The organism is Sphingobium sp. (genome assembly GCA_023266575.1).
GTDB lineage: Bacteria > Pseudomonadota > Alphaproteobacteria > Sphingomonadales > Sphingomonadaceae > Sphingobium.
The window spans coordinates 1-56212 of record JAHFPV010000010.1 but is presented as its reverse complement, the minus strand read 5'-3'; the positions used below and the strand labels follow the sequence as shown (position 1 = coordinate 56212).

Genomic DNA, 56212 nt, shown 5'->3' with positions numbered 1-56212 from the left:
CGCTATGCCCTGTCGGCGCTGCTGATCGGCATTGCCACCGCCTTCTGGCCCCATGATTCGGTCGGGCATCTCATCCTGGGCATCGGCCTTGGCCTCTCGGTCGCGCTGCTCGCCGCCTATGCGTTGCGGACGCTGGCGATTCCGCGCTGGGCAGCACTGCCCCTCGCGCTTCTGCTGTTCCTCAGCATCGTGTCCGGCACCAGCGGTGGCCTCGCCCCGGTCGGCGCGATGCTCGACACGGTGGGCATTAGCCTTGGCAAACGGCGCATCACCCTGCTTGGCCTGTTGTCGATCGCCGCCACCTGCGTTGCCCTCTTCGCCCTCGTCCGCCTCGCCAACCGGCTGATCGGCCGGTCCATCGACCATACCGACGGCTTCGATCCGACCCAGAAGCTGCTGGCGCAAAAGCTCGCGGCGATCGCGGTCATTGTCGCCGCCTTCTTTGTCGGTGTCGATCTGCTCGGCATCGACCTCACGGCGTTCGCAGTCTTTTCCGGCGCGCTGGGCCTTGCCATCGGCTTTGGCCTGCAAAAGACATTCGGCAATCTGATCGCCGGGATCATCCTGTTGATGGACCGATCGATCAAGCCGGGCGACGTCATCGTGGTGGGCGACAGTTTCGGCTGGGTGAACAAGATCGGCGTCCGCGCCGTGAGCGTCATCACCCGCGATGGCAAGGAACATCTGATCCCCAACGAGAATCTGATGACGCAGGAGGTGGAGAATTGGTCCTACTCCGACCGCAACGTCCGCGTTCGCATTCCTGTAGGGGTCGGCTATGATTGCGACCTGACGCTGGCGCAAAGCCTGATGCGGCAGGCCGCGCTCGACTGCCAGCGCGTGCTGCGCGAACCCGAACCCAATGTCTGGCTGATCGGCTTTGGCGACAGCCGCGTGGATCATGAGATTTTGGTGTGGATCAGCGACCCGGAGGGCGGCGTCAGCAACGTCAAGTCGGACGTCCTCAACCGGTTGTGGCACCTGTTCAGGGATGAAGGCATCATCATCCCCTATCCCCAGCGCGTGATCCACGCCGCGCCCATGCCATCGCCCGCCCCCGACCTTTCGGCCACCCCGTAGCTTTACGGGTCGCGCCGTCGCCTCTGCCCGCCTATATGGTTGCCATGTCGATCCTGCTGCCTGCCCTTGTCTTTCTCGCGACCGTCGCCGCGATGGAGGGCTTTGCCTATGTCATGCACCGCTGGGTGATGCACGGGCCGGGCTGGTTTCTGCACGCCAGCCACCATCGCCCGCGCAAGGGCAACTGGGAAGCGAACGACCTCTATTTCGTGATCTTCGCCCTACCCTCGATCATCCTTCTGCTGGGCGGCGTGCAATGGGGCTGGGGCAATCTGGCCACCGCCTGCGGCGCGGGGATTGCTGCCTATGGCGCGATTTATCTCGGCTTCCACGACATCATCGTCCACCAGCGGGTGAAGAACCGCTATGTCGCCCGCTCCCCTTATATGAAGCGCATCGTCCAGGCGCACCGGCTGCACCATGTGGTCGAAACCAAGGAAGGCACGGTCAGCTTCGGCTTCCTCGTCGCCCCGCGCCCGGAAGATCTGAAACGCGAACTCGCCCGCCGTAACCGGGCGGGAGTGCGGGCGGCGAATGGGGCGACGAGAGGCGGCTAACACAACATCCGTTCGTTTTGAGCGTAGTCGAGAAACCTGCGCGCGACGTTTCTCGACTACGCTCGAAACGAACGGAACAATGTTTATTCACTCCACCGCGTCCGGCAATGCCCGCAACGCCTCCGCAGACGCCGGATCGCGCACCAGCGCATCGACCGGTGCCAGCTCTTCCAGCTCCTTGCCGCCCGTCTCGATATTCAGGTCACGCAGCTTGCGCCCGGTCACCAGCACCCGGCTTTCAAAGCTGCCGACGAAGGCGTTATAATCGCCCACCGCGCCGTGCAGCCGGTTGCCCAGCTTCTTGAGTGATGCCGCCGCCGCCGCCAGCCGCTCATACAGCTCCTTGCCCAACTGCCCGACCTGCCGCGCCTGATCCTGCAACTTGGCCTGTCGCCAATGCCCCGCTAGCGTGCGCGCCAGCGGCAGGAAGGTCGCGGGACCGCAGATGATGACCCGGTTCTTGGCGGCCCGTTCCCACAGGTCCATGTCCGCTTCCAGCGCGGCGGTGACGAAATTATCGCCCGGCACATACATGATGACGAAATCGGGCGCCTTGTCGAACTGCTCCCAATAAGCCTTGCGCCCTAGCGCGTCGGCATGGGTCCGCATCGCGCGGGCATGGTCGGCCATATGGGCGTCGCGGATCGCCGGATCGACCTGATCGACGGCGTTGAGATAGGCGACCAGCGAACATTTGACGTCGACCACCATCTGCTGGTCGCCGGGCAGGCGGATGATGAAGTCGGGCCTGAGCCGGCCATCTTCGACCGCGACCGACACTTCCTCGCTGAAATCGACGAAAGGCGACAGCCCGGCCGTCTCGATCAGATTCTTGAATTGCTGCTCACCCCAGCGCCCCCGCGTCTTGGGCGCGGCGCGCAGCGCGTTGACCAGCTTGGCGGTCTCGTCGCGCACCTGTCCTTGGCCCAGCTGGACCTGGCTCACCGCCTCGCGCAATTCGGCGTAGCTGCCGACCCGATCCTTCTCGACCCGCTGCAACCCTTCCTCATAGCGTTTGAGCGTCGTTTCCACCGGCGACAAGAGGGTCTTGAGCTGCGCCTCGCTCTTCTCGTTCGCCTGGGCAAAACGCTGGTCGGCGCGGTCTAGGAAGGTCTTTTGCGCTTCCCCCAGCAGCTTGCCGCCAATCTCGCTGAACTGGGCGGACAATTGTTCCTTGGCATCCTTGAGCGCCGCGATCTGCGCCTCAAACGCCTCTGCGCGCGCCTGCGTATCGGACTGGAGCGCCGCCAGTTCTCGCAGCGCGCCCTCGCGTTCGCGCTGCACCGCATCGAGCCGCTGGGTCAGCGCCGCCTGCGCCAACTCCAGCCGCTGCGCTGCCGCTGCCGTCTGTGCTACCCGCTCCTTCTCCACCGCCAGCTCGCTGATCGCGGCGTTACGCTGGCTGGTCGTCAGGTCCAGCCGACCCGCCAATTCCGCCTTTTCCGCCGCTAGAGGCCCAAGCGCCTTGCCGCGCAGCAGCCAGCCGACCGCCAGTCCTATCAACAGCGCAACGATAATCAACAGGATCGGCAGGATTTCCATGAACACCCCTTCTGGAACGAACAGGGAACTTAGCGCCCTTCGCCGGACGCCGCAACCGCCCGTTGGCGAAACGCGGCCAGCCGCGCTACCGCTTCATCCAGCACTTCGTCCGCCTTGGAAAAGCACAACCGGACCAGATGGGTGACGGGTTCGTCGGGATAGAAAGCGGAAATCGGGATCACCGCCACCCCGGCCTCATGAATGATGCGCTCACAAAAGGCGACGTCATCCATGGCGATGCCGCTGGCAGGCAGATCGACGCAGACAAACCATGTCGCCTGGCTGGGCAGCAGGACGAATCCTGCATCGGTCAATCCCGCTACCAGCCGGTCGCGCGACGCCTGATAGTCCGCGCGCATCGCGTCGAACCAATCTACCGGCTTGGCCAGCCCCTTGGCTACCGCCCATTGCAGGTTGGGCGGGGTTGTGAAGGTCAGAAACTGGTGCGCCCGCGCCAGCAAAGTCCCGATCGGCGGGGCGGCGCACATCCAGCCGACCTTCCAGCCGGTGAGCGAGAAAATCTTGCCCGCCGACCCGATCTTCACCGTCCGCTCACGCATCCCCGGTTGCGCCATCAGCGGATGATGGCGCACCCCGTCATAGGTCAGATGCTCCCAAACCTCGTCACAAATGGCGATCAGGTCGCGATCGACGCAGAAACGCGCCAACAGCGCCAGTTCGCCCTCACGCAGGACGATGCCAGTGGGATTGACCGGGTTGTTCATCAGCAGGAAGCGGGTGCGTGGCGACGCCGCCGCCTCCAGCGCTGCTGGCGTAATCCGCCATTCCGGCGGGGTCAGCCGCACGACCTTCGCCACGCCGCCTGCCCGCTCGATCAGCGGCAGATAGGCGTCGTAGAGCGGGGCCAGCAGCAGCACCTCGTCGCCCGGCTGCACCAGCGCCAGCAGGGTCGCGGCAATCGCCTCGGTCGCGCCGGATGTCACGATGACCTCCTGCGCGGTCAACGCCAGCCCCTGATGCGCGGCATAATGGCTCGCCACCGCAGTGCGCAATTCCGGCAGGCCGGCCATCGGCGGATATTGGTTGGATCGGCTGAGCAGCGCGTCGGCCGCTACGTTCAAAATGTCCGCTGGTCCCGGCGCATCGGGGAAACCCTGGCCCAGATTGATCGCACCCGTCTCACGGGCCAGCGCCGACATATGTTCAAAAATGGTGGTCGGCATGTCCCGATAGACGGGGTGGCCAAGCAAGTCAGAGTTCACATAATATCCTTGACTTTATATATAAGTTATAATACATATACTACATATTAATGGAGATGTACTATGTCAAAGTATGATGGTTTGGCTCGTTATCTTACTGAACAGGACGACGAATCCATAACGCTTTCGTTTGAGAAAGTGAGCGCAGTGGTAGAAGGAGGATTGCCCCAAAGCGCATATGACTATCGGCCATGGTGGGCGAATCGATACGATGGGAAAGATGCGCAGAATCAAGGCTGGCAATCAGCCGGGTGGGAAACCGCTGACGTCGATATGAAGCGACAAAAAGTAACTTTTAACAGGACTTTCAAAACTCGATCAAGTTTCGGTACAGATTTCATAAAGCCGCTTACCATTGAGCAAGCCAAAGCTGGTCTGGCAGTCGCCTTTCAGGTTCCCGTTGAAAAAATCGAGATAACGATAAAGGGCTGATGGTCGAGGCGCCTTCCGCCGCCGAGTAAATCGGGTGACCGTCCCCCGGACAGTCACTTCATCCGGTTCATTCCCATTCGATCGTGCCCGGCGGCTTGGACGTATAGTCATAGACCACGCGGTTGATGCCCTTGACCTCGTTAATGATCCGGGTCGCGACCCGGCTCAGGAAAGCGGCATCAAACGGGTAGATGTCCGCGGTCATGCCATCGGTCGAGGTGACGGCGCGCAGGGCGCAAACGCTGTCATAGGTGCGCAGGTCGCCCATGACGCCCACGGTGCGGACGGGGAGCAGCACGGCAAAGGCCTGCCAGATCGCGTCATAAAGGCCCGCATTGCGGATTTCTTCCAGATAGACCGCATCGGCCTTGCGCAATATGTCGCATCGCTCCTTGGTCACTTCGCCGGGGATGCGGATGGCAAGGCCCGGCCCTGGGAAGGGATGACGACCTACGAAAATCTCCGGCAGGCCCAGTTCGCGGCCAAGCACGCGCACTTCGTCCTTGAACAGTTCGCGCAACGGTTCGACCAGCTTCATATTCATGCGTTCGGGCAGGCCGCCGACATTATGGTGCGATTTGATCGTCACGCTGGGTCCGCCGGTGAAGCTGACGCTCTCGATCACATCGGGATAGAGCGTCCCCTGCGCCAGGAAATCGGCGCCGCCAATCTTTGCGGCCTCCTCCTCGAACACGGCGATAAACTCGCCGCCGATGAACTTGCGCTTCTTTTCCGGGTCGGTGAGGCCAGCAAGGCCGCCCAGGAAGCGATCCTCCGCATTCACATGGACCAGCTTGATGCCATAATGTTCGCGGAACAGGGTGACGACCTGCTCCGCCTCACCCAGCCGCATCAGGCCATGGTCGACGAACACGCAGGTCAGCTGATCGCCGATCGCTTCGTGGATCAGCACGGCCGCGACCGCGCTGTCAACGCCACCCGACAGGCCGCAAATCACCCGGCCTTCGCCCACCTGCGCGCGAATTTCGGCGATCTTGGTCGCCCGAAATTCCGCCATGGTCCAGTCGCCCGCGAGGCCGCAGACATGGCGGACGAAATTGGCGAGCAGCTTGCCGCCATCGGGCGTATGGACGACTTCGGGGTGGAACTGGGTCGCGTAGAAGCGCCTGGTTTCGTTGGCAGTGACGGCGAAGGGTGCGCCCTCGCTGGTCGCGACGACCTCGAACCCGTCGGCCAGCTGCGTCACCTTGTCGCCATGGCTCATCCACACCTGATGCTTTTCGCCCGGCGCCCACAGGCCGTCGAACAGTGCGCAGGGCTTCTTCACCTCAATGAAGGCGCGGCCGAACTCACCGCTCTCGCCGCCTTCAACATTGCCGCCCAGCTGCTGCATCATGGTCTGCTGGCCGTAGCAGATGCCCAGCACCGGCACGCCCGCATCGAAAATGGCTTGCGGCGCACGAGGGGAATCGTCCCACATGACCGAGGACGGCCCGCCCGACAGGATCACGCCCTTGGGCTGCATCCGGGCAAAGGCTTGCTCCGCGTTGTTAAATGGCGCGATCTCGGAATAGACTCCCGCTTCACGCACGCGCCGGGCGATGAGCTGGGTCACCTGGCTGCCGAAGTCCACGATAAGGATGGAATCCTGAAGGGGCAGCGTCATCGAATCGCCTTTATGTCGAGCGGTGGAAGGGATTCGCGCCCGGTTAGTCGCCCGGCCCCGATATGTCCAGTTTTCGCGACCTATGCTGCGTCCTCGTCCAGCCTGCGGCCTGCTGCCCATCCCAGCAGCGCTGCCCCGCCCAGCACGGCCGCCGCGATCAGGAAGGCGCTGCCGATGTAGGGCAGGGTCGGATTGCCGCCGACCGACAGCGCATAGACGCCACCGAAGAAGAGCGGCGATACAATGCCCGCAATGCTGCCGACGCTGTTGTTCGCGCCCTGCAACTGGCCCTGTTCGGATTCGGACACGCGCCGCGTCATCAGCGACTGGATCGTCGGCATCGCCATCCCCCACAGCGCATTGGGCAGCATCGCGGCGACGAACAGCCAGCCGGTCGGCGCCAGCCCCATGCAGGCGATGCCGAGCGCGCCGAAGGCCAGCCCCGTCACCATAGTCGCCCGATCGCCCAGCCTTTTCACGACGGGGCCGACCAGCAAGCCTTGCACGCCCATGTCGAGCAACCCGACCATGGCGAGCAGGCTGCCGACCTGCCACGCCCCCCATCCATAACGATCCCCGGCATAGAGGACGAACACGGCGGAGAAGAGATGATGGGCGAAATGGAGCAGGAAATTGACGATTGCCAGGCTCGACAGCTCCGGGTGGGAGCGTAGCAGGGTGAGCGCACCGAACGGATTGGCGCGCGCCCATGAGAAAGCCATCCGCTTTTCGCGCGGCAACGATTCGGGCAGGACGATCACACCGTAGAGGAATGCCAGTCCCGACAGTGCCGCCGCCGCCCAGAAGGGCGCGCGCAACGAAATCTCGCCCAATATGCCGCCGAGCAGCGGCCCGGCGACAAAGCCGCCGCTGAACGCTGCGCCGATCAGGCCATAACCGCGCGCACGATCTTCCGGCTGGGTGATGTCGGCCATATAGGCAAAGACAGAGGTGAAACTGGATGAGGTGACACCGGCCAATATCCGCCCCAGCGCCAGCCACCATAAGTTGGGTGCGACCGCCATCAGCACATAGTCGAGCGCGAGGCCACATACCGACACGAGGATGACGGGCCGCCGCCCGAACCGGTCGGAGAGTGACCCGATGATCGGCGAACAGATGAACTGCATCCCCGCCCACAGCGCCACGAACACGCCGTTCCACAGGCCCGCCGCGCTGCTGGAGCCGGACAGCGATTCGATGAGTTGCGGCAGCACCGGGATGATGATCCCCATCGACATGACGTCGAGCAGCGCCGTCACCAGGATGAAGGCAATGGCCGCATTGCGGCGAGGGAGAAGGGTGGCGGGCATGGGACACCGCCTAGAGCGGTTAAGCGCTCATGCCAAGCGATCGGCGCGGGGCAGCGGCCCCAGCCAGAGGCTCCACGCCAGCAACAGCACGCACCAGCCGCAAGCGACCCATAATGCGCCCAGGTCCATGCGCCCAAACAGCAAAGCGCCCGCCACGGCCCCCGCGACAAGGCCCAGCCAGAGCAATAAATGGGGTAGCCAGCCAAAAGCCGGGCCACCGGTCACGGCGCCGGCCAGCGCCTGCCCCAGCTTCACCAGCGCACCGGTCATATAGGTGACGCCGATGCTCACCTCGCCATCGCGCTGGAACACATTGTTCACCGCGCCCATCGCCGCCGCCATCAGCAGGGTCAGGCCGTCGCCAGCCGTTCCGGCCAGCGATGCCGCCATGGTCAACAGCACCAGCACAAGTCCCAGCACGGCCTGCTTACGCCATCGCCCGGCGGCCCTCGCCAGCAACGCGCCGGCAAATACTCCGCCGACAAATGCGCCGATCAGCCCGATTGCCGCCCATGCCAGCGTCGGCTCGGTCGCAATGCCGACTGCCATCCGGGTCGAATTGCCGCTCATGAAGGACACGAACAACCCGCCCAGCTTGAGCAACCCCAGGGCATCGACCATCCCCGCCAGCGCCGCCAGGCCAAAGGCCAGGACATGGCGCGACGGAGGATGGCGATGCATCGCTGCGGCCTATCGCATCACGACATCGCGGCTCAGATAGACCTCCGCCACGCGGCCATCCTTGATCGTGCAGGTGAAGCGGCGGGTGGTGCCGGTCGGGGCGCGATAACTGGCGCGGGATTCGACCTCGCCGTCGATATTATAGCCGTCCTGCGCAGCGCGCGGTTCGTCCATGCGCCGCACTTCGGCATAACCACCATTTGCGCCCTGCGCCTCATCACGCGCGGCAACGGCGCAGGCATCGGCCATCTGGTCCTGATCGCCCTTAGCCGCGGCAACATCGGAAAAATCATCGTCGCGCCTGACATCCGCGCCATAGTCAGTGCCGTTCGCCGGCGGCGGTACGGCATCGTCGCTGTTGCGCGCGGCCTTCTTGTCCTTCGACATGGAGGAGGTGACGATAGCAACGGCACCAATCAGCGCCGCGACCCCGACGGCATCACCAAAGCCGAAACCATTGCCGCGATCACGATGGTGATGGCCCCAGCCCCGATCATGGCCACGATCATAGCGAGGGCGCGCCTGCGCCGGGGCGATGCTGCCCACCAGCAGCGCCATCCCCACCAGCGATCCTGTCATCCAGCGCGTCTTGCCCATGCGTCTATCTCCTGCGGTCAAACGGTCTCTATCCGCGTCCGGCTGTCGCGCGGCTGAACGATTATCGCGGATCGGCCTTGATCTGCAAACCCGTGAATGACGCCAGAAAGGCATAGCTGTCGGCATATTCGTCGATCAGCTTGTCGATCGGTTTTCCCGCGCCATGGCCCGCCCGGCTTTCCACTCGCAGCAACCGGGGTCTGCTGCCGACATCGGCGGCCTGCAAGGCGGCGGCATATTTGAAACTGTGGGCGGGAACCACCCGGTCGTCGGTGTCGGCGGTGGTGACGAGGATTGCGGGATAATCCTTGCCCGACAGGATGTTGTGATAGGGCGAATAGCCGTACAGCAGCGGAAAATCCTCCGCCCGGCCAGGCGATCCATAGTCATCGACCCAGTAGCGCCCGGCGGTGAAACGATCAAAGCGCAGCATGTCCATGACGCCCACGGCAGGCAGGGCAGCGGCGAACAGGTCGGGCCGCTGGTTGACCACTGCGCCGACCAGCAGGCCACCATTGGAGCGGCCCTCGATCGCCAGCCCGTCGGGCGTGGTATAGCCGTTGGCCTTGAGATATTCAGCCGCGGCAATGAAATCGTCGAACACATTTTGCTTGTTGGGGCCACGTCCGGCGTCATGCCATGCCTTGCCGAACTCGCCGCCACCGCGCAGATTGGCGATGGCATAGACCCCGCCCTGCTCCAGCCAGGCCAGCCGGGTCGCTGAATAGCCCGGCGTCAGGCTGATGTTGAAGCCGCCATAGCCGTAGAGGATGGTTGGCGCGGCGATCGCCCGGTCGGCCAGCGCCTTCTTGCGGATCACCGTCATCGGCACACGAGTGCCATCCTTTGACACATAGCTGATCTGCTCCACCCCGAATTCGTCCGGGTTGAAGGGCAGGTCGGGCTGCGCGAACAACTGGCTTTGCAAAGTGGACGTATCGAAACGGTAGATGCTGGACGGGGTGGTGAAGCCCGAAAAGCTGAAAAATGTCTCCGGGTCGCCATCGCGCCCGCCAAAGCCCGCCGCCGTCCCCATGCCGGGCAAGGGCACGTCGCCTACCTTGCGCCCGTCCAGTTCGACCAGTTCGGCAATGGTTTCGGCCTGCGTCATATAGGCCAGGATCAGCCGGTTGCCGACCAGCGACCCCCCCGCCAGTGCATCGGCGCGCTCGGCCACGACCGGTTGTGGTTTGCGCCGTGGTTGTGCCGCGTCGAGCGTCACCACACGCAATCGGGGCGCTCGATCGTCTGTGATGAAATAGAGGGTCGATCCCCGACTGCCGATCAGCCGCCAGTCCTGCACCGGCCCCTTGACCAGCCGGCGTGGCTTTACTGGCCCGCCGTCCAGCGCCGCGACATGGACTTCGCGGCGCGGATCGATCCCCTCGAACGAGCTGATTACCAGCCAGCGCCCGTCATTGGTGACCTGCGCGGTATGACTGAGTTTCGGGCGATCGGGTGTGGCATAGATCAGCTGATCCTGTGCCTGCGCGGTGCCGACACGATGATAGAAAAGCTGCTGATCCTCATTGGCGGACCGGAAAGCGGTATCTCCCTGCGGCGCGGGATAGCGGGAATAGAAGAAGCCCTCGCCACGCCCGTCCCAGGCCAGGGTCGAAAATTTGACCCAGTCGATGCGGTCGTCCAGCACTTTGCCCGTGTCCACGTCCAGCAGCCGCAGCGTCCGCCAGTCGCTGCCCGCCTCCTGCACCGCAAAGGCCAGGGTGCGACCATCCGGGGACGGGGTCCATTCGGCCAGCGCGCTTGCCCCGTCTTTGGCCCACTCATTAGGGTCGATCAGCAAACGCTGCGGCCCGTCCAGCCCTTCCCGCACATAGAGCGGGGTCTGGTTCTGGAGGCCCTTGTTATAGCCGTAGAAATAGCGACCGCCCGCCTTGCGCGGGACAGTGTAGCGGCCATGCGAGAGCAACGCCTGCATCCGCGCCTTGAGCGCAGCGCGGCCCGGCAATCCGTCAATATAGCTGCGGGTCAGCGCATTTTCTTCGGCGACCCAGTCCCGCACCGCGGGGTCTGCGCGCAGGTCGTTCTCCAGCCAGCGATAGGGATCGGCGACCTTCACGCCGAAATGATCCTCGACCAGATCAAGGCGCTTCGCGGCCGGATAGCGCAAGCCCTGTCCAGCCGCGTCGATGGCAGCCGCCTCCGGCCCGGCAAGAACCGGGCTGGCCGCCAGCAGCAGCGGCAGCAGGAACAAGCGAGCCGTGACGCGCATCCTCTTTCCGTCTCTTTTTATCAAACAGAACAGGCCGTGGCTCCTAAAGAGCCACGGCCTGTCGGTAAAGCATCCAGTCCCCGTCAGGAGGACCGCACCAATCAGGCGGCTTCGTATTCATCCTCGTCGGCGGTCTGCACCGGGCCGCTGTCCTGACCCTTGGCGCTAACGTCGCGGTCAACCAGTTCGATGATCGCGATCGGCGCAGCGTCCGACGCGCGGATGCCGGCCTTGATCACGCGGGTATAGCCGCCGTTACGATCCTTGTAGCGCTCGGCCAGAACCTCGAAGAGCTTGGTCAGCTGTGCATCGTCCTTCAGGCGGGCGTCGGCCAGGCGACGGTTGGACAGGCCACCCTTCTTCGCCAGCGTGATCAGCTTTTCCACATAGGGACGCAGTTCCTTCGCCTTGGGCGTGGTGGTCAGGATCTGCTCATGCTTGATCAGCGAGGCGGCAAGATTGCGCAGCAGGGCGACGCGGTGGCCGGTGGCGCGCTGGAGACGACGTTGACCCATTCTGTGACGCATATTTCATATCCTTCGTTCGTTAAGGGCCCGTTTCAGGTAGCCCAGACCAGGCGGTGATAGGGCCACCGCCGATACCCATTCTGTCTCCCGGCAACCGTCACGGGAGTAAATCCCGTGACGTCAGTCGGCGCTATGCGCCGCTGGCCGGTCGTTCGCGTTCGCGTTGCGAACCGCCGCGCTACTGCGCTGCGCGGCTCGCTCCGACTTACCCCAGCAGCTCTTGTTCGAGCTTCTTGGCCATTTCCTCGATATTCTCAGGCGGCCAGCCCGGAATGTCCATGCCCAGACGCAGGCCCATGGACGAAAGCACTTCCTTGATTTCGTTCAGCGACTTGCGACCGAAATTGGGGGTGCGCAGCATCTCGGCTTCGGTCTTTTGGACCAGATCGCCGATATAGATGATGTTGTCGTTCTTGAGGCAGTTGGCGCTGCGGACCGACAGTTCCAGCTCGTCCACCTTCTTGAGAAGGTAGCGGTTGATCTGGTTGGTGTCGCTTTCGCCTTCCGACGCCGATGCGACCGCATGGCCGCCCTGCGACGGCGCGGCGGTGGGCAGTGCGTCCTCGAAATGGACGAACAGTTGCAGCTGGTCCTGCAGGATGCGCGCGGCAAAAGCGACCGCGTCCTCCGGCGTGACGGTGCCGTCGGTTTCGACGGTCAGCGACAGCTTGTCATAGTCCAGTTCCTGGCCGACGCGGGTGTTGTCCACCTTGTAGGCGACCTGACGAACCGGCGAATAGAGCGCGTCGATCGGAATGAGGCCGATGGGCGCGTCTGCAGGACGGTTGGCGACGGCGGGCACATAACCCTTGCCGACGTCAGCGGTCAGTTCCATGTTCAGCGTTGCGCCCTGGTCGAGGTGACAGATCACCAGGTCCGGGTTCATCACTTCGATGTCGCCAACGACGCTGATATCGCCAGCCTTGACCACGGCCGGGCCGGTGGCCGACAGCTGAAGCCGCTTGGGGCCATCGCCTTCCATCCGCAGCGCGACCTGCTTGATGTTGAGGACGATGTCGGTGACATCTTCACGCACGCCGGCGAGCGACGAGAATTCATGCAGGACGTTCTCGATCTTGATCGAGGTGACCGCCGCGCCCTGAAGCGAGGAAAGAAGAACCCGGCGCAGCGCGTTGCCAAGCGTCAGGCCGAAGCCGCGCTCTAGTGGCTCGGCGACGAAGGTCGCCTTGCGCTTGCCGTCGCTGGTTGGCTTGATTTCCAGCGCGTTGGGCTTCTTCAATTCCTGCCAGTTCTTCATGTTGACAGTCATGTAATTCCCCTGGGGATGTGGCCGAAACGCTTATGATCCTGGACCCGACAGGACGTTGCGGCCGATGCAGACGGGTAACGGGCGGCGCGTCCGCCGCCCGCCATATCGCTCAGCCGAATTTAGACGCGGCGGCGCTTGGACGGACGCACACCGTTGTGCGGGATCGGCGTCACGTCGCGGATGGAGGTGATGTGGAAACCCACGGCCTGGAGGGCGCGCAGGGCCGATTCACGACCTGAACCGGGACCCTTGACTTCGACTTCCAGGGTACGGACGCCATGTTCGGCGGCCTTGCGGCCGGCATCTTCCGCGCACACCTGAGCGGCGTACGGGGTCGACTTGCGGCTGCCTTTGAAGCCCATCATGCCAGCCGAGGACCAGGAAATCGCGTTGCCCTGGGCGTCGGTGATGGTCACCATGGTGTTGTTGAAGCTGGCGTTGACATGTGCCACGCCCGCCGAGATGTTCTTGCGCTCACGGCGCTTAATGCGCTGGGGTTCGCGTGCCATTTTGCTCTATCCTACTCGAAATACTGAAAAAAGAAGTCGGGAGGGCGAAGCCGTCAGGCCCGCCCTCTGGCGCTTACTTCTTCTTACCGGCGATCGCCTTGGCCTTGCCCTTGCGGGTACGGGCGTTGGTGTGCGTGCGCTGGCCGCGAACCGGCAGACCCTTACGATGACGCAGGCCGCGATAGCAGGCCAGATCCATCAGGCGCTTGATGTTCATCGCGGTGTTGCGGCGAAGATCACCCTCGACGGTCAGGTCGGCGTCGATCGTTTCACGAATCTGCAGCACTTCGGCGTCCGACAGGTCCTGCACGCGGCGGCTGTGGTCGATACCCAGCTTCGTGGCGATGTCGACGGCGGTCTTGCGGCCGATGCCGTGAATGTAGGTGAGCGCGATGATTACGCGCTTGTTGGTCGGGATGTTAACACCCGCAATACGTGCCATGGTCAATAAATCTCCTGCTCCACGGGGCGATTGGCGTCACCCCATCTCAAAGCGTCAGGGTTGAGCAGTCCTTGGCGTGGATGCGCAACCGATGTATACCCCCGGACGCAAAAAAGACGGCCAGTGCGCGAAGCACTGCCGCTCACCAGCGTGTCGGGATGTCCGCGCCCTAGCGATTCGGGTGCGCGGTGTCAATATCGGCAACGGCAAGCCTTGATACAGCCCAGCCTGCCCTCGGCCCTTCTCCGCTCATCCTTTTCCGGTTGAGCCGCTCGCACGGTGCAGGCATGGGTGGGCGATGCGCTTTACCACAAACCTTGCCCTCGCCGCGCCCTTCCTCATCCTGCTTGGTTCCTGCGTCGGACCTGCGCCGCGCCAAGCCAATCCAGCGCCTACGCCCGCGCCCCGGCCAACCCCGGCTCCCGCGCCGACGCAGCCTGCGCCCGCTGCGCCGCAGGCCAGCGAATGGCAGTATCGCGCGACTGCGCCGGGCGACTGGCGCTGGCAATCCGATGCAGCCATGTCGATCGCGCGGTTCGGTCCGACCCCTGCCGATACCCGCCTCACCATCCGCTGTGATCGAACTGCACGCCGGGTCAGCATCATCCGCACCGGCGCGGGTCAGGGGGCGATGACGATACGGACCAGCTATGGCGCGACCAGCTGGCCTGCAACCGCATCGATTGCACCGACACCGCAAACCGTCGCAGCTCGCGCTGCGGCGGACACGGCGCTGGATCAGATCGCCTACAGCCGGGGTAAATTCGCGGTCGAGGTGGCCGGGCTGGAACCGCTGATCGTCCCCGCCTGGGCAGAAGTGCCGCGCGTGATCGAGGATTGTCGCGGATAGCGACGCAGGCCGAACTTGCGGACGCGAAAGTATGATTCGAAAAAAGAATAATACAAGTCTTGATCATGCAGCCCGACTGATTCACATTCCATCCCGTGGCCGCACGAAGCGCAGTCGAAGTCGGCCATTACGGGCTTCAACATAGCGAAAGGAGGTGATCCGATGTCTCATGGTTCAGCAATGGGGTCGGTCAAGTCCATTCGGGGAACGCGCCGCTGAGCGACGCCACGCCGTCGATCTTCCTCCACATCGCGAGATAAAGCGCGCCGACATACAGGCCGTCTCCCCGTGGAGAAGATAGCGCGACCTTCGTTTCCCCTGGGCGGCACTTCCGGCCGCTGACCATGCACATGATGGGCCGTCGGGCTTCGACCCGGCGGCCCCTCTCATTTGCGCTTCTCCTCCATCGAGGCAGTTTCGCGAAACTGGCTTGATTGACTTTGTATATCCATTTATCTGGATATATGGAAAACGGATCCGCCATCGCTGCTCTGGCCGCCCTTGCCCAGTCCACACGGCTCGACAGTTTTCGACTGCTCGTGCGTCATGAGCCCGATGGCCTGCCCGCGGGCGAGATCGCCCGGCTGGTCGGGGTGCCGCAAAATACCATGTCGTCCCATCTGGCCATCCTTTCCCGAACGGGTCTTGTGCGGTCCGAGCGGCATAGCCGGTCGGTCCATTATCGCGCCAACCTGGACGCGCTGGGCGCGCTGACCCTGTTCCTGCTCAAGGATTGCTGCGGGGGCAACGCCACCCTGTGCGCCCCGATCGTTGCTGAACTCTCCCCCTGCTGCTGACCCAAAGGAAACCCCCTTGGCCACCGACATCATCATCTATCATAACCCCGCCTGCGGCACGTCGCGCAACACGCTGGCGATGATCCGCCATGCCGGGATCGAGCCGCATGTCGTGGAATATCTCCTGACCCCGCCGTCGCGGGCGTTGCTGGAGCAACTTATCGCCCGCGCCGGCATCACGCCGCGCGCCCTGTTGCGGCAGAAGGGAACGCCCTTCGCCGATCTGGGCCTGGCCGACGAGAGTCTGTCCGACGCGGCGCTGATCGACGCGATGATGGCGCACCCGATATTGATCAACCGCCCGCTGGTCGTGTCGCCCAAGGGCGTGCGGCTGTGCCGTCCGTCCGAAGCGGTGCTGGACCTGCTGCCCCATCCGCTGCCCACCCCCTTCGTCAAGGAAGATGGCGACGTGGTGGGAGCCGCCTGATGTCGCTGTTCGAACGCTATCTCAGCCTGTGGGTCGCGCTGTGCATCGTCGTGGGGATCGGGCTGGGGCAGCTGTTTCCGACCGCCTTCGCGCTGATCGCGGGGGCGGAGGTCGCCCGCGTCAACCTGCCTGTCGCGGCGCTGATCTGGCTGATGATCATACCGATGCTGCTGCGGATCGACTTTGCCGCGCTGGGCAGCGTCCGGCGGCACTGGCGCGGCGTGGGGGTGACGCTGTTCATCAACTGGGCGGTCAAGCCTTTCTCCATGGCGTTGTTGGGCACGCTCTTCATCGGCTATCTCTTCGCGCCCTTCCTGCCTGCAGGACAGGGACCGTCCTATATTGCGGGCCTGATCCTGCTGGCCGCGGCGCCCTGCACTGCGATGGTGTTTGTCTGGTCCAACCTGCTGGATGGCGATCCCGGCTATACGCTGAGCCAGGTGGCGCTCAACGACCTGATCATGGTGTTTGCCTTTGCGCCGATCGTCGGGCTGCTGCTGGGCGTCGCGTCAATCAGCGTGCCGTGGGATACGCTGCTGCTCTCGGTCGGTCTTTACATCGTCGTTCCCGTTATTGTCGCCCAGTGGCTGCGCCGGGTGCGGGTGCGGGCGGGCGGACAGGCAGCGCTCGATCGGCTGCTCGCTGCGCTGGGACCGGTGAGCCTGGTCAGCCTGCTTGCGACGCTGGTGCTGTTGTTCGCCTTTCAGGGTGAGCAGATCGTCGCCCAGCCGCTGGTCATCGCGCTGATCGCGGTGCCGATCCTGTTGCAGGTCTATCTGAACGCTGGCCTTGCCTATTGGCTGAGCCGCCGTTTGCGGGTCGCCTGGTGCGTTGCGGGACCGGCCGCGCTGATCGGCGCGTCCAATTTTTTCGAACTGGCGGTGGCGGCGGCGATCAGCCTGTTCGGGCTGCATTCGGGCGCAGCGCTGGCCACCGTGGTCGGCGTGCTGGTGGAAGTGCCGGTGATGCTCTCCATCGTCGCGCTCGTGAAGCGTTCGCGCGGCTGGTATGAGCGGGGCGCGGCGGCGTAAGCGCTACCGCTCCGCTCCCTTCGCCTTGCCCCAGGCGCGCGCGGCGGTGTAGCCCAGATAGCCGGTGCCAAAGAGCGCATAAAGCGGTTCGGGCAGGGCGTTGAGATAGTCGCGCATCCCCACCGTGATCGCCGCCGCAATGTCGGGTCGCCACCCCGCGATCAATCCCATCGGCAGCGACCAGAGCAGCAGCGCATAGATGACGTAGAGAAAGGCGGGCCGCGCGCGGGTGGCCCAGGGATCGGTGGTTGGGGTGTCGGTCGTCATGGGTCCATATCCTGAATAATGGGGCTGTTTCGGGCGATGATCACACCCTCGCTGGATGGCAAATTTCCCAGTGCGTTCACGACCCTCTAACCGATCCGGTTGGCAAGCCAGCCGTAGAGAAAGGCCTCGTTGGCTGGACGGCTTTCGGCCAGCGCGATATAGCGTTCGCCCTGCATCGCCTCTATCGCCTTCAGCAGCACCGCCTCACCCGACTTGCCCCGCAACGCGCGGAAGGCGCGCAATGCCGAGAGCGTCCGCGCGCCGATCGCCCGGTCGAGCGTCAGATCGGGATAGTCGCGCTGGTTGCGATTGAGCGCGTTAAGCGCGCGCTGGAGAAAGCCGGTCGCGGTGCCAACGCCCATGTTGACGGCTGTATCGAACAACTCGGCGGCTACCGACGGCGCGGTTTCTGCGACGAAGGCATAGCCCGGCTGATCCCAGTAGAGCCGCCGATAGATCGCCACCGCCGTAGCGCGCGGCAAGGCCCGCATATCCCCGGCATAGCCATTGGCGCGCGCCACCGCATGGGTGATGCCCCAATTGGTTGCGCCGCCACGATCGGCGGGATGGTCGCTATAGCCCCCTTCGCGCGCGATAACTTCGTCGATGAGCCTATGAATATCCATGCTGCGCCTCCCTGCTTGGAACGAGGCGAATCATTTATCCCATATGGTTTGTTGTAGGACAGGAAAAATATCCGGCTGAACGCAAATGGCGTAAACCGCCCTATGCCGTCCAAATTGGATCGATCAGCCTTCTACGCGCAGCCGTTCGGCCAGTTGGGCGATTTCATCGGGTTCCAGCAGCCAGGTGCGCGTCCGGCGGCCTTCCCGATGGACGGGCTGGGTCAACAATACGCGCGCCTGTGCTTTGGCTTCGGCCTTGAAGATCGCGAAATGCTGGGCGCACTGGCGGATCGTGCCAATCAGCGGCGCTTTGCCGTCCAGGTCGATCATGGTCGCTGGCTGGTCCCAGTCTATGGCGGACATGGCGGCATCCTTTCATCGGCGGGCGGGTCAATCCCGCGCGGTGGCGTCAGATAGGCGGTCGGGCGCCGCCTCTGCAAGACCCTGCGGTCTTGCACGACTGTCCCTGCCCTTGCAGGGCGGGGGATTATCAATTTCTGCTGATCCTGAGCATCAGGCAAATGAATGGTGCGGCCAAGAAGACTCGAACTTCCACGGGCTTTCGCCCACAACGACCTCAACGTTGCGCGTCTACCAATTCCGCCATGGCCGCACATTCAAAGGGAAACCGGCAGGACCGGCATCTGGTAGGCGCTGGCCATTAGCAAAGGCTTTTGCGCCATGCAACAACCGATCTGCATCTGCGTTATGATTGATCGGTGGGCAGAACGCAGTCAGCCGAAGGGCTGACAGCGGCACGCGAGAGGATGGAAAGCAGGACCATGCACCATTGGATGCTGTCGGGCATGACAGTGGCCGCTGCGACGGTCATGGGGCTGGGCCTTGGTGCCTATGTCACCAGTCCGCAATCGTCCGCGCTGCCTGGCGACCCGGACGCTGTCTATACCGAGTCCGGTGACAGCGGTGCGTCGGATTATGCCTTCAATCCGACCGATCAGGGTCCCAGCGAAATCCGCTGCACCGGTTGCGGTCCCAGCCTGGCTGAACGGCGCAGTGCTTTGGATATGGCGGGGCTGGACGCAGACGGCATGATCGATGGCACGAGCGATCCGGTCGTGCGGGACTATCTGACGCAAGGGGACGCGGCGGAGGCAAGCTACCCCGCGCCGTCGCCCCCATCACCAGCCCATCAACTCCCTGAACCGATTGCCCGCTTCGCCGCCGGAGAAGCCGCTACGCCTCCTCCGGTTCTGCAACCTGCGCAGGCGGAAGGCGTCCCCGCCACCGTCGCAACGGCAGCGGGCGACTCCTTCCCTTAAGCGCCTATTCGGCGGCGACGACCTCCGCCTGCGCATCGCTGAGCGGATGGGCGAGGCGGTTGATCATCTCCTTGGGGCATACCTGCCAGATATAACGCCGCCAGCGGTCCCAATCTTCCAATATGGTGCCGGACCATTTGCTGTCGGTTGCCTTGGCGTGCTGTGCGATCAGATCCTTGACCTGGGCCTCCCAATATTCGCTTTCCAGCCGCTGCCAGATGATCCCTTCGGGATTGGCGCGCGACGGGAAGCTGCCATCCTCATCCAGAATGAAGGCCATGCCGCCGGTCATGCCCGCGCCGAAATTGGCGCCGGTCTTGCCCAGGATCACCGCCGTACCGCCGGTCATATATTCGCAGCCATTGGCGCCGCAGCCCTCGACCACCACCTGCGCGCCCGAATTGCGGACCGCAAAGCGTTCGCCCGCCTGCCCTGCCGCGAACAGCTTGCCGCTGGTCGCGCCGTAGAGGACGGTGTTGCCGATGATCGTATTGTCCTTGGACGACAGCGGCGAGGAGACGGTCGTGCGCACGGTGATGATGCCGCCCGACAGGCCCTTGCCGACATAGTCGTTCGCGTCGCCGAAAATTTCGAGCGTAATCCCCTTGCACAGGAACGCGCCCAGCGACTGTCCCGCAGACCCGCGCAACCGCACCGTCAGATGCCCGTCGGCGAGCGTCGACATGCCGAACCTGTCAGTCACCGCCGACGACAGCCGCGTGCCAACCGCGCGGTGTGTATTACGCACCGTATAGGTCAGCTGCATCTTTTCGCCCCGCTCGAACACCGCCTTGGCGTCGCGCATCATCTGCGCGTCCAAGCTGTCGGGCACGTCGTTGCGCCATTGCTTCAGGCTGAAGCGGCGCTGGTCGTCGGGCGCATCCACCTTGGCCAGGATCGGGTTGAGATCGAGATCGTCCAGATGCTCGGCACCACGATTGACCTGCTTGAGCAGTTCCGTCCGCCCGATCACCTCGTCCAGGCTGCGGAAGCCCAGCCGTGCCAGCACTTCGCGCACTTCCTCGGCAATGAAGGTCATCAGGTTGATGACCTTTTCCGGCGTGCCGGTGAACTTGGCGCGCAACTTCTCATCCTGCACGCACACGCCTACGGGGCAGGTGTTGCTGTGGCATTGGCGCACCATGATGCAGCCCATGGCGACCAGCGACAATGTGCCGATGCCATATTCTTCCGCGCCCAATATCGCCGCGATCACAATGTCGCGCCCGGTTTTCAGGCCGCCGTCGGTGCGCAGCTTCACCCGATGCCGCAGACCGTTGAGGGTCAGCACCTGATTGGCTTCCGACAGGCCCATTTCCCATGGCGTCCCGGCATATTTGATGCTGGTCTGCGGGCTGGCCCCGGTGCCGCCGACATGGCCCGCGATCAGGATGACGTCGGCATGGGCCTTCGCCACGCCCGCCGCGACCGTGCCGATCCCGGCCTGGCTCACCAGCTTGACGCAGACGCGCGCGCGCGGGTTGATCTGCTTGCAGTCGTAGATGAGCTGCGCCAGATCCTCGATCGAATAGATGTCATGATGGGGCGGCGGTGAGATCAGCGTCACACCGGGTGTCGAATGTCGCAGCTTGGCGATGAATTCGGTCACCTTGAAGCCGGGCAGCTGCCCACCCTCGCCGGGCTTCGCGCCCTGGGCCACCTTGATCTCTATCTCCTCGGCCGATGCCAGATATTCGGCATGGACGCCAAAGCGGCCCGACGCGATCTGCTTGATCACGCTGTTGGCATTGTCGCCATTTTCATAGGGCTTGAAGCGCGCGGCATCCTCGCCACCCTCGCCCGACACTGCCTTCGCGCCGATCCGGTTCATCGCGATCGCCAGCGTTTCATGGGCTTCGGGGCTGAGCGCGCCCAGCGACATGCCGGGCGTCACGAAGCGCTTGCGGATTTCGGTGGTCGCTTCGACCTCGTCGATCGGCACGGCTTCGCGGGCGAAGTTGAATTCCATCAGGTCGCGCAGATAGACGGGCGGCAGGTCGCGGACGCCACGCGAAAATTGCAGATAGGTGGAATAGCTGTCGGTCGCCACCGCGGTCTGCAACAGATGCATCAGCTGCGCGGAATAGGCGTGCGCCTCCCCCCCGTTGCGCTGGCGATAGAAGCCGCCGATCGGCAGCCGCACGACCGATGTGTCATAGGCCTGCTGGTGGCGCAGCATCGCGCTGTAATGCAACGAGGCATAGCCCTCGCCCGAAATCTTCGCGGGCATACCGGGGAACAGATCATTGACCAGCGCGCGCGACAGGCCGACCGCCTCGAAATTATAGCCGCCGCGATAGCTGCTGATCACCGCAATGCCCATTTTGGACATGATCTTGAGCAGGCCTTCGTTGATCGCGACGCGATAACGCTCGAAACAGGCCTCTAGATCGAGCGAGCCGAACAGGCCGCGCGCATGGCGGTCGGCGATGCTGGCTTCGGCCAGATAGGCGTTCACGGTGGTTGCGCCCACGCCGATCAGCACCGCGAAATAATGGGTGTCGAGCGCTTCAGCACAGCGGACGTTGATCGATGCATAGGAACGCAGCCCCTTGCGCACCAGATGCGTATGCACCGCAGCGGCAGCCAGCACGCCCGCAATCGCGGCGCGTGTTTCGCCAACGCCCTCGTCGGTCAGGAAGATTTCCGTCCGCCCCTCGCGCACCGCCTGTTCGGCTTCCTCGCGAATGCGGGCGATCGCCGCGCGCAGCTGTTCCTGCCCGCCGGTCGCAGGGAAGGTGCAGTCGATTTCTGCCACCGCCGGGCCGAAATGCGCCTTCAACCGCGCCCATTCGGCGCTGGTCAGCACCGGCGAATCCAGCACCAGCACATGGCTGTTCTGCGCGTCCTGCTCCAGGATATTGTGCAGGTTGGAAAAGCGCGTTTTCAGGCTCATCACATGCCGTTCGCGCAACGGATCGATCGGCGGGTTGGTGACCTGGCTGAAATTCTGACGGAAGAAATGGCTGATCGTGCGCGGCTTGTCGGAAATGACCGCCAGCGGCGTGTCGTCACCCATCGATCCGATCGCTTCCTTGGCGTCCTCGACCATCGGTGCCAGGATCAGTTCCAGATCCTCCAGCGTCAGATTGGCCGCGACCTGTCGCCTGGTCAGTTCCGCCTTATCCCAGTCTGGCAGCGCGGTCGGCGCATCGGTCAGGTCGCCGATCGCCATGAAATCCTTGATCAGTTCGCCATAGGGACGCTCGGCAGCGATCCTGTCCTTGATCGCGGCGTCGTCATAGAGTTCGCCTTCCTGAAGGTCGATCGCGATCATCTGGCCCGGACCCATGCGGCCCTTGCGCACGATGGTGGTTTCGGGAACCACGACCATGCCGGTTTCGGACCCGACGATCAGCAGATTGTCGCCGGTCAGCGTGTAGCGCAGCGGGCGTAGCGCGTTGCGATCGACCCCAGCCACGACCCAGCGCCCGTCGGTCATCGCCAGTGCGGCGGGGCCATCCCACGGCTCCATGACGGAGGCGAGATAGTCGTACATGTCGCGATGCGCTTTGGGCAGTTCGCCGCTGTCGGCCTGCCACGCTTCGGGGACCAGCATCAGCTTGGCAGTCGGCGCATCGCGGCCCGACCGGCAGATCGCCTCGAACACCGCATCCAGCGCGGCGGTGTCGGACGCGCCCGCCGGGATCACCGGCTTGATATCCTCCGACTGCTCGCCGAATGCGAGGCTCGCCATCTTGATCTCGTGGCTCTTCATCCAGTTCTTGTTGCCGCGGATCGTGTTGATCTCGCCATTATGGGCGAGCGTGCGGAACGGCTGGGCCAGCCACCATTGCGGGAAAGTGTTGGTCGAATAACGCTGGTGGAAGATCGCCACCCGGCTCTCGAACCGCTCATCCTGCAAATCGGGATAGAATACCGACAGCGATTCGGCCAGGAACAGCCCCTTGTAGATGATCGACCGGCACGACAGGCTACAGATGTAGAAATCATTGATCTGCGCCGCGATCACCTGCTTCTCGATCCGACGGCGGATGAGATAGAGGTCCTTCTCAAATTCGGCCTGATCGCGCACCTCGGGCATCGGCCCGGCGATCATGATCTGCTCGATTTCGGGGCGCGTGCGCTGCGCCTTTTCACCGATGACCGACACATCGACCGGCACCTGCCGCCAGCCATAGATGGTATAGCCCGCGTCGATGATCTCGCTCTCGACGATGGTGCGGCAGGTTTCCTGCGCATTCAGATCGGTGCGCGGCAGGAAGATCATGCCGACGGCGAGGCGATTGGGCAGCGGCTTGTGGCCGGAGTCCGCGATCGCATCGTCAAAGAAGCGCACCGGCAGGTCAACATGGATACCCGCGCCGTCGCCGGTCTTGCCATCGGCATCCACCGCGCCACGGTGCCATACGGCTTTCAGCGCATCGATCGCGGAGGCGACCACGCGGCGCGACGGGCGGCCATCGGTCGCGGCGACCAGGCCCACGCCACAGGCGTCGCCTTCCATATCCGGGTGATACATGCCGACTTCGGCAATGCGGGCGCGTTCTTCTTCGGTGGCCATATAGTCGTTCATTGTCATGTTCCAACGATATAGGCGGCACTCTGCCGCATTGGTGCAGATGTAGTGGTTAAATAACCGGGCCGGCAGGATCGGTAATCACGGCCGTTCCTGTATTTGTTTTCAATGTCTTGAGCATGGCAAGAAGCAATGCGTCGATCTCGCCCGTTACATCATCGTCGCGCTCAGGAATGGAAGACAACGCTCTGTCCAATGCTCGGTCTGCACCGCTCTTCTCAAAGGCGACCAAGGCAGCGACATCGGCGCTGTCGGTCAGCGATCGCGCCTCATCATCGCTCATCTCGGCCATCTCGTCGCCGTCAGACAGCATCATCTCGCTTACAACCCGATCGATAATACGCTTGCCAGTTGACGTTTTAAAAGCACGCAGGGACGCATCGACTTGTGCCTGCGTCATATTAGCTAAAAAGGCAGCGGAGAATTGAGGGACCAGGGACTGAACCGTAGCCTCTACGCGCTGTTGTGCTCGGACGGTCGCAGCCCTTAAAAAACCCGCACGGGCTGGGCTTCCGCTTGGTAAAAGCTTGGCGGCGACAACGTCGCTTTCCAATATGGTATCGAGCTGACCCTCAACATATTGGTAAATGGACAGCGCGGCCATGCGCACCACCAATTGCTCGGCAAGTTGTGTCGCCGCACTTTTCGCTGAGCCGGGTGCGACCGATGGCTGCTCCGCTGCCCTGACAGACAATGGGTCAACCATGCCTGCCGCGCCAACGGCCAACATATACATCAGCAGAGCGCGCATCACGCCACCAGCACCTTCTCGCCCACCTTCGACTTCGCCTTCAAATAGCGATGCATATGCTCGGTCACATCGCGGCCGTCGCGGATCGCCCACACCACCAGCGAGGCACCGCGCACGATGTCGCCCGCTGCGAACACGCCGTCCACACTGGTCATCATCGTCTTGTGATCGACGCGCAGCGTGCCCCAGCGGGTGACCGACAGGTCGTCCGCGCCGAACAATTTGGGCAATTCTTCGGGGTCGTATCCCAGCGCCTTGATGACGAGGTCCGCCTCCAGCGTATGTTCGCTGCCCGGATCGGGTTCGGGGGCGCGGCGGCCCGATGCGTCGGGCGCGCCCAGCCGCATTTTGGTGACCTTGACGCCGGTGACATGCTCGGTGCCTTCAAAGGCGATCGGCGCGGTCAGCCAGACGAACTCAACGCCTTCTTCCTCGGCATTGGCCACTTCGCGCTGCGATCCGGGCATATTTTCCCGGTCGCGGCGGTAGAGGCATTTGACCGACTTGGCACCCTGACGGATCGCGGTACGGACGCAGTCCATCGCCGTGTCGCCGCCACCGATGACGACAACATTCTTGCCCGTCGCCAGCAGCGTGCCGTCGCCATGTTCGGGTACGTCGTCGCCAAAACCGGCCTTGTTGGAGGCGGTCAGATAATCCAGCGCCTTGACCACGCCCGGCGCGCCGACACCCGGCGCGCGGATGTCGCGGGGTTTGTACACGCCAGTGGCGATCAGGATCGCGTCATGCTTGTCACGCAGCGCTTCGAGCGTCGCATCGCGGCCGACCTCGAAATTCTCATGAAAGACGATGCCGCCATCCTTCAGCCGCTGGACGCGGCGCATGACAATGTCCTTCTCCAGCTTGAAGCCGGGGATGCCATAGGTCAGCAGCCCGCCGGCGCGATCATGCCGGTCATAGACATGCACATCATGCCCCGCCGCGCGCAGATATTCGGCCGTGGTGAGGCCCGCAGGTCCTGCGCCGATCACGCCAATCGACTGGCCGGTCGGCTTGCCCGGAACCAGCGGTTCGACCCAGCCTTCCTTCCAGGCAGTGTCGGTGATGAATTTTTCGACGCTGCCGATCGTCACGGCGCCATGGCCGGAAAATTCGATGACGCAATTGCCCTCGCACAGCCGATCCTGCGGGCAGATGCGGCCGCAGATTTCGGGCATGGTGCTGGTCAGGTTCGACAGCTCATAGGCTTCGCGCAGGCGGCCTTCGGCGGTCAGGCGCAGCCAGTCGGGAATATGGTTGTGAAGCGGACAGTGAGTTGAACAATAAGGCACGCCACATTGCGAACAGCGCGACGCCTGTTCTTCCGCTTTGTCGAGGATGAAGCTGCGGCTGATTTCCAGAAAATCGTCGGCGCGGGCATCGGCATCGCGCTTGTCGGGATAGGCTTGTCCCTTGCCTACGAATTTCAGCATTGGATTGTCGGCCATGTCTCGCCCCTGACTCAAGTTGCAAGGGCGCGCATAGCATAAAGACCCACGGAGTCACGCGGATTCTGCATTATAGGTAAGTATAGCTGACTAATTATCGACCTATATAAGACCTATTTGCGAAACAATCGCAAAAACTTACCCTATAAATAGACCGTTTCGGCCCTATCTCGTCCCCAACCACACTAAGGCCGCGATTCCGGCAACGATTCGATACCAGGCGAAGGGCGCGAATCCATGTTTCGACACCAGCCCGACGAACCAGCGGATCACCAGCAGCGCGACGAAGAACGACACGACAAAGCCCAGCGCGATACTATCCCAACCGACCGCCGCGCTGGTGATCTGATCACCCTTCTTGATCAGTTCCAGCGCCGTCGCCCCCAGCATGGTGGGGATGGCGAGGAAGAAGCTGAACTCGGCCGCCGTGCGCCGCTCCACGCCCAGCATCAGCGCGCCCATGATCGTCGCGCCCGACCGGCTAACACCGGGGATCATGGAGACACATTGGACAAGGCCGATGCCCAGCACCCGCACGGCGGGAATATCGGCGATGCCGTGGAACCGCTGTTCCTTGACCGCCCGTTCGATCAACAGGATTGCGACGCCGCCGACGATCAAGGCCCAGGCGACGACCTGCGGCGCGCCCAGCAAAATCTCGATATAGTCGTGGAGCGCAAGGCCGATAATGGCGGAAGGGATGAAGGCGATCAGAAGATTGCGCAGGAACCGCCAGCTTACCGGCTCGCGCCGCAACAGCCCCATGCCGACCGCCCAGAAGGTGCGCCAGTAAAGAACGACAACCGCCAGGATCGCGCCCAGCTGGATGACGACATTGAACATCGCCCAGGTTGACGCATCATAGCCCAGCAATTCGCTGGCGAGAATGAGATGTCCGGTCGAGGAAACCGGCAGAAATTCGGTCAGCCCTTCGACAATACCCAGCAGGATGACGGTCAGATAATGCAGGTCCATGCGCCTCTTTCCTAATTCCTCCCCTGCAAGGGGAGGATCATTATAGTCAGGCGCTCACCCGACCGGCAAAGCGGCCATGTTTGCGGTAGCGGACCATCCATTTGTCGGCGACCCCGGCCATCGGCGTGGCGACGACGCCCAGCGCATCCAGTCCCTTGGCCCCCGGTGCCACGACATTGTCACGCCCCAGCATCGCCAGCTGATCGCTGGTGATCGGCCCGCCCGGCAGCATCGCCAACAGTTTCGCCGCGGTGTGCGGCACATCGACCAGCGGCTTGTTGCGGCCAGTCGCCGTGGCGATCCACTGGTTGATATCCTTCATGCTCTGCACCTGCGGCCCGCCCAGTTCATAGGTCTGGCCGCCATGGACGCCCGGCTGCTCGGCGGCGTTGGCGATCGCCTGTGCCACATCGGCGACATAGACCGGCTGGAATTTCGTTGCCCCACCAATGACCGGCACCACCGGCAGCATGGCGATGATCTGGGCAAAGCGGTTGAGGAACTGGTCCTCCGCGCCGAAGATGATCGACGGGCGGATGATGGTGGCGGTGGGGAAGGCCGCCTTGACCGCCGCTTCACCCGCAGCTTTCGATCGGCCATAGGCTGATGGACTGTCGGCATCCGCGCCGATCGCCGACATATGTACCAGCGCGCCCACGCCAGCATCCGCAGCCGCCTTGGCGACATTGGCCGCGCCGCGATGGTGGAAGGCGTCGAAATCACCCTTCAAAATGCCGACCAGATTGATAACGACATCGCTGCCCGACACTGCCCGCGCGACGCTGGCGGGGTTGCGGATGTCGGCGGCGATGAATTGCACCTGGCCAAGCCCGCCCAGCGGCTTGACCCGCAGCGCGGTGGACGGATCACGCTGCGCGATCCGCACCCGCGCGCCGCGCGCCAGCAGCGCCTGCGCCACCTGACGACCGACAAAGCCGCCGCCGCCGAATATCGTAACCAGATAGTCTTTCATCACCTGACCCACGTTCGTCTGAGAGGGAATATGCTGCCCATTCCCTTGCCCCAGCCACGTCGCGCTGACAACCAATTTACCCGATCCAGCCCGCCAGATCGACGATCATCCACAGCCCCAGCAGCAGGAACAGCAAGGCCGCGCCGACCTGCAACGCGCGCATTGGGACTTTTTTCGCCAGCGCCTCGCCAAACAGCACGGCGGGCACATTGGCGAGCATCATGCCCAGCGTCGTTCCCATCGTCACCGCGACCAGATTGTCGAACCGTGCGCCCAGCGCGATCGTCGCCACCTGCGTCTTGTCGCCCATTTCGACCAGGAAGAAGGCGACCAATGTGGTCACGAACACACCCGCCTTCGACGGCGCTTTCAACGGCGCATCCTCGTCAATCTTGTCGGGCACCAATGTCCAGGCGGCCATGGCGATGAAGCTGAAGGCCACGGCATAGCGGAACCAGTCCTGCGTCAGCACGCCCGCGATCGAATGGCCCAGCAGGGCGGCGAGGAAATGATTGGCGATCGTCGCGACCAATATGCCAAGGATGATCGGCACAGGTTTGCGAAAGCGCGTCGCCAGCAGCATCGCCAGCAATTGCGTCTTGTCCCCCATTTCGGCAAGGGCAACGAGCGCAGCGGAGGTGAACAGGGCTTCCATCAGATAATGTCCGGGGCCGGGCGGAAGTGATAGACGCAATGCCACCGTCGCTCCCCGCCCGGCCGGACAGACAAGCGCCGATGCCATTGGTCTCGCCAGAAGCAGATTGTTCTGCGTCCCCCATGCCATGGCCTCTCGGCCAAATATGTTGACATAAGGCCCGTTCCTTTTGCGTTGGAACGGCTGGCTACTCCCCAGATGACGCGCTAGCCTCTACGCGTTGAACGTGGGGATGACAAGCCATGGGTAAGGACAGCAACAAGACGATCGAGACAAATAGCGACGTAGCGGTGTTCCTCGCCGCGGTCGAACCGCCCGAACGGCGCGAGGATGGGGAAAAGCTCGTTGCGCTGATGCAGGCGGTGTCGGGGCAGCCGCCAAGGCTGTGGGGCTCCTCGATCATCGGCTTTGGCAGCTATCATTATCGCTATGATAGCGGCCGTGAAGGCGACGCCTCCCGTATCGCCTTTTCCCCGCGCAAGGCGGAATTGGTCCTTTATCTGTCGGGCATATCGGATGAGGATTGCGTGCCGCTGGGCAAGCACAAGCGCGGCAAGGGCTGTCTCTATATCAAGCGTCTGTCGGGTATCGATATGGCGGTGCTGGAAGCGCTGATCGTTCAAAGCTGGAACCATATGGAAAGCGCCTATCCCGCATGATCCGTTCCCTTTGCCTCCTTGCCGCCTTGCTCTGGACCATGCCGGTGGCCGCGCAGGCGATCGAGGATGCGACGATTACGTCATTGTCCGCCGATCTCGCCGCCGGGCGAACCAGCAGCGAAGCAACAGTGCGCGCGCTGCTCAAGCGCATCGCAGCGATGGATCGGAAGGGGCCGAGGCTCAACAGCATCATCGCCATCAATCCCGGTGCGATCGCGCAGGCACGGGCGCTGGACACGGAGCGGCGCGCGGGGCGCATCCGCGGTCCGCTGCATGGCGTGCCGATCCTGCTCAAGGATAATATCGAGGCGGCCGGGATGCCGACCACGGCGGGATCGCTGGCGCTGGCGCGCAATGCGCCGGGACGCGATTCGCCGGTCGCCGCTGCCTTGAAGGCAAAGGGCGCGATCATCCTGGGCAAGACCAACCTTAGCGAATGGGCCAATTTCCGCTCCGAACGCTCGATGAGCGGCTGGAGCGCGATGGGCGGCCTCACTCGCAATCCCTACGCGCTGGATCGCACCACCTGCGGATCGTCCAGCGGATCGGGCGCAGCGGTTGCCGCCGGTTTCGCGCCCGGTGCGATCGGCAGCGAAACCAACGGGTCGATCATCTGCCCGGCATCAATGATGGGGCTGGTCGGGCTGAAACCGACCATCGGCCTGATCCCGCGCACCCATATCGTGCCGATCAGCCACAGCCAGGACACAGCCGGGCCAATGACCCGCACTGTGCGCGATGCCGCCATCCTGCTGTCCGCGCTGATCGCCAGCGATCCGGCCGATCCGGCGACGGCAGATGCCATGGCCCATGCGCGCGATTATGCCGCTGCGCTCGACCCGTCTGCCATCGCCAAAATGCGGATCGGCGTCCTGCGCAGCGGGGCGCAGCCGGATTTGCTGGCCCGTTACGATGCAGCGCTGGCTATGCTAAAGGGGCTGGGCGCGACATTGGTGGAAGTGAAGAAGCCCCCGATGGAGGGCATGTCGGCGGCGAGTTACGATGTGCTGCAATATGAGTTTAAGGCGGACCTCAACGCCTATCTCGCCTTGACCCTGCCGGATCAGGTGCAAAGCCGGACGCTGGCCGACCTGATCGCTTTCAACGCGGCGCACCCGGCACAGGAAATGCCGCTGTTCGGGCAGGAGATTTTCACCCTGTCGCAAGCCAGAAAGGGACTGGACGATCCGGCCTACACAGCCGCGCGCGAAAAGTCGCTGCGGCTGGCGGGGGCGCAAGGGATCGACGCCATGTTGGCCGCCGACCGGCTCGATCTGCTGGTGACGATCAGTTACGGCCCGGCCTGGCCATCCGACACGGTGTGGGGCGATCAATATGAGGGGCCGAGCGGTTCGACCGGCCCGGCGGCGATTGCGGGCTATCCGCACCTGACCGTGCCGATGGGGCTGGTGCGCGGGCTGCCGGTGGGTTTGAGCTTTATTGGCGCGCCCTATCAGGAGCAGCGATTGCTCGACGCAGGCTATGCCTATGAGCAAGCGGCGGGCCTGAAGCTGAAGCCCGATTTCAGGCCGAGCGTCGATACCGGCCCGGAGCTGGAAGGGGCTATCCGCTAAAGCGAGAGTGTCTTATTTTGATCCGTTCGTTTCGAGCGAAGTCGAGAAACGTGGCGCGCAGGTTTCTCGACTTCGCTCGAAACGAACGAACATGGGGTTTCACCTCACAACGGCAGCAGCGCGGCGACGATCCACCGTTCTTCCGCGCGCAGCACGCCCCAGGCGCGGGCTGCGGCGCGGCTGTCCATCGCCTCTACGCCGATCCCCAGCGCCTCGACCGCGCGGACGAAGGCGCGAGGTGGCTGGCGCAAGCCCGCGCCGGTGCCGAGCAGCAGAAATTCGGGCCGCGGGTCGCCGTCGAACAGATCGCCCAACGCGCCGAGCGTCAGCGCGTCGATCGCCGGGGCATCGTCCCACGCCATCGCGCGGATCGGGCTGAGCAACAGTCCGGTCGGAAACACATCATCCCGCACCCGGAAACCGCGCCCCTGGAAGCCGGTGACGATCGGACCCTGGCCGCTATCGTCGCGGCGCAGTTCGATGCCGATGCGCTTGTCCCCGGTCAGGGCTGCGCTCCGTCGCGCGGGCCGACCCGTTCGGCCTGCGCAGCGATGTTGGTCTTGCTCGCCTTCTTCTCCGACGACATCGGGGTCAGCCCCAGCGAGATCAGCAGCGAGGAGGAGACATAGACCGACGAGTAGGTCCCCACGATAATGCCCAGCATCATCGCCGCAGTGAAGCCACGCAGCACATGGCCGCCAAACAGCAGCAATGCGCCCAGCGCCAGCATGATCGTCACCGACGTCATCACCGTGCGCGGCAGGGTTTCGTTGACCGACAGGTCGATCAGCGCCTTCATGTCCATCTTGCGATATTTGCGCATATTTTCGCGGATGCGGTCGTCGATCACCATCTTGTCGTTGATCGAATAGCCCACGATCGTCAGCACGGCCGCAACGATGTTGAGGTCGAACTCCAGCTGGGTCACCGCAAAAAAGCCCAGCGTCATCAGCACGTCATGGACGATCGCGACGAAGGTGGAGACGCCGAACTGCCATTCGTAGCGGAACCAGCTGAACACCGCGATGCCCAGGATCGCCAGCACGACGGCCAGCACACCATTCTGGATCAGCTCGCCCGACACCTTGCCCGACACCGTGTCGTAGCGGGAGAAGGTGACGCCGGGGAATTGCGCGGTCATCGCGTTGCGGGTCTTTTCCACCACAGCATTGGCCGCGCCTGCGCCGCCCTGTTCGGGCAAGGGCAGGCGGATCTGCACCGTCTTGGGATCGCCAAATTGCTGGAGCGAGCTTTCGCCCACGCCTAGCGTGCCGATGGTCGCGCGGACCTTGTCGGTTTCCACATTCTGCGGAAATTTCGCCTCGATCATCAGGCCGCCGACAAAATCGACGCCCATGTTGAGGCCTTTATAAGCCGTCGCGCCAACCGCCAGCACCGTCAACAACGCGGTGAGCGCGAACGCCCATTTCCGCATCGCGACGAAGCCGATATTGGTATTGTCGGGGACGAGTTTCAGAAGTTTCATGGGTGTGTCCTCCCGCCCCTCTTAAATGGTGATGTCCGTCGGCCGGGTGCGGCGCACCCAGTTGGCGACGACCATGCGGGTGAAGGTGACGGCGGTAAACACGCTGGTCGCAATGCCGATCAGCAGCACGATGGCAAAGCCCTTGACCGGGCCGGAGCCGAGCGCGAGCATGATGCCGCCGGCGATAGCGTGTGTCACGTTCGCCTCGAAAATCGTGCGGCTCGCTTCCTTATAGCCATGTTCGATCGACTGGACGACATTGCGTCCGCGTCGCCGTTCCTCGCGAATGCGCTCGTAGATCAGCACGTTGGCGTCCACCGCCGTGCCGATGGTCAGCACGAAGCCGGCGATACCGGGCAGCGTCAGGGTCGCTCCCAACATGCCCATCACGCCCAATATGACCGCGACGTTGATGGCGACCGCCAGATTGGCATACATGCCGAAGCGACCGTAGCTCACGAACATGAAAATCGCGACCGCGACCACTGCGATGATCGACGCGATCAGGCCCGCGCGGATCGAATCGGCGCCCAGCCCCGGACCGACCGTGCGTTCCTCCACCACCGTCAGCGCGACCGGCAGCTTGCCCGATCGCAGCGCGATCGCCAGCTGGTTGGCGCTTTCGACGGTGAAATTGCCACTGATCTGTGCGCTGCCGCCCAGGATCGGTTCGTTGATGTTGGGGGCCGAGAGCACCTTGCCGTCCAGGATGATGGCGAAGGGGCGGTTGACATTCTGCGACGTCACCTGCCCAAATTTGCGCCCGCCAGAGCCATTGAAGCGAATGTTGACGATCGCCTGGTTGCTCTGGTCATAACCCTGCGTCGCGTCGGTCAGATCCTCGCCCGACACCATCACCTGCCGCTTGACCGCGATCAGCGGCACGCCCGATGGATTGTCGGGATAGGGTAGCACTTCGCTGCCCACCGGCGCGCGGCCCTGCGCCACTTCGGCGGGGTTGGCGGTGAAATCGACCAGCTTGAATTCCAGCTTCGCGGTCTGGCCCAGCAGGTCCTTCAGCGCCTTGGGGTCCTGCAGGCCCGGCACCTGCACGACGATGCGATTGTCGCCCTGCTGCTGGATCGTGGGTTCGCGCGTGCCCATTTCGTCGATGCGCTTGCGGATGACTTCGGTCGCGACTTCCATAGCGCTCTTGACCGCATTGTTGATGCCCGCGCTGGTCGGCGTGATGACGATGGTGGAGCTGTTGACCACCTCGACATTGAAATCGCGCTGACCGGTCAGCGCCGCGCCCTGCGTCAGCTGGCGGATGCGCTCGACCGCGGCGTCCACTTGGGACGGCTCGCGCACCATGAAGCTCAGCTTCCCGTCGCGGCTGGAGATGTCGCCGATCGCGATGCGGGGATCAGCCCGGCGCAATTCGGTGCGAACCTGCTCCTCCATGTTGGTCAGCCGCTGCTTGGCGACATCTTGCGTGCTGGCTTCCAGCAGCAAATGGCTCCCGCCCGACAGGTCGAGGCCCAGATTCACGCGGGTCTGCATGAATCCCGGCAGCCGGTTGACGACCGAATCCGGCAGGAAGCTGGGGACGGCGCACAGCACGCCGATCGCCAGTGGCAGGATGATCGCAAAGATCGTCCAGCGCGAAAAATTCAGCATCGTTGGCTCAGTCGTTCGCGGGCTTGGCAGTGGTCGGGTCGAGCACGTCGGTCAGGGTCGATTTGACCGCCTTCACCTTCATGCCCGGCGCGATTTCGACTTCGGCGTAAATTTCGTCCACGCGCATGACCTTGCCCAGCAGGCCGCCACCGGTGATGACCTGATCGCCCTTCTTCACCGCGTCGATCTTGGCCTTATGTGCCTTCATGCGCTTTTGCTGCGGACGGATCAGCAGGAAATAGAATACCACGAAGATCAGGACCAGCGGGGCCATCTGCACCAATATGCCGCTGCCGGATGCTGGCCCGCCCGCAGTCTGGGCAAAGGCTGTCGATATGAACATGGGTGGGACTTTCCTGAAGCAGGTCGCGCCTTGGTTTCTGTCGGCCGCAGGACGCATACAACGCCCACGGATCAAGCCGCGGCGGCTACCACAGATGCAGGCGGGGAGGCAATATGATTAGGGAAATGCCCGCCCCGGCAAAAGCCCGCATCGAATCCCTTGCAACTTCCGCAATGTGCCTCTATTGGCCGCCCTCCGGTCGGGACGTAGCGCAGCCTGGTAGCGCATCACACTGGGGGTGTGGGGGTCGGAGGTTCGAATCCTCTCGTCCCGACCAAGATTTTCGGAAAGAGCGACCGTCCGGTGGACGGACGCCCGGAAAATCGCCCAAGCGTAAGCGTTGGAGCCGACCGACCAGCAGCTTTACGGAGATTAGCTGAGCCGTTCCTTCGTCACAAGAACGTGCCGTCCAACGGCGCTGAATGGTTCGATACTGCGGTCAATATGAGCGTCGCCACGGCGACAGGCTTTCTCCAGCGCCGCTCAATGCGCCCCCCAATGCCGGGACTGAGCAGCCTCGATCCTAAATGAGGGAAATGGCCGCAACGACCAGCAGCCAGATGGTCAGTGCCGCGCCAGCGACAATCGCCAGTTTTTGGGGCGGACTTAACCCTGCGGCTTCCGCGGACAATTCCAAATCGTCCTTTTCCGCGATCTTCGCAGGACTGGCCTGATATTGGAAGTTTTCCTGGATGACGGAGCAGTCGAAGCGGAGAATCGTGTCGAGTTCTGCGGGATTGAGCGGCTGAACGAAGATACAGCCGGCGGTCGCTCCTTCCACGCGCACGACCTGCACCGCCCGGATCCCCACCCCCGGCACGCCGATGGTCATCGCCTGATCGGGCAGGACTTCGAAAGGCAATTGCAGTCGAAAACCGGTGAGCGAGATATCCTCGATCTGGACGTCGAACGGCCTGTCGTCGTCATCGCGCAGGGTCGAGGCACGATCCAGCTGCATTCGCTGCGCGCCGCGATTATCGCTGTACAGGGTCGCTCGAACTGACATTGGCGGGCTCCATAGCCGGGGACCGCAATTTGGACGCATTGGCCTAAGAATTCGTAAAAGGTCGATGGAGAATCAGGCGCTGGATGATCGGCGGCGAACGCTCCCACCTATGTCAAACTATCCCTTTGTTTGTTTTCCAGGCCGGGACTGCAAATGTTCGAACAGCGCCATATAATTATCGACCGCGCGATCCAGGGTGAAATCGGATGCCCGCTCGGTGGCCAATACACTATCGAGCGGCGTATCGAGCGCAGCGCATATCGCCTTGGCCAAGGCGTCGCTGTCATCGACGGGGACGAGGCGTCCGAACTTGCCCTCCTCGAGGACTTCCAGCGGACCGCTGGGGCAATCGGTCGCAACGATATTGGCACCGCAGGCAAGCGCTTCGATCAATACAGTCGGCAACCCTTCCCAACGCGACGACAATATGAAGGCGTCCGCAGCGCGCATCATCGCGAAAGGATTGCGGCTAAACCCCGCCAGATCGACGTGATCGCCCAGGTTCAGAGCGATAATCTGCGCCTCCAATTGCGAGCGCAGCGGACCTTCGCCCAGAATGACCAGCCGCACCGGGCGATCGTCCAGCACTTTGCGCACGGCGCTGATCAGGACGTCAAAACCCTTTTGATGGTGCAGACGCCCGCAGCCCAACAGAACGGGTATGCCTGCCCCGTCGGCCAACCAGCGATGTTCGGGGGCTTCGGCGGACAGCGCCACCAACCCGTCGGTGACGACCGGGTTATGGATCACCTGATGATTGTGCGCACGCCCGCGCGTGAAGGCCAGGACAGCAGCCTCGACACCCTGCGACACGCTGACGATCCGCGAAATGCCGGGATAGACGAACCGCGCCAGGCGATAGGCCGCCTTGACCGATCGGTTGGTCAGCAGCGCGTAATTCTGCCCCATCTGATTATGTTCGACAGCCACATGCGGGATACCGGCCCGCGCGAGCCGATTGGCCAGCGCGGCCGCGACATTGACATGGGTAAGATGGCTGACGAGAATATCCGGCCGCGCCGAACGAAGCCAGCGGGCGAGCGGACGAATGCTTGAAATCGAACGGCGATTGCCAAGATCGACCAGTTCAATGGCGGGATCGAGATCGTCGAGATAAGGGCCTTCCAGCCGCGCGAGAATCAGCGTGACCCGCTCGCCTCGCGCCACCAGCCCGTTCATCAGCAGAACGGCCACACGCTCCGCGCCGCCGCCTGCCAGGTCCTGAAGAAATGTCGCGACGTGCATCAACGATCAACCCACCAGCAGCTTTATGCCGACCAGCATCAACACCAGCGCAAGCGCCGGTCGCACCAGGCGGTCGGGCAGTTTGGACGACAGCAGCGATCCCGCGATGATACCCGGTATCGATCCAACCAGAAGCGAACCCAACAAGGCGAAATCGACATTGCCGATCCACAGATGGCCCAGCCCGGCGACGGCGGTCAGCGGCACGGCGTGGATGATATCGGTGCCCACCAGGCGCGCCGCTTTCATGCGCATGGGATAGAGCGCGATCAGCATGGTTGCACCCAGTGCGCCCGCACCCACCGATGTCAGCGTGACGAGTACGCCAAGGATGAAGCCGGCCAGCACCGTCAATGGCCATTGCATACGCCGAAAGCGCTGCGCGCGATCATGCTCCAGATCGCGCGCAAAATCGTGGATGCGCCGGCGCGAAAGCGTGGCGAGCGCCGTCATGATCAGCAACACGCCCAACGCCGAAAGAATGAGGTCGCTCTGGAACGAACTGCGGGGCAGCTTGGACAATAAGGCGATGGTCAGTACGGACGCCGGCAGGCTACCCATCAACAACCGACGCACCACGCTCCAGTCCGGCTTGCCGAAATGATGATGGACGGCACCACCGACGGTTTTGGTAATCGCGGCGAACCACAGGTCGGTCCCGACGGCAGTCGCCGGCACAACGCCCACCAGCAGGATGAGGATGGGTGCCATCAGCGACCCGCCACCCACGCCGGTTATCCCAACGAGCAAGCCCACGAGCAGGCCGGCAAGGCTGTGTACCCAGTCGATCATCAATCCGCGTCCCCCTTGCCCGCTCAGTGGCGGACGACTGGTCGGACATGCACGATTGGCCTGTGCTTGGGAAGGCGCAACTTGGCACTGACACGCTCGTAAATGACGCTCTCCTCGCTTCGAGCGCCGTTCAATTTGGCCAATAGCCTGTCGATACATGACTATGGCGCGGCGTATCGACACCCTGCCCGCTAATTCGTGGTTTTCAGCCGATTAACCCTAACGGATGATTCGGGCTTAAGAGAGTCGAGCCTATGCCGTTTTCCGCACCACAAGGCGACTAAGGCAACGGCATGTTCCCCAATCCAAAATCCCTTATCCTGGCCATGCGCTGCGCGCTTGGGCTGATGGCATTGGTCCTGCTGGTCGCGGGGATCATGTTGGCGACGGATCGGGTTCACCTGTCGTCCTCCACCATGTCTTGGCTGTCGCTCAGCATGGTTGCGGTCCTTTTCCCCACGCTGCTCGTCGCATTTCCCCGCTCGCGTCGGTCCGATCTGCTTGCGGCGATGCTGATCCTGGTCATCGTCGCCGGTGGCGCGCGGATCGCGACTGGGGATATCGCGGGACTGGGCGATATGTCCGCGATGATGATCCTGATCGTCGCGCTCTATCTGTCGTCGGGCATCGACACATTGCGTCAACGCGCACGCCGCTTCCCCGACGAATTGTTCGAAGTCATTGCCATTGAAGAACAACGCACACGTCGGCGCGGGGACACAGTGCGGCGACCGGTCCCGACCGCTCCAGCCTGGAAATAAAAGCCTCTTTGAACCAAATAGGAGATATTTGGTCAAGACTTCGATCCTATTTGCTGTCCTACAGGCTATCGTTCGGTATATGTGAGTCGCCTCTCTACGCAGGAGGCGCAAGATGACCGATCCCTATACCAGCTTCATCGACAATCCGATTGCATCGGCGCGCGCGCCCTATGCCGTCATTCCCCATGACAGCAACGCATTGCCGGTCGTGCCAAAGGCGCTGTATATCGGCACCGGTGGCACGGTCGTGCTGCGGGGCGTCGATGGGACCGCGGACGTCAGCTTCCTCCATGTCGCCGACGGGCAGGTCCTGGATGTCCGCGCCCGTTACGTCCGCGCCACGGGCACGACGGCCGCCAACATCGTGGCACTTGCCTGATGGGGCGGCTGGGATATGGCTTTGGCCATGGCGCGCGCGGTTCGGTGACCGCGCGCGAGGCAGCACTGTGGCGCCTTGGCTCCATCCGCGCCGGAGAAAGCGCCTATGGCATCGGCAATGTATCGACGTCGAATTCGGCGCGAACCAGCGGGCGCATAAAGGATATGCTGTCCAGCGCACATATGACCGCCCTGCGCTACGCCGACGCCGCGTTCATCATCGGGTCCGACCAGTCCGAAACCGCAGTCAGCACGCAATCGATTCAACGGGCGCTGGAAATCGGCTCGGCGGTCGGACGTATAACCTGGTCCGGCAGCGATATCGGCGCGATTCCCGGCGGTGGGCTGCTATGGTCGGACGATGTCGTCCCCGGCGCGCTTGGCCTGTCCGAATTCCAGCCCGGTGCCACGGTCTGGCACCGATCAATGAAGGATAATCTGGTCGGGGACACCCGCGCCAACTTTCCCATGACCGGGCCTGGTACGCCTGCAGGTGAAGATCAAAGGGGTACGACAACCAGCATCGACCGGTTGATGCAGACCGGTGCGCTTCCCGCCGATGGTGGAGCAAGAGCGCAAATCGATGGTGCGCCGGGCGTGCTGATCGGCCTTGCCACTGATCATGGCCCCACCGTGCTGGTGGGCGGCGACAGTCGCTTTTACGGCGTGTCGGGCAATGCTGGCCCCGGCACCGGCACGGCGGGTGGGCCGGCGCGCATGGCGCTGGAACAGGCGGGCATTCCGCATGTGATGCAGGCACGGTCCGGGTCCAAGATTCAGGACTTTGTCGCAGACAACTTCGCCAGGCCGGTCCTGCGGATCGGGATCATCGCCTATGTCAGCGACATATTGTGCAACTGGTCGGTCAACGACATGAGCAGCGGACGCACCGCGAGCCAGATATTGGCGGACATCGCGGCCTTTGTCGTGAAGGCGAAGGCGATCAATCCTCAGGTGCGGATATGGTGGACGACGATGGCACCGTCGACCAACGGATCCAATGTTCCGGCCGGGCTCTATGCCAACGGCGCAACCGATGGTCGTCACGCGTTCAACGGCGAAATCAGGACCAACTTTGCCGCCTATGGGCTGTCGGGCCATGTCGATATTGCAGCGGCCGTAGAAGATCCGACGCAGACCGATCGCTGGGCCGACTATACCAATGACAGCTCGGACGGGCTGCACTCGCGCCAGACGGGGCAGGTCAAGGAAGCCGCAGTGATCAAGACATGGGCTGATGCGCTGGCCGCGCCCTTGACTGCCGACTGACCTCCATATCGACGGCAAAATGGCGGCGATGGCTGTCTCCATTTTGCCGTTCAAGGCCTGCTGCGCCCGGCAAACGATAAATCGCGACTTTACCACGCCCTGACGAAATCTATCTAGCATTCTAAATCTCTATTGTTTAAGTAGAGATTAAAGGAGTTGAGTCATGTTCATGGAATCGATCGTCGAAGCGGATGCTGTTCCAGTCCCCTATCGCGATGCGCCGCGTCCGCAAACCCGGCGGCTCAAGCCATGGAAATTAGCCCGCAACTATGCGATTTTCACCGCGATCATGACGACGATCGTAGCGTTCTGGGCGGCCTGCATTGCGGGGCTGATGCTCCTGCTGCCGTGATGGCTAGAGACGAAGCAAACTGTCGATCTGCGCCTCGCGGCGCAATTTTTCGCACTCTGCTCGCCACTGCGTTGCCTCTGCACGCAGGCGTTCGAAATTATCCAACGGAATCCAGTGACGCGATTCGCTGAGCGAACCATTCGCACGGGTCATGACGCTGTCGGCAAGCCGTTCCATCATATGCGCCAGCTTTGCGAAATCGCCGACGCGCAGGCTCACCTGCGCCCCGTCACTCACCCCGTCGATCGCCGCGCGCATCTTTCCCGCTTCCGCCCGAACGAGGGCGGCGATTTGCCCGGCTGATGTTGCTTCCATCCCTGCCTCCTGTCGTTACAGCATCATCTGCGAACAAGAATGATAGCCAAAGAGGGTTAATCGCTCGTAACCATGGCGCGCCTCGCCTGCCAAACGGTCAGAAGCCGGAAAAGCCTGGGATCAGGATGGTACCCGGCTGCTGCGACGGCGTGTTGGCCGTGCTGGTGCTGATCGGTTTGGACCGGGGGGCGTAGTCGAAATCGAGGAACTTGCCCTTGATGCGGGCATAATTATCCTTGGGATCATAATAGGCCCGGTCGATGCCCAGATCGCGCGCTTCGGCCCGGCCCATATTCGCCAGAAGCGTGAAGGCGGACACATAGGCGTCGCGGCGCGCGCTGACTAGCTGGACGCGCGTGTTGAGCGCCTCCTGCTCTGCATTGAGGATGTCGAGGATCGTGCGCGAACCGGCGGAATTTTCGACCTTCACACCGTCCAGCGCCAGCTCGGCCGACTTGACGGCTTCTTCGGCAGACGCAATCGTTTCGAGCGCCGCGCGCCAAAGGGCGTAGGAGGCGCGGGTCTGTGCGATCACGCCGCGTTCGGTGGCAGTCGCCTGCTCGATCGCGCTCGATTCGCGTGCGGCCGCCTGGCGCTGCTGCGCGCCGGGACGCCCGCCCTGATATAATGGAATGGAGATGGTGGCGCCTGCCGACGCCGCCTTGTCGTTGCGGACGTCTATTATCCCCCCCTGATTGACCACGGTGGACCCCAGATAGTCGGTTTTCGACCCGTTAACAAAGGCGCTGACCCGCGGCATGATCTGGCCATTGGCGGATTTGACGTCGTACCGCGTCGCGTCGCGAGCCTTGTTGGCGGCAAGCAAGGTAGGATTGTTCGCCAGCGCCAGCGCTACGGCCGCTTCTGCGCTCTCCGGCAAGCCGGGTAGCGGCGGCGGTACTTCAAGATCCTGCGGCGGCTTGCCGACAAGAGCGATATAATTTTCCTTCGACGCGATAAGCTGCGCCTGGGCGCTTTGCAGGCTGGAGCGCGCCAGCGCCAGGCGCGAACGGGACTGGGCCACGTCGGTCCGGGTGAGATCGCCCACTTCGAACCGTTCCACGCCAGCGCTCAGATTGACATCCAGGGCGCGGACATTCTGCCGGTTCAGTTCGACGATTGCGCTATCGCGCAGCACGTTCATATAGGTCGCAACGATGCTCTGGAAGAGATTAGCCTCGACGCTGCGCAGCGAAAACTGGCCGGATTCGACCCGTAATTTGGCCGCGTTGACGGCATTGCGAACGGTGCCGCCGCTGTAGAGAGGCAACACCACCTGCGCGTTCATGCTCAACGCTTCGCGCGGAGAAATCTGGGGAAACTGACGATAGATATTGTTCGAATAGCTGATGCTGCTGTCAGCAAAGGGCAGGCCGCTGGACCGCTGGATAGTGACATTTTCGTCGATGGCGCGCTGGTCGGCGCGGGCCGCCGTGATCGAAGGATTGTCGGTATAGGCCAGAGCCAGTGCTTCCATCAGCGTTTCGGCTGACGCCGGTGTTCCGACCATGGTGCCGGCGATTATCGCTGCCAGCGGGAAAAAGTTGCTTCGCCGTCCCATCATTGCCTTGCCCCAATTTCCACCCCCGGCAGTCACGCCGCTTGCGCACCGTCCTGGCAGAATAAGGTTAATGGTTCGCAAAGCCTGTTTGCTTCCGCCCACGCAGCCGGACGCGATCGTCCTATTTGGGCAAAAGTCCCATGCGATTGTCGGGCAGACATTGTCGCGGATCGGGCCGGTCAATCACGGCGCAGTCGAACAATACGGTTTCCTTACGTCGGTCACCATCCACACGATAGAAGAACGACATGGTCTTTGCCGCGGCGGCCGATACTACGGGACCCGATGGCAGATCACCGGGGTTCAGCCAGCCGATGACGGTGCATTGGGGCTTGTCCCGGCACATGCGATAGGCGGTCACGGCATAGGATCCGGCAAAGGCGCCAGGTTCAAGCGACAGGATATAAGCGCCAGCAGCAGGTACAGTATCATGCAGGCGGTTGCCCTTGAGTATCCATGCCGGAACATCTGCCCCCGCATCCTTGCGGCCGGGACTGTTCGCAATGGATGACCGGTCGCGCCAATCGCCCAGTTTGGCCAGATCGTAGGACAAGACAGCGGACGCGCCGTCATCCTTTTTCTGATCGCCCGCCAGGCCGGCGATCGAAGCGATCACCGGCTCATCCATGACCCTCACCCTGCGCAGCATGGCCGAATGAGACCAGCGAAAAAATATGTGTCCGCGCACCATCACCAACTTGTCCATCTGCGCGGACCAGAAAGGCACGACATAATCGGTGTGATAATGTGTTGCGGTGCTGACGGCCCCGAACACATAGCCGTTCAGCGCAGCCCTTGCAGCGATCAACGCCCGCGACCAAGCTGATGCGCTGGGGCGACGCCGTATGATCGATCCGTCGCAGGTAAAGGTGAACTGGCAACCGATGGCGCGTTCGCTGCCCTGAAAGACGACGCCGCACACGCTTTTGGGAAAGGCCGGATGGCGCAGGCGGTTTACCACGACCTGGGCCACCGCGCGCTGGCCGACCGGATCGTCACCGGCCTCATAATAAACCGCGCTGGCCAGACAGTCTTGCGCCCGTCGCCAATTGTCCGCTGGTCCAGAATAGATGAAGGGGGGAGCCGGGGGCCGGGGTGCCGTGGAAAAAGGTTGCGCGTCATTGATGGCACGCGCGTCGGGCGCCGCCAATGGCTTGAAGATCAGGGCCGGCGGCTCCACCCCGGTTGCCGATCGCCCGGTAGCCATGTGCGATCGCGGATCATAATTGGGTGGCACGCCATAATCGGGCTGCGACGGGACCGCCGTGAGCGTATCGACAAAATATACTGCCAAGGCGAGGCCAGCGGCGAGGATCAGACCGCATAAAATGATCGCCGTGGTCCGGCGCGCCGACAGCCCGCCTCCACGACCATGCAACGCATATTCGCTCTCAGCCGGATCGACGCCTTTGTCCCGATCGGCGGACGGAGGAGATGCAGTCATCTGGTCATTCCAATTTCGAGACGCTGCCCTAACATCAAATGGTTAATGATGTGGGAGGGAAATGTGATTGGTTGTAGAAGAAGAATATTCCATGCGAGTCAAAGCCTGAATGGAAGGGGGAGGACGAGATAGTCTTATGGACATGCGTACCGAGAGGCCCCTGCACCGGCGTATTCTTTATCGTCCCCGTTCGTTCATTGCCACTGCGCGACTCGAAGCGCTACTGGCCATAAGACGTGGTGATCGTCTGTCGCCCCAAATCTTCATTGTCGGCGCACAAAAGGCCGGCACGACATCATTGTTCCGGGACTTGGCAAGCCACCCGCAGATCATCGCGCCGGTAGCAAAGGAAGTGCACCAGTTCGACCGGCACCACATGCGCCCGGCCGAAAATTATCTCGCCCACTTCCCGTCACTGCGGGATGCGGAGGACCGTAGGCGCCAATTGGGCGCGCCGGTGATGACGATGGATTGCACCCCATACTATCTCATGCATCCCGACGCTGCTGCGCGCATCAGTGCATTTTGCCCTGAGGCGAAAATCATCGTTATGCTGCGCGACCCATGTGCGCGTGCATGGTCCCATTATTGGCATGAAGTTGCGCGCGGCTTCGAAATATTGGAACCAGAGGCAGCCTTTGCCGCCGAACCTGAGCGGATTGTCGAACCGCATGACCGTGTCGGCCCCGGCAGGCAGGCACGTTTCGCCCACCAGCATTACAGCTATTGCGCGCGCAGCGAATATGATGTGCAGATCAGCCGGTGGCAGGCGCTGTTCGGCCACGATCGGCTTTTGTACATCGCCACCGAGCGATATCAGAACGATCCAGCAGCCGAGCGCGACCGCATAGCGGCATTCCTCGCCATAGAACCTTTTGCCCGCACGCAGGATCAGCGCAAGCTGAACGAGGGCCGCTATCCCGCCCCTGCCCCTGCCCTGGCCGCCTGGCTCAACCAGCGCCTGCACCGATCGCGCGAGCGCACCCGTGCCATGCTTGGTCCCGATTTCGCGTGGCCCACATGGCGCGGATAACGCAGATACCGCCCCCCACGCCAACCGATGCCCAATCGGTCTGGCCGATGCTCGGCATGTCGCGGGAAGCCACGCAGCCCTGCGCCCTGTCTCAAGGGCATGACGTGGAGACCAGACCACTGGCCATCGAACAAGGGGTGACCCCGATATTCGTCGTTGGCTGTCAGCGGAGTGGATCGACCCTGCTGGGCGCAATGTTGGGCAGCGGCGATCGCATGATTGCAACGCCTGAATCGCAGTTCGTCGCCGACCTGATGCCCCATGATCCCCGCCAGATCGTCGAGTTGCGCCAGGCAATCGACGCCATAGCGGCTCATCCCCGCTTCAAGCTGTGGAATTTTCCAATCGGCGACGAGCGTCCCGACGGATACGGCACATTCATGGATGCGGTGAATTGGCTCGTGCGGACTTATGGTGCCCGATCGGGTCGCACCGACGTCGACTTTTGGGTCGAACATCAGCCAGGCAATGTCCGGCATATGCAGGCCTTGGCGGATGCGTGCCCGGAGGCACGATTTGTCCACATCGTCCGGGACGGGCGAGCCGTGGCCAATTCGCTGCTCAAGGTCGCCTGGGGACCAAATAGTATTTCCAGCGCGGCGCATTTCTGGTCGCAGCGGGTGGCCATGGGCATGGCGCTACGCGACTGCTTGCCGCCCAATCGCTGGGCGCGCATCCGATATGAGGATCTGCTCGCCCGCCCCGAAGAGGAATTGCGCCGTGTCTGTGCGACGCTGGAGTTGCCATTTGACGAGGCGATGATAGCGGCGCGCCGCTATCATGTACCGCCATCAACCCGCAAACAGCATCATCTGGTCGGCCAAGCACTGGCCCCCGAACGGATCGATGCCTGGCAGCAGGAATTGAGCCAGCGGGAGATAGAGATATTCGAAGCGCATGTCGGCCCGCTGATTACCTATCTTGGCTACCAACTATCCTTTGGCCGCCGCGCACGTCTGCCCAGTTCCGCCGAAACCGCGCGCATGATCATGGTCCAGTTTCTGCAGGGCTACCGCAACCGGTTGAACCATGCGATCCGCATCGGCAGGGCGCGGACGGCGGGAATTGCAACGGATAACAACGCCCCTGCTACGATCGCTTATCCCTGGTGGCGCGGCGTCTTGCGCAGGATCTGCCAGATGGCGTCCAGGTTGGTGGTCAAATAGCGCCAGAACAACCGGCGCGGCTCCAACGCCATGCGATACAGCCATTCAAGGCCGGCGCGCTGCATCCACATCGGCGCGCGCGTGCGGCTTGCGGACAGGAAATTGAACAGCCCACCGCATGTCTTGACCCAGGCGATGCCGCCGAACCGGTGCAGGTTGCGCGCGACGAAAATATCCTCCCTTGGCATACCAAGGGCCACCCATAATATGTCCGGTCGAGCGTCCATGACCTGCTGGACCACAGCTTCTTCTTCATCGGCGGAAAAATAGCCGTTACGCGCGCCAGCGATCACCAGGCGCGGATAAAGCTGGCGAACCCGCGCGACGGCCCGGCCATTTTCTTCGTCCGTCGCGCCCAGGAAATACATGCTATATCCATGATCCTGCGCCGCCGCCGCAAGATCATGGAACAAGTCGGTTGTCGCCGCACGATCGGGGATTTCCCGGCCGGCGATCAGCCTGGCCGCCCACAACACCGGAACTCCGTCAGCCGCAACCGCGTCGGCATGGCGATAGGCGTCCCGAAACGCAGGGTCGCGCGCATAGGCGGAAATAACATTGCCATTGATCGCCGCATGATAACGGGTCGCCGCGCGCCCCTCGCGCGCCTGGCGGCAGTCATCGAGCATCAGCTGCACCCATTGTTTGGTGGACAGGGGCGAAACTGGAATGTCTGCAATGATGACGGGTGCGACAGGTTCAGGCGAGTCGGTTAAATGTAATGACTTCATCGCGTCCAGTGCCCATCAGCATATGTCGATGTTGCTTGTCACACCGCCATGGCAAGGTCAATAAAGACCGGTATTCCTCTAAGTTGCCTCGGCGATTCGAGGGCAGATTGTGAAATTGGGGGTTTGGTATGCGCTGTAAAGCCTGGATTGTAGCGACAATCATGATGAGTTCGGTGCTGACGACCGGCTGCACCACCAGCGGCCCGCTGCCTGCGGCGGCGCCTGGATCAGTAGCCGCGACGACGGCTTACCGGATCGGGGCGGGCGACAAGTTCCGCCTGAACGTATTTAACGAGCCCGCCTTGTCGGGCCAGGAATATTCGGTGAATACCGAAGGGGAAGCATCGCTGCCGCTGATCGGCCTGGTCAAGGTCGACGGGATGACCCCGCGCGAAGCAGAAGCGGAAATCACGAAGCGCTATGCGGCCGGTTATATCAACAATCCGCGCGTGAATATCGACATCAGCCAGTATCGCCCCTTCTATATCTTGGGTGAGGTCAAGCAGCCGGGACAATATCCCTTCGCTACCGGGCTGACCGTGCTTAGCGCCGTCGCCATCGCACAGGGCTACACCTATCGCGCGGACCAGAAGCGCGTTTTCGTGCGCCACGGTGACAAATCGAGCGAGGAGTCCGTCCCCCTTGCCGCCGATACGCCCGTGCTGCCTGGTGACACGATCCGTATCCCCGAACGCTTCTTCTGACGGACAGCGCCTATGGTAGCTGTGGGTATTGGCATCCCCATGACACGACCATGCGCCTTGGCGGGAAAGACTGGCAGGCCCTATGTGCAAATGCACATGGGGCCTTTGCCTAATCGCTTGACTTTGAGTATATTACCCAAGAACGGTCGAAAGCGTGAAAGCACCCGACTGGCGCGCGCCTATTGCGCGACTGTCCCATTGTTGCTTCACGGTTTCAAAATGAAACATTAGAGGGCATAAATACGTTGCCTGCCTTAAGGCATCCGGTAATGTTTCGATATTAAGATGCCCGCGATGAGCTGGTATAAGGGGTAGCCGTGTATATAGCCGCGGGAACTAGTACTTCGGCTGCGAAGTCCCGCAGGGACGGCAGTCTAATTCGTGTCGGCATCTATGGTCTGCAGTGGGCGCTCGACGTGCTGATTTTAATCGGCAGTTTTTCCTTTGCCAGCCTGATGCGCTTTGGTCATCTGCCCGTAGGGGAAAGTCGGAACTGGATCATCGTTCTGGCGTCCGTGTTCATGGTCGTCGCCTTTTATGGCCGCCTCTACACGCTCGATTCGATGCAATCGCTTACGACATCGGTCAGGCGCGCGGCCATGGCCATGATGTGGGCCTTGTCGATTGCAGTGCTGGGCTTTTTCGCGTCGAAACATGTCGATTCCATGTCACGGCTGGTGTTGTTCACCGGCACGATCACAGCCTTCACGCTGCTGCTTCTCGTCCGCCTTCCTTTCTTCCTGCTGGTCCATCGCATCATCGGCGATCGGCTTTTGCGCAAATTGTTCATCGTGGACGGCGTGGCTCCGCGCGAAATGGAAGGATATGATATCGTCCTTTGCGCGGATCTCGGCCTGAAGCTTGATCTGCACGATCCCGCCGTCCTGCACGCGCTAAGCAGCATGATCCGGGAATATGACCGGGTTCTTGTCGATTGCCCAGTCCATGAACGGGAAAGCTGGTCCCTTTTCCTGCAAGGCGTGGGGTGCATCGGCAGCCTGCTGATCCCCGAATTGCAGCCCGTCATTTCCGACCATGCGAAATTAAGGCTGGAATCGGCGTCTATCCGTGTTTCCACAGGCCCGCTGGATTTGCGAAGCCGTGCACTGAAACGCGTCTTCGATCTGTCGGTGACCTGTTCTGTTTGCCTTTTCCTGGCGCCCCTGCTGGCCGTCACCGCGATCTGCATCAAACTGGACAGCAAGGGGCCGGTCCTGTTCAAGCAACTGCGCATGGGCAGGGGCAACCGGCTGTTCTATGTCTATAAATTCCGCAGCATGAGGGATGATCTGGCCGATGCCACCGGCAGCAAATCGGCATCGCGCGACGATAAACGGATCACGCGCGTCGGGCGGATAATTCGCGCGACGTCCATCGACGAACTGCCCCAGCTTTTTAACGTGCTGCGCGGCGACATGTCGCTGGTCGGGCCAAGGCCCCATGCGCTGGGTTCAAAAGCCGGCAATGATCTGTTCTGGAAAGTCGACACGCGCTACTGGCTGCGCCATTCAACCAAGCCCGGCATCACCGGACTGGCCCAGATCCGAGGGTTCAGGGGCGCGACCGAAACCCATCGCGATCTCACCGAACGCTTGCGTTACGATCTTGAATATCTACGCAATTGGTCGATCTTTCGGGATATCAGCATCCTGCTCGCCACCTTCGGCGTGGTTATCCACAAAAACGCTTATTGACCGTTATCGCGGTACTGGCATTGCCACCCCGCGCCGCGGGAATAGAAGAGGCTGGTAATCGTCGCTGAAAATGCTCAGTTACCCCGTCGACGCACGGCCCATTGCTGTAGCGGATATTTGGCGAAATTTCGGGCCAGATCGCGCAATGCAAACAGCCAGTCGGTGGCAGGACGATCGCTCAGGAAACGGATCGCTCTCCGCTGCACCTCGAACGTTGACAGAAAATAGCCTGGCGACCAGGCGAATTTCTGTCCGAAATGATAACGCTTGGCAATCCGCACCGGCGCGCATCGGGCGAGGCGAAATCCGGCTGCGCCCAGACGGACCCAAAGATCATAATCGAAATGACTCCGGCGATTGAGGGCATAATTGCCCACCGCCTGCATCGCGTCACGGCGGATGCATGACCCCGAATGGGAAAGCTGGTTCTTGCGGCCCAACCGATGCGTCACGTCAGTCAGCACCGTGGCCTGGGGCTGAATAACTGTCCAGTCCGCCGTCTCGCCAGGACCGATCATCAGCCTTTCAAAGCTGATCGCAGCCACGTCCGGCCGATCGTCCATCGCGGCACAGGCCGTTTCCAGCCAGGTTGGATGCGCCAGATCATCGGCGTCGAGAATGGCGACCAGCGGCGCACGCCCTTGCGCCAGCGCAAAATTCAGCGCCTTGCCGCGCCCCCGATCAACATTTGTGAACAGGGCGAACCGGCTATCCTTGTCGCAAAAGACCTGCGCAATGGCAGCGCTGTCGTCCGTGCTGCCGTCGTCCACCAGGATGAACCGCGCATCGGCCAATGTCTGCGACGACAGGGATGCCAGCGTCGGCTCCAGTGTCGCGGCGGCATTGAAAAACGTGCAAAGTAGATCGATGCTGGCCGGCGGCAACGTCATAGGGCGCATATCCTGATGTGAAAACGCCATCCTATTCGGCAGGCAAGGTTATGTATCCCACCGTGCCGCATATCGCAAGAAGTGGCAGCCGAGACTGACTCGACGGTCCCGAAGTAGAAAAGGCGCTGCCTTCGCAAGCCGTGACAATAAGAGCGGTAGGCAAATTCCAGCTCAATCGCTGCCATATGGTTTATGCACTGGACAAACCGGGACGCTTCTTGGACAGACGATGCTGTCCTGCAACAAGGCGACCGACGCTGATGACGCAAATGCTTTCGGCAAACTCCGCCCGCCCACCCGCAATGGCCCGTGGCGCACGCGCGCACAGCAATCTGGAACTGCGCTATGCGGTCGGGATAGTGGTCTATATCCTGCTCTACCCTGCCCTGCTGTCCGCGCTCGCGGGCAACTGGGCCGGCGCGATCGAACAGCGCGAGGAAGGGTCGGCGATCATCCAGCTGCTCAGCATCGCGGTCTATGGCCCCGCCTTGTTCATCATGATTGCGCGCTTTGGTGAGGTGATACGCTATCTTCGTCCAGCCTGGCCGTTATTGCTGTTGCTGTTGTGGGCGGGCGCCTCGATCCTGTGGTCCGTAGAGCCCGATGCTGCGTTGCGCCGCTTCTTTGCCCTTGTCCTCTTTAGCCAAGCGGTGTTGTTCGTCGCCATGCAGCAGCGGCATGAACAGTGGCTGCCGATCATGGCAAAAATCTGCCTTGTCGTGCTTGTCATTAATATCATTTCGCTCGCCATTCCCGGCGTCGGGCTGAATTTCGTGGGCAAATATGCCGAATCCGGGTCGATCCGCGGTATTTATCCAGGTAAAAATTATTTCGGCCCGGTGCTCGCCTTCTCGATGCTGATTTTCGCGACGCAGGCTTTTGCGACGCGAGGCGCCACGCGTCGTCGATGGGCGGCGGTGGTGCTGGTCAGCTTGGTGATGCTCTTTTTCTCAAACTCGCGCACGACGCTCATCGGCTTTGCTGGCGGATTCGGTGCGATGTGGCTCACCCGCTTTGTCGTCATACCCGAAGGATGGCAGCGGCACCTCACCTTGCAATTGCGCGCGGGTTTATCGGTCTTTGCCCTGTTCGGCACCGTGGTCGTGCTGCCATCGCTGATGATCGGATTGCTGACCCTGCTGGGGCGCGACCTCACCTTGTCAGGTCGCACGCGCCTGTGGGATTATGCCTATGCCATCGGCATCGACCGTCCAATGATGGGTGCTGGATATAAAACCTTCTGGGTGGACAAGCTGACCGCCAATCTGCGCGACTTCCACGCGCATTGGTCGGAAGGGTCAGCGACCATGGCGATGACGGCAAATGGCCATAACGGCTATCTCGACATGTGGCTGGAACTGGGCATCGTGGGCCTGCTTTGCTTCCTTTTCGCGTGGTTCATCTTTCTTGGGCGTAGCCTGCGCAACATCCGTCAGACCCGCGATCCGGCCAACCTGTTCCATGTCGGCATATGGGCTTATTATTCCATATACAGCATCACGGATTCCAACATTCTGACACATTCGGACCTTAGCTGGTTCTTCGTGACCTATTGCTTCCTCACGCTGGGCATTGCTTCCAATCGGTCGCGCGTGTCTCAGGCGCAAAGTTAAATGGCCTCTCTCGTGACCGTTCCCAACCTGATCGTTGCCGGTGCCCAGAAATCAGGCACCACGTCATTATGCGCCGCGCTGGAGCAGCATCCAGACTGCTACCTGTCCAATCCCAAGGAACCGAACTTCTTTTCGCGCGCCGTCAACGAACAGCGGCTTGCCAGCTTCAGCAGCTGTTTCCGGGGCGTTCCCGGCGATGCACGGGTCGTTGTGGACGGAACCACAACCTATATGGCGGACCCGGCCATAGCCGAGCGGATATACCGCATGTTGGGGCCAGACACCAAATTCATCTTTGCCCTGCGAAGCCCGCGCAAGCGCGCCTATTCGGGCTTTCTCCATATGCTCAAGCGTGGGCATGAACGGCGCACTGCCCAGGACGTATTTCTGTCCTTGCCCGACGATCCCGTGGCCGCGGTTCAGGCCGAGCGCGACAATGTCGATGCCGCTGCCGCTGCGCGCCAGCTTATTTCGCGGCCCTATGTGCGCCAATATGATGATGTGCTGTGGAATTTCCGCTATCTGACCAACAGCCTGTTCGCGGCCCAGATTGAACCGTTCGAACGCCTGTTTGGTCAGGACAATATGCTGATCATATTGTTCGAGGATATGGTGGCCGATTTCATGTTCCAGCGGGCGCGGATCGCGCAATTCCTGGACATTCCCGAACTGGGACTGCCGCAAACCTTGCCGCGCGAAAATCAGACGCGGATGCCCGATACAGCCACATTATGGGGCCGGATCGACGAGCAACTGCGCCGCATCAAGCGAGGCAATTTCGTTTTCGTGCGCAAAGCCGAGGGGCAGGCACCGTCCCGTGCGCCGTCTGACGTTGGCACCAAGCTGATGCGCCTGACTGACAACGAAGTCGCACTTTGGGAACAGCGACTTGGTCGCGATCTGCGGGCAGTCGGCTGGTGACCGGCAGGAGTAAGGTTACCGTTGTTGACTCACTTCTGCCGCGATGCAAGAACCCTGATTCCAAGGGCATCTCCACCTGTCGAAAAGTAAATCTTTCACCATGGTGACGATGGGCAAATATCAAGTCGGCGCAAAGTCGGCACAAAGGAAGCAACGATGACAACGGCTGAAGGCCAGTACGTAACGCCTACGGAAGACAGCCCAATTGATCTGCGGACTTTGTGGCTGATCATACTGCGTCGGCGGTTTCCCTTTCTCATCGTGGCGGCTGTCGTGCTGGCCATCGGCTTGGGCATCGCGCTGATCATCCCCAGCAAATATGTCAGCTCCACCAGTGTGCTGATCGAGCGTCGATCGACGAATGTTGCGGAGGGACAGTCGATCGTGTCGGGCCTGCCGGCCGATTCGGCGGCTGTCGATACCGAAGTGCAGGTGCTGCGTTCGCCCGACCTTGCCCGCCGCGTCGCCGAGCGGCTGCATCTGGACCGTGATCCTGAATTCAACCCCCGGTTGCGCGAACCGGGTTTTGGCGAATGGCTGGGTGGCCTGTTCGGCAAGTCCCCGGCCCCTGTCCGGCCGGGGCTGGATGCCGTCACGAACGCGCTGCTCAATCATATGTCCATCGGGCGGCAAGGCCTGACCTATGTCATCAACATCAATGTTTCTTCTCGCTCGCCCCAGACCGCAGCCGACATAGCCAACGCAATGGCGCGCGAATATCTGGAACAGCAGGCCGAATATAAGCGCGCAGTCGCCCAGAAAGCGCAGAATTTCTATTCAGAGCGGATGCGCGCACTCAGTACCGATGTGCAAAGCAATGCGTCCAGCGCGTCCTCCATCCGGGCGCGCACCGGCATCACCAGTGGCTCAAATCCTTCGTCCTATGACGAACAGACCATCGCAGACCTGCGGCGTCAACATTCCGAAGCTTCTGCCAATCTGGCAGCCAAGCAGGCGCGCTACAGCGCCGCCAGCCGTTCCCAGAATAATCCGTCATCGCTGCCCGACGTACTTGCATCGCAAGTGATCCGCGACCTGCGGTCGCAGCGCGCGAAAATTGCGGTCGATGCTTCACAGGCGACGACCCGTTATGGCAACGACCATCCCGAAGTCGCGCGCACCCGCAATCAGTTGGCCGAAATCGATGGGGAAATCGCGGCCGAAACGCGCCGGATCGTTTCTGGCCTGGCTGCCGAAGTAAACGCTGCGCAGCAGGAAGTCGCCAGCTTGGGTTCCGCTATTGCCCAGCAGCGTTCCGCTGCGATACGCAATTCCGACGCATCGGTTACCGCCAGGAAGTATGACACGGATGCTGATGCTTCGCGTGAAGTCTATGAGGACCTTGCCAAGCGTCGCAAGGAAACGGTCGCGACGGACGAACTCGCCACGCCCGATGCCAGCATCGTCTCGGTCGCTTCACCGCCCAACTCGCCCAGCTCGCCTAACCGCCCTCTGCTGATCCTGCTGACGCTGGCGGCCGCTCTTACCTTCGGGTTGCTGGCCATCATCATCGCGGAACTGCTTGATGTGAAGATCAGCTCCGGCGAGGATGTCAAACGCCATCTGGGGCTCAACCGCATCGCGTCCATTCCTGGCGTCAGCCCGCGAAACTATGACGAGCATCTTGCGCGCTTGGTTTATGAAAAACCGCAGTCGAGCTTTTCCGAAGCGATCCGCGCGCTCAACATGACGCTGCGCGGCGGACATGCCAAGCAGGCCCTGCCAAGCGGGCAGGTGATCGTCATCACTTCCGCCCTGCCACATGAGGGCAAGACCACCATTGCGACGTCGCTGGCCCTTTCCATAGCCAAGGCGGGCAGCCGCGTCCTGCTGATCGACGCCGATGTGCGCCGGCCCCAGGTCGCCGCATCGCTGGGGATCGCCACGCCCGAACATGGCATAGCCGAGGTGGCCACCGGCAAGACGGAACTGGCGTCGGCCATTGTATCCACCGGCACGCCGCTCGACCTGCTGCTGGTCACGGTCATTGCCAAGGGCATCGACATTTTCTCAAGGGGCCAGTTTTCGGACCTGCTTGAAAAAGCCCGCCAGCAATATGACGTCGTCGTGATCGACACCCCGCCGGTCCTGGCCGTCAGCGATGCAACGGTGATCAGCCGGGAGGCCGATCATGTGGTATTCATCACCAGATGGCGCCGGACGTCGCGCTTTGCCGCAAAAGCGGCTGTGGAGGCACTCAAGGCCGCCGAGGCGCCTTTGTCAGGCGTCGTCCTCAACGCCGTCGACCTCAAGAAACAGTCGCTTTATGCGGACAGTGACCCGCTGGCCTTTTATGGATCTTACAAGGCCTATTACGCCAACGAGGAATGATAGGCTGTTTCGCTTCTGGAGATTGAACTAGTCTGTCGCGGGAGCGATGTGAACATTGGCCGTAATGTCAATCTGAGGCGAAGGTTTGGTTATATGCCACCGAATCGCCTTGGATAGTACGACGCCAAATCCTGCCGCCGCTGCCTGGCAACTAGCCGCGCCTTCAATTGCCGCCAAAAGCCGAACCCGCAAATCCATCGGGCGATTGCGAAAGTCCGTACCGGGTGGTCGCAAGGGCAAATGCAGATTCTGGCCGACCACGCCGATAATGTCGACAGATTATGTGGTTTGATCCGCGTTCAAGGTGGCGAACCCGTCATCCCGTCCCGCAGACATCGCAGTTATCCGCCCGCCCTGTGATCTTATCGCTTACAAGCAGCGTTGGGGCATCGAAGGCTTCTTATCTGATCGCTACTCGGCACGAAAAACTAGCCGCGGAACATAGGTCGATCGATGAATTTTGGGGAGATAGGCGCTTCCAATAGCACCTACTTTCTGCCCTCATATATTCGCTGCTTGCCGATCATCTACTCCAGCGTTGCCCTTGCTGCCGCCTTTGCCGCCGCCGCCGCCCCGGTGCCATCCACACCCAAGGCCCGCAGCACGCCGGCCATCAAAGGTATCATTTTAGCAATCAGTCGCTTGACCGACTTTTGGCGATCGATCGAATCCTGCACCATCACAAGTGTCGCACCGACCACCAGCAAAGTCGCTGAATCGGCGGGAATACCTTTAAAATGCCCAGATCCCAGACCATCGATGATAACCTCGCGGGCCTTGACGTTTAGCGGTGCGGCGTCATCGAGTAATTCCGGAGACAGCTTCAACAATGCCGCCGCACTCTCCGGATGATCTAGAGCAAAACGCAATATGACGAACGAACCGCGCACCAGCCGCTCGGGGGGCAACGTTATTGTGTCGATAGCGGCATCCAGCAGGTCAGCCACATGGCTTCGCATCATTCGAAAAAGCTCGTCAGCCAAGGCCTCCTTGCTTTCGAAATGATTATAGAGGCTTCCCTTTGCGACTTCCGCCTCCTTGGCGATGTCGTCGATGCTGACGCCCTCGACTGATCGCAGGGCGAAGAGGCGTTGCGCAGCTTCCAGCAAGGCCAGCCGGGTGCGGTTGACGCGCCGGTCCGGTTTCTCGCCCGCGGTGCGCGCTATGTCGAGTTTCCCCAGGAGCGACTGTGATGGCTTTGCGCTTTCCGTCAGTCGAGGTCGAACGGCCATTCCTTATCCAATCTGCATGATCCGCATGGTCTCTGCGCCTTGGACTCCTTTCGCCGAAACTGACCGGATCGTTCAACTAAATTCTCGAAAAAGATCAGCTTGTCTAAAAGTGGACCTTCACGCCGGCGCGCAATGTGCGTGGTTCGACAACGCGGCTGAGACGCCCCTCTACGGGCGCAGGATCGAAACTGGGTATGTAGGACTGGTACAGATAGGCGATGTCCTTGTCCTTGCTGCCAAGGACATTGAGGATTTCGGCATAGACATCGAAAGAACCGAACTTGCGCGCACCGCGGGCATTGACGATGTTGCTTCCCTTATTGATCTGCCCCCCGCTGAGTGGCCCAGAGACTATGATAGTCTGGACCATGAAGGGGACATTGAATGCCGAGCAAGAAGCACAAGCCAGAAGAGATCATCGGCAAGCTGCGTGAGGTTG

At 62.2% G+C, this 56212-nt stretch carries 55 protein-coding genes, 2 tRNA genes, 2 pseudogenes and 1 riboswitch (1 of these 60 cut by a window edge); of the genes and pseudogenes, 23 read left to right on the top strand and 36 right to left on the bottom strand.

Annotated elements, in window-relative coordinates:
• Positions 1 to 1080, top strand: the 3' portion of a protein-coding gene (locus Q0D44_RS11210; protein WP_294136613.1) for a mechanosensitive ion channel domain-containing protein. It extends 195 nt beyond the left edge of the window; 1080 of the gene's 1275 nt are visible here — the last part of the coding sequence; its start codon lies beyond the left edge, outside the window; the stop codon is at positions 1078 to 1080.
• 44 nt (positions 1081 to 1124) lie between these two features.
• A complete protein-coding gene (locus Q0D44_RS11205) occupies positions 1125 to 1637 on the top strand; it encodes a sterol desaturase family protein (RefSeq protein WP_294136611.1) in 513 nt (170 codons plus the stop codon).
• 87 nt (positions 1638 to 1724) lie between these two features.
• Here the strand turns inward: Q0D44_RS11205 and rmuC are convergent, their stop codons facing one another.
• Both rmuC and Q0D44_RS11195 read right to left on the bottom strand, forming a co-directional pair.
• Positions 1725 to 3179 (bottom strand): DNA recombination protein RmuC, encoded by a 1455-nt coding sequence (gene rmuC, locus Q0D44_RS11200; RefSeq protein ID WP_294136609.1) that lies wholly within the window; start codon positions 3177 to 3179, stop codon positions 1725 to 1727.
• A 29-nt stretch (positions 3180 to 3208) separates the two neighbouring features.
• Positions 3209 to 4402, bottom strand: coding sequence for an aminotransferase (locus Q0D44_RS11195; protein WP_294136607.1), 1194 nt, complete (start codon positions 4400 to 4402; stop codon positions 3209 to 3211).
• A 63-nt stretch (positions 4403 to 4465) separates the two neighbouring features.
• Between Q0D44_RS11195 and Q0D44_RS11190 the strand changes: the two genes are divergently transcribed.
• The gene (locus tag Q0D44_RS11190; protein ID WP_294136605.1) at positions 4466 to 4834 is read left to right on the top strand and encodes a hypothetical protein; all 369 of its coding nucleotides are present in this window, start codon (positions 4466 to 4468) and stop codon (positions 4832 to 4834) included.
• Between the two features lie 67 nt (positions 4835 to 4901).
• Here Q0D44_RS11190 and guaA read toward each other — a convergent pair whose 3' ends face one another.
• The 9 genes from guaA to rpsM form a co-directional block, all read right to left on the bottom strand.
• On the bottom strand, positions 4902 to 6461 hold the full coding sequence (gene guaA, locus Q0D44_RS11185; RefSeq protein ID WP_294136603.1) for a glutamine-hydrolyzing GMP synthase: 1560 nt from the start codon (positions 6459 to 6461) through the stop codon (positions 4902 to 4904).
• 80 nt (positions 6462 to 6541) lie between these two features.
• Positions 6542 to 7774, bottom strand: coding sequence for a TCR/Tet family MFS transporter (locus tag Q0D44_RS11180; RefSeq protein ID WP_294136601.1), 1233 nt, complete (start codon positions 7772 to 7774; stop codon positions 6542 to 6544).
• Between the two features lie 27 nt (positions 7775 to 7801).
• Complete coding sequence (locus Q0D44_RS11175; protein ID WP_294136599.1) at positions 7802 to 8455, bottom strand: YoaK family protein; 654 nt, start codon at positions 8453 to 8455, stop codon at positions 7802 to 7804.
• A gap of 9 nt (positions 8456 to 8464) precedes the next feature.
• The gene (locus tag Q0D44_RS11170; protein ID WP_294136597.1) at positions 8465 to 9052 is read right to left on the bottom strand and encodes a hypothetical protein; all 588 of its coding nucleotides are present in this window, start codon (positions 9050 to 9052) and stop codon (positions 8465 to 8467) included.
• Between the two features lie 61 nt (positions 9053 to 9113).
• The gene (locus Q0D44_RS11165; protein ID WP_294136595.1) at positions 9114 to 11285 is read right to left on the bottom strand and encodes a prolyl oligopeptidase family serine peptidase; all 2172 of its coding nucleotides are present in this window, start codon (positions 11283 to 11285) and stop codon (positions 9114 to 9116) included.
• A 101-nt stretch (positions 11286 to 11386) separates the two neighbouring features.
• The gene (gene rplQ, locus Q0D44_RS11160; protein WP_294136593.1) at positions 11387 to 11812 is read right to left on the bottom strand and encodes a 50S ribosomal protein L17; all 426 of its coding nucleotides are present in this window, start codon (positions 11810 to 11812) and stop codon (positions 11387 to 11389) included.
• A gap of 205 nt (positions 11813 to 12017) precedes the next feature.
• On the bottom strand, positions 12018 to 13082 hold the full coding sequence (locus Q0D44_RS11155) for a DNA-directed RNA polymerase subunit alpha (protein WP_006967377.1): 1065 nt from the start codon (positions 13080 to 13082) through the stop codon (positions 12018 to 12020).
• A 119-nt stretch (positions 13083 to 13201) separates the two neighbouring features.
• A complete protein-coding gene (gene rpsK / locus Q0D44_RS11150; RefSeq protein WP_004208752.1) occupies positions 13202 to 13591 on the bottom strand; it encodes a 30S ribosomal protein S11 in 390 nt (129 codons plus the stop codon).
• Between the two features lie 73 nt (positions 13592 to 13664).
• The gene (gene rpsM / locus Q0D44_RS11145) at positions 13665 to 14033 is read right to left on the bottom strand and encodes a 30S ribosomal protein S13 (RefSeq protein WP_006967373.1); all 369 of its coding nucleotides are present in this window, start codon (positions 14031 to 14033) and stop codon (positions 13665 to 13667) included.
• 298 nt (positions 14034 to 14331) lie between these two features.
• Between rpsM and Q0D44_RS11140 the strand changes: the two genes are divergently transcribed.
• The 4 genes from Q0D44_RS11140 (at position 14332) to arsB (ending at position 17138) form a co-directional block, all read left to right on the top strand.
• Positions 14332 to 14883: a hypothetical protein gene (locus Q0D44_RS11140; protein ID WP_294136587.1), complete on the top strand. Its 552-nt coding sequence runs from the start codon at positions 14332 to 14334 to the stop codon at positions 14881 to 14883.
• Between the two features lie 464 nt (positions 14884 to 15347).
• Entirely contained in the window at positions 15348 to 15680 is a 333-nt protein-coding gene (locus Q0D44_RS11135; protein WP_294136585.1) for a metalloregulator ArsR/SmtB family transcription factor, read from the top strand.
• A 16-nt stretch (positions 15681 to 15696) separates the two neighbouring features.
• A complete protein-coding gene (gene arsC, locus Q0D44_RS11130) occupies positions 15697 to 16107 on the top strand; it encodes an arsenate reductase (glutaredoxin) (RefSeq protein ID WP_294136583.1) in 411 nt (136 codons plus the stop codon).
• Positions 16107 to 17138: an ACR3 family arsenite efflux transporter gene (gene arsB / locus Q0D44_RS11125; RefSeq protein WP_294136581.1), complete on the top strand. Its 1032-nt coding sequence runs from the start codon at positions 16107 to 16109 to the stop codon at positions 17136 to 17138. Before arsC ends, arsB begins: the two co-directional genes overlap by 1 nt.
• 3 nt (positions 17139 to 17141) lie before the next feature.
• Here the strand turns inward: arsB and Q0D44_RS11120 are convergent, their stop codons facing one another.
• The 4 genes from Q0D44_RS11120 to Q0D44_RS11105 form a co-directional block, all read right to left on the bottom strand.
• The gene (locus Q0D44_RS11120) at positions 17142 to 17405 is read right to left on the bottom strand and encodes a 3TM-type holin (protein WP_294136578.1); all 264 of its coding nucleotides are present in this window, start codon (positions 17403 to 17405) and stop codon (positions 17142 to 17144) included.
• An 86-nt stretch (positions 17406 to 17491) separates the two neighbouring features.
• Positions 17492 to 18031 carry a glycosyl hydrolase 108 family protein gene (locus Q0D44_RS11115; RefSeq protein WP_294136576.1) on the bottom strand — a complete coding sequence of 180 codons (540 nt, stop codon included), beginning with the start codon at positions 18029 to 18031 and terminating at the stop codon, positions 17492 to 17494.
• A 123-nt stretch (positions 18032 to 18154) separates the two neighbouring features.
• Complete coding sequence (locus Q0D44_RS11110) at positions 18155 to 18394, bottom strand: hypothetical protein (protein WP_294136574.1); 240 nt, start codon at positions 18392 to 18394, stop codon at positions 18155 to 18157.
• Between the two features lie 163 nt (positions 18395 to 18557).
• Positions 18558 to 18644 (bottom strand) — tRNA-Leu (locus tag Q0D44_RS11105).
• Positions 18645 to 18813: 169 nt separating this feature from the next.
• On the opposite strand from Q0D44_RS11105, the gene Q0D44_RS11100 reads away from it, so the two are divergent.
• Positions 18814 to 19311 carry a hypothetical protein gene (locus Q0D44_RS11100; RefSeq protein WP_294136572.1) on the top strand — a complete coding sequence of 166 codons (498 nt, stop codon included), beginning with the start codon at positions 18814 to 18816 and terminating at the stop codon, positions 19309 to 19311.
• A 4-nt stretch (positions 19312 to 19315) separates the two neighbouring features.
• Here the strand turns inward: Q0D44_RS11100 and gltB are convergent, their stop codons facing one another.
• The 6 genes from gltB to Q0D44_RS11070 all read right to left on the bottom strand — a co-directional run bounded on the left by gltB (position 19316) and on the right by Q0D44_RS11070 (position 28653).
• Positions 19316 to 23854, bottom strand: a complete 4539-nt coding sequence (gene gltB / locus Q0D44_RS11095) for a glutamate synthase large subunit (protein WP_294136568.1) — start codon at positions 23852 to 23854, stop codon at positions 19316 to 19318.
• A gap of 49 nt (positions 23855 to 23903) precedes the next feature.
• Entirely contained in the window at positions 23904 to 24605 is a 702-nt protein-coding gene (locus tag Q0D44_RS11090; protein ID WP_294136566.1) for a hypothetical protein, read from the bottom strand.
• Entirely contained in the window at positions 24602 to 26050 is a 1449-nt protein-coding gene (locus Q0D44_RS11085) for an NAD(P)-dependent oxidoreductase (protein ID WP_294136564.1), read from the bottom strand. The genes Q0D44_RS11090 and Q0D44_RS11085 overlap by 4 nt, the downstream gene beginning before the upstream one ends.
• Before the next feature lie 165 nt (positions 26051 to 26215).
• Positions 26216 to 27025: an undecaprenyl-diphosphate phosphatase gene (locus Q0D44_RS11080; RefSeq protein WP_294136562.1), complete on the bottom strand. Its 810-nt coding sequence runs from the start codon at positions 27023 to 27025 to the stop codon at positions 26216 to 26218.
• Positions 27026 to 27071: 46 nt separating this feature from the next.
• Entirely contained in the window at positions 27072 to 27998 is a 927-nt protein-coding gene (locus Q0D44_RS11075) for a complex I NDUFA9 subunit family protein (RefSeq protein WP_294136561.1), read from the bottom strand.
• A gap of 76 nt (positions 27999 to 28074) precedes the next feature.
• A complete protein-coding gene (locus Q0D44_RS11070) occupies positions 28075 to 28653 on the bottom strand; it encodes a TMEM165/GDT1 family protein (RefSeq protein WP_294136559.1) in 579 nt (192 codons plus the stop codon).
• Positions 28654 to 28699: 46 nt separating this feature from the next.
• Positions 28700 to 28862, bottom strand: a riboswitch (yybP-ykoY riboswitch).
• 33 nt (positions 28863 to 28895) lie between these two features.
• Here Q0D44_RS11070 and Q0D44_RS11065 point away from each other — a divergent pair.
• Both Q0D44_RS11065 and Q0D44_RS11060 read left to right on the top strand, forming a co-directional pair.
• Positions 28896 to 29312 (top strand): DUF1801 domain-containing protein, encoded by a 417-nt coding sequence (locus Q0D44_RS11065; RefSeq protein ID WP_294136557.1) that lies wholly within the window; start codon positions 28896 to 28898, stop codon positions 29310 to 29312.
• Positions 29309 to 30886, top strand: a complete 1578-nt coding sequence (locus Q0D44_RS11060; protein WP_294136555.1) for an amidase — start codon at positions 29309 to 29311, stop codon at positions 30884 to 30886. The genes Q0D44_RS11065 and Q0D44_RS11060 overlap by 4 nt, the downstream gene beginning before the upstream one ends.
• A 104-nt stretch (positions 30887 to 30990) precedes the next feature.
• Here the strand turns inward: Q0D44_RS11060 and Q0D44_RS11055 are convergent, their stop codons facing one another.
• The 4 genes from Q0D44_RS11055 to yajC are packed head-to-tail and all read right to left on the bottom strand — an operon-like array spanning position 30991 to position 34335.
• Positions 30991 to 31332: an Mth938-like domain-containing protein gene (locus Q0D44_RS11055; protein WP_366009431.1), complete on the bottom strand. Its 342-nt coding sequence runs from the start codon at positions 31330 to 31332 to the stop codon at positions 30991 to 30993.
• A gap of 56 nt (positions 31333 to 31388) precedes the next feature.
• Positions 31389 to 32372 (bottom strand): protein translocase subunit SecF, encoded by a 984-nt coding sequence (gene secF, locus Q0D44_RS11050; protein ID WP_294136554.1) that lies wholly within the window; start codon positions 32370 to 32372, stop codon positions 31389 to 31391.
• A gap of 21 nt (positions 32373 to 32393) precedes the next feature.
• On the bottom strand, positions 32394 to 33992 hold the full coding sequence (secD, locus tag Q0D44_RS11045; RefSeq protein ID WP_294136552.1) for a protein translocase subunit SecD: 1599 nt from the start codon (positions 33990 to 33992) through the stop codon (positions 32394 to 32396).
• 7 nt (positions 33993 to 33999) lie between these two features.
• Complete coding sequence (yajC, locus tag Q0D44_RS11040; RefSeq protein ID WP_119743427.1) at positions 34000 to 34335, bottom strand: preprotein translocase subunit YajC; 336 nt, start codon at positions 34333 to 34335, stop codon at positions 34000 to 34002.
• Between the two features lie 200 nt (positions 34336 to 34535).
• On the opposite strand from yajC, the gene Q0D44_RS11035 reads away from it, so the two are divergent.
• A tRNA-Pro gene (locus Q0D44_RS11035) sits at positions 34536 to 34612 on the top strand.
• A gap of 246 nt (positions 34613 to 34858) precedes the next feature.
• On the opposite strand, the gene Q0D44_RS11030 is transcribed toward Q0D44_RS11035, so the two are convergent.
• The 3 genes from Q0D44_RS11030 to Q0D44_RS11020 form a co-directional block, all read right to left on the bottom strand.
• On the bottom strand, positions 34859 to 35341 hold the full coding sequence (locus tag Q0D44_RS11030) for a PilZ domain-containing protein (protein ID WP_294136547.1): 483 nt from the start codon (positions 35339 to 35341) through the stop codon (positions 34859 to 34861).
• Positions 35342 to 35458: 117 nt separating this feature from the next.
• Positions 35459 to 36586: a glycosyltransferase gene (locus tag Q0D44_RS11025; protein ID WP_294136542.1), complete on the bottom strand. Its 1128-nt coding sequence runs from the start codon at positions 36584 to 36586 to the stop codon at positions 35459 to 35461.
• A 6-nt stretch (positions 36587 to 36592) separates the two neighbouring features.
• Entirely contained in the window at positions 36593 to 37378 is a 786-nt protein-coding gene (locus tag Q0D44_RS11020) for a sulfite exporter TauE/SafE family protein (RefSeq protein ID WP_294136539.1), read from the bottom strand.
• 293 nt (positions 37379 to 37671) lie between these two features.
• On the opposite strand from Q0D44_RS11020, the gene Q0D44_RS11015 reads away from it, so the two are divergent.
• The 4 genes from Q0D44_RS11015 to Q0D44_RS11000 all read left to right on the top strand — a co-directional run bounded on the left by Q0D44_RS11015 (position 37672) and on the right by Q0D44_RS11000 (position 40138).
• A complete protein-coding gene (locus tag Q0D44_RS11015; protein WP_294136537.1) occupies positions 37672 to 38139 on the top strand; it encodes a hypothetical protein in 468 nt (155 codons plus the stop codon).
• Between the two features lie 112 nt (positions 38140 to 38251).
• Complete coding sequence (locus Q0D44_RS11010) at positions 38252 to 38518, top strand: hypothetical protein (protein ID WP_294136535.1); 267 nt, start codon at positions 38252 to 38254, stop codon at positions 38516 to 38518.
• Entirely contained in the window at positions 38518 to 39786 is a 1269-nt protein-coding gene (locus tag Q0D44_RS11005; RefSeq protein ID WP_294136533.1) for a hypothetical protein, read from the top strand. The genes Q0D44_RS11010 and Q0D44_RS11005 overlap by 1 nt, the downstream gene beginning before the upstream one ends.
• A 163-nt stretch (positions 39787 to 39949) precedes the next feature.
• Entirely contained in the window at positions 39950 to 40138 is a 189-nt protein-coding gene (locus Q0D44_RS11000) for a hypothetical protein (RefSeq protein WP_294136531.1), read from the top strand.
• Between the two features lie 3 nt (positions 40139 to 40141).
• Here the strand turns inward: Q0D44_RS11000 and Q0D44_RS10995 are convergent, their stop codons facing one another.
• From Q0D44_RS10995 to Q0D44_RS10985, 3 genes are all read right to left on the bottom strand, one after another.
• On the bottom strand, positions 40142 to 40453 hold the full coding sequence (locus tag Q0D44_RS10995; protein ID WP_294136528.1) for a hypothetical protein: 312 nt from the start codon (positions 40451 to 40453) through the stop codon (positions 40142 to 40144).
• 97 nt (positions 40454 to 40550) lie between these two features.
• Positions 40551 to 42014, bottom strand: a complete 1464-nt coding sequence (locus tag Q0D44_RS10990) for a TolC family outer membrane protein (protein WP_294136774.1) — start codon at positions 42012 to 42014, stop codon at positions 40551 to 40553.
• A gap of 121 nt (positions 42015 to 42135) precedes the next feature.
• Positions 42136 to 43458 (bottom strand): cell wall hydrolase, encoded by a 1323-nt coding sequence (locus Q0D44_RS10985; protein WP_294136526.1) that lies wholly within the window; start codon positions 43456 to 43458, stop codon positions 42136 to 42138.
• Positions 43459 to 43594: 136 nt separating this feature from the next.
• On the opposite strand from Q0D44_RS10985, the gene Q0D44_RS10980 reads away from it, so the two are divergent.
• Together Q0D44_RS10980 and Q0D44_RS10975 are read left to right on the top strand one after the other, a co-directional pair.
• Positions 43595 to 44491, top strand: a complete 897-nt coding sequence (locus tag Q0D44_RS10980) for a sulfotransferase (protein WP_294136525.1) — start codon at positions 43595 to 43597, stop codon at positions 44489 to 44491.
• A 104-nt stretch (positions 44492 to 44595) separates the two neighbouring features.
• Entirely contained in the window at positions 44596 to 45657 is a 1062-nt protein-coding gene (locus Q0D44_RS10975) for a sulfotransferase (RefSeq protein ID WP_294136523.1), read from the top strand.
• Here the strand turns inward: Q0D44_RS10975 and Q0D44_RS10970 are convergent.
• Positions 45591 to 46388: a WecB/TagA/CpsF family glycosyltransferase gene (locus tag Q0D44_RS10970; protein ID WP_294136521.1), complete on the bottom strand. Its 798-nt coding sequence runs from the start codon at positions 46386 to 46388 to the stop codon at positions 45591 to 45593. The genes Q0D44_RS10975 and Q0D44_RS10970 overlap by 67 nt on opposite strands.
• A gap of 161 nt (positions 46389 to 46549) precedes the next feature.
• Here Q0D44_RS10970 and Q0D44_RS10965 point away from each other — a divergent pair, with 161 nt between their 5' ends.
• Positions 46550 to 47092 carry a polysaccharide biosynthesis/export family protein gene (locus Q0D44_RS10965; RefSeq protein ID WP_294136519.1) on the top strand — a complete coding sequence of 181 codons (543 nt, stop codon included), beginning with the start codon at positions 46550 to 46552 and terminating at the stop codon, positions 47090 to 47092.
• A 317-nt stretch (positions 47093 to 47409) separates the two neighbouring features.
• Positions 47410 to 48786, top strand: a complete 1377-nt coding sequence (locus tag Q0D44_RS10960) for a sugar transferase (RefSeq protein ID WP_294136517.1) — start codon at positions 47410 to 47412, stop codon at positions 48784 to 48786.
• A 74-nt stretch (positions 48787 to 48860) separates the two neighbouring features.
• Here Q0D44_RS10960 and Q0D44_RS10955 read toward each other — a convergent pair whose 3' ends face one another.
• On the bottom strand, positions 48861 to 49676 hold the full coding sequence (locus Q0D44_RS10955; RefSeq protein ID WP_294136516.1) for a glycosyltransferase family A protein: 816 nt from the start codon (positions 49674 to 49676) through the stop codon (positions 48861 to 48863).
• A 497-nt stretch (positions 49677 to 50173) separates the two neighbouring features.
• On the opposite strand from Q0D44_RS10955, the gene Q0D44_RS10950 reads away from it, so the two are divergent.
• The 3 genes from Q0D44_RS10950 (at position 50174) to Q0D44_RS10940 (ending at position 54541) form a co-directional block, all read left to right on the top strand.
• Positions 50174 to 51289: an O-antigen ligase family protein gene (locus Q0D44_RS10950; RefSeq protein WP_294136773.1), complete on the top strand. Its 1116-nt coding sequence runs from the start codon at positions 50174 to 50176 to the stop codon at positions 51287 to 51289.
• Complete coding sequence (locus tag Q0D44_RS10945) at positions 51290 to 52210, top strand: sulfotransferase (RefSeq protein ID WP_294136515.1); 921 nt, start codon at positions 51290 to 51292, stop codon at positions 52208 to 52210.
• A gap of 156 nt (positions 52211 to 52366) precedes the next feature.
• Entirely contained in the window at positions 52367 to 54541 is a 2175-nt protein-coding gene (locus Q0D44_RS10940; protein ID WP_294136514.1) for a polysaccharide biosynthesis tyrosine autokinase, read from the top strand.
• Positions 54542 to 54634: 93 nt separating this feature from the next.
• Here Q0D44_RS10940 and Q0D44_RS10935 read toward each other — a convergent pair.
• Positions 54635 to 54739: pseudogene (locus tag Q0D44_RS10935) on the bottom strand (IS630 family transposase); the annotation flags it as partial.
• A 45-nt stretch (positions 54740 to 54784) separates the two neighbouring features.
• On the opposite strand from Q0D44_RS10935, the pseudogene Q0D44_RS10930 reads away from it, so the two are divergent.
• Positions 54785 to 55026 (top strand): annotated as a pseudogene (locus Q0D44_RS10930) (hypothetical protein); the annotation flags it as partial.
• A gap of 42 nt (positions 55027 to 55068) precedes the next feature.
• Here Q0D44_RS10930 and Q0D44_RS10925 read toward each other — a convergent pair.
• Together Q0D44_RS10925 and Q0D44_RS10920 are read right to left on the bottom strand one after the other, a co-directional pair.
• Positions 55069 to 55773, bottom strand: coding sequence for a TetR/AcrR family transcriptional regulator (locus Q0D44_RS10925; RefSeq protein WP_294136513.1), 705 nt, complete (start codon positions 55771 to 55773; stop codon positions 55069 to 55071).
• A 103-nt stretch (positions 55774 to 55876) separates the two neighbouring features.
• A complete protein-coding gene (locus tag Q0D44_RS10920) occupies positions 55877 to 56143 on the bottom strand; it encodes a hypothetical protein (RefSeq protein WP_294136512.1) in 267 nt (88 codons plus the stop codon).
• Positions 56144 to 56212: the final 69 nt, after the last annotated feature.

Coding starts and splice junctions, on each gene's coding strand:
- Q0D44_RS11205 (WP_294136611.1), top strand. CDS start 1,125: ATGTCGATCCTGCTGCCTGCCCTTGTCTTTCTCGCGACCGTCGCCGCG.
- rmuC (WP_294136609.1), bottom strand. CDS start 3,179: ATGGAAATCCTGCCGATCCTGTTGATTATCGTTGCGCTGTTGATAGGA.
- Q0D44_RS11190 (WP_294136605.1), top strand. CDS start 4,466: ATGTCAAAGTATGATGGTTTGGCTCGTTATCTTACTGAACAGGACGAC.
- guaA (WP_294136603.1), bottom strand. CDS start 6,461: ATGACGCTGCCCCTTCAGGATTCCATCCTTATCGTGGACTTCGGCAGC.
- Q0D44_RS11180 (WP_294136601.1), bottom strand. CDS start 7,774: ATGCCCGCCACCCTTCTCCCTCGCCGCAATGCGGCCATTGCCTTCATC.
- Q0D44_RS11175 (WP_294136599.1), bottom strand. CDS start 8,455: ATGCATCGCCATCCTCCGTCGCGCCATGTCCTGGCCTTTGGCCTGGCG.
- Q0D44_RS11170 (WP_294136597.1), bottom strand. CDS start 9,052: ATGGGCAAGACGCGCTGGATGACAGGATCGCTGGTGGGGATGGCGCTG.
- Q0D44_RS11165 (WP_294136595.1), bottom strand. CDS start 11,285: ATGCGCGTCACGGCTCGCTTGTTCCTGCTGCCGCTGCTGCTGGCGGCC.
- rplQ (WP_294136593.1), bottom strand. CDS start 11,812: ATGCGTCACAGAATGGGTCAACGTCGTCTCCAGCGCGCCACCGGCCAC.
- Q0D44_RS11155 (WP_006967377.1), bottom strand. CDS start 13,082: ATGACTGTCAACATGAAGAACTGGCAGGAATTGAAGAAGCCCAACGCG.
- rpsK (WP_004208752.1), bottom strand. CDS start 13,591: ATGGCACGCGAACCCCAGCGCATTAAGCGCCGTGAGCGCAAGAACATC.
- rpsM (WP_006967373.1), bottom strand. CDS start 14,033: ATGGCACGTATTGCGGGTGTTAACATCCCGACCAACAAGCGCGTAATC.
- Q0D44_RS11140 (WP_294136587.1), top strand. CDS start 14,332: ATGCGCTTTACCACAAACCTTGCCCTCGCCGCGCCCTTCCTCATCCTG.
- Q0D44_RS11135 (WP_294136585.1), top strand. CDS start 15,348: ATGGAAAACGGATCCGCCATCGCTGCTCTGGCCGCCCTTGCCCAGTCC.
- arsB (WP_294136581.1), top strand. CDS start 16,107: ATGTCGCTGTTCGAACGCTATCTCAGCCTGTGGGTCGCGCTGTGCATC.
- Q0D44_RS11120 (WP_294136578.1), bottom strand. CDS start 17,405: ATGACGACCGACACCCCAACCACCGATCCCTGGGCCACCCGCGCGCGG.
- Q0D44_RS11115 (WP_294136576.1), bottom strand. CDS start 18,031: ATGGATATTCATAGGCTCATCGACGAAGTTATCGCGCGCGAAGGGGGC.
- Q0D44_RS11110 (WP_294136574.1), bottom strand. CDS start 18,394: ATGTCCGCCATAGACTGGGACCAGCCAGCGACCATGATCGACCTGGAC.
- Q0D44_RS11100 (WP_294136572.1), top strand. CDS start 18,814: ATGCACCATTGGATGCTGTCGGGCATGACAGTGGCCGCTGCGACGGTC.
- gltB (WP_294136568.1), bottom strand. CDS start 23,854: ATGACAATGAACGACTATATGGCCACCGAAGAAGAACGCGCCCGCATT.
- Q0D44_RS11085 (WP_294136564.1), bottom strand. CDS start 26,050: ATGGCCGACAATCCAATGCTGAAATTCGTAGGCAAGGGACAAGCCTAT.
- Q0D44_RS11080 (WP_294136562.1), bottom strand. CDS start 27,025: ATGGACCTGCATTATCTGACCGTCATCCTGCTGGGTATTGTCGAAGGG.
- Q0D44_RS11075 (WP_294136561.1), bottom strand. CDS start 27,998: ATGAAAGACTATCTGGTTACGATATTCGGCGGCGGCGGCTTTGTCGGT.
- Q0D44_RS11070 (WP_294136559.1), bottom strand. CDS start 28,653: ATGGAAGCCCTGTTCACCTCCGCTGCGCTCGTTGCCCTTGCCGAAATG.
- Q0D44_RS11065 (WP_294136557.1), top strand. CDS start 28,896: ATGGGTAAGGACAGCAACAAGACGATCGAGACAAATAGCGACGTAGCG.
- Q0D44_RS11060 (WP_294136555.1), top strand. CDS start 29,309: ATGATCCGTTCCCTTTGCCTCCTTGCCGCCTTGCTCTGGACCATGCCG.
- secF (WP_294136554.1), bottom strand. CDS start 32,372: ATGAAACTTCTGAAACTCGTCCCCGACAATACCAATATCGGCTTCGTC.
- secD (WP_294136552.1), bottom strand. CDS start 33,992: ATGCTGAATTTTTCGCGCTGGACGATCTTTGCGATCATCCTGCCACTG.
- yajC (WP_119743427.1), bottom strand. CDS start 34,335: ATGTTCATATCGACAGCCTTTGCCCAGACTGCGGGCGGGCCAGCATCC.
- Q0D44_RS11030 (WP_294136547.1), bottom strand. CDS start 35,341: ATGTCAGTTCGAGCGACCCTGTACAGCGATAATCGCGGCGCGCAGCGA.
- Q0D44_RS11025 (WP_294136542.1), bottom strand. CDS start 36,586: ATGCACGTCGCGACATTTCTTCAGGACCTGGCAGGCGGCGGCGCGGAG.
- Q0D44_RS11020 (WP_294136539.1), bottom strand. CDS start 37,378: ATGATCGACTGGGTACACAGCCTTGCCGGCCTGCTCGTGGGCTTGCTC.
- Q0D44_RS11015 (WP_294136537.1), top strand. CDS start 37,672: ATGTTCCCCAATCCAAAATCCCTTATCCTGGCCATGCGCTGCGCGCTT.
- Q0D44_RS11010 (WP_294136535.1), top strand. CDS start 38,252: ATGACCGATCCCTATACCAGCTTCATCGACAATCCGATTGCATCGGCG.
- Q0D44_RS11005 (WP_294136533.1), top strand. CDS start 38,518: ATGGGGCGGCTGGGATATGGCTTTGGCCATGGCGCGCGCGGTTCGGTG.
- Q0D44_RS11000 (WP_294136531.1), top strand. CDS start 39,950: ATGTTCATGGAATCGATCGTCGAAGCGGATGCTGTTCCAGTCCCCTAT.
- Q0D44_RS10995 (WP_294136528.1), bottom strand. CDS start 40,453: ATGGAAGCAACATCAGCCGGGCAAATCGCCGCCCTCGTTCGGGCGGAA.
- Q0D44_RS10990 (WP_294136774.1), bottom strand. CDS start 42,014: ATGGGACGGCGAAGCAACTTTTTCCCGCTGGCAGCGATAATCGCCGGC.
- Q0D44_RS10985 (WP_294136526.1), bottom strand. CDS start 43,458: ATGACTGCATCTCCTCCGTCCGCCGATCGGGACAAAGGCGTCGATCCG.
- Q0D44_RS10980 (WP_294136525.1), top strand. CDS start 43,595: ATGGACATGCGTACCGAGAGGCCCCTGCACCGGCGTATTCTTTATCGT.
- Q0D44_RS10970 (WP_294136521.1), bottom strand. CDS start 46,388: ATGAAGTCATTACATTTAACCGACTCGCCTGAACCTGTCGCACCCGTC.
- Q0D44_RS10965 (WP_294136519.1), top strand. CDS start 46,550: ATGATGAGTTCGGTGCTGACGACCGGCTGCACCACCAGCGGCCCGCTG.
- Q0D44_RS10955 (WP_294136516.1), bottom strand. CDS start 49,676: ATGACGTTGCCGCCGGCCAGCATCGATCTACTTTGCACGTTTTTCAAT.
- Q0D44_RS10950 (WP_294136773.1), top strand. CDS start 50,174: ATGATTGCGCGCTTTGGTGAGGTGATACGCTATCTTCGTCCAGCCTGG.
- Q0D44_RS10945 (WP_294136515.1), top strand. CDS start 51,290: ATGGCCTCTCTCGTGACCGTTCCCAACCTGATCGTTGCCGGTGCCCAG.
- Q0D44_RS10940 (WP_294136514.1), top strand. CDS start 52,367: ATGACAACGGCTGAAGGCCAGTACGTAACGCCTACGGAAGACAGCCCA.
- Q0D44_RS10925 (WP_294136513.1), bottom strand. CDS start 55,773: ATGGCCGTTCGACCTCGACTGACGGAAAGCGCAAAGCCATCACAGTCG.
- Q0D44_RS10920 (WP_294136512.1), bottom strand. CDS start 56,143: ATGGTCCAGACTATCATAGTCTCTGGGCCACTCAGCGGGGGGCAGATC.